Below are 53,121 nucleotides of genomic sequence, written 5' to 3'. Positions count from 1 at the left end.
GATAAGGTGGGCGTATGTATCTGGCAGGTGTTCAGCATGATCAGACGTATACCTGTTTTCTCCCTGCGTCGTTCTATTCCCCTGTTTATTCTGGGTTTTGCCCTACTGTTGATGCTGGGCTCGCATCTGGTGCTTAAGCCTTTCGTAACCCAGCTTTTTTATCAGACAGCTGAAGCGAATTTGATGCATACGCTGAACCGTCTTCAGGGCAGTGTTGAGTATCTGCTGGACCGTGACGATCTGGAAGGTGTTCAGCGTGAAATTGCTTCCACGGCCGCACATGCGGAAGTGAAGCATATATTGGTTATGGATGCATCCATGCATATATTAGCGGCGGCAAATCTGAATGATATCGGTCGGCACCTTGATCAGCTACCGTTACATTTGGATCGTCGCTTACCTTTCCAGGTGATGGAAATGCAGCGTCCGGAAATACAGCTGGTTAGGCGTCTTGAGCATAGCTTATACGGGCTTATTCCTGTGCAATTGCTTTTTCGTGATGAGGCAGGAGGGGAGGAGACTGAAACCGGGTTGATACTGTTGGAGCTTGATTTGGATCAGTCAGCACAACAGGGATGGTACCGACTGGAAGGCGTGTTTATCTGGGTTTCTCTGGCTATAAGTACGTTGGCTGTATTGCTGTGGATCTGGTCCGAATGGTTTATCGGTCGGCGCTTGACGTTGATTACCGACGCTGTAGATAAAATTCGTGAAGGTGAGCTGGATACACAAGTCGCTCTGAAGGGTCAGGATGAGCTGGGTGTGATTGCTGCTGCGCTCAACCACATGCTGGATTCATTACGCAGCAGTCGTGATGAGCTGATGCGAACGCATGCGCAGATGGACAGTATTCTGAGACATATTCCCTCGATGGTGTATATCAAAAACCTTCAGGGTATTTATACGCTGGGGAATAAGCGTTTCTACAGCTACTTTGGTGAAGATGCTCAGGGTAAGCAGGTGTTTGATATTCTGGAAGAGCCCTATGCCGCTGAAATAAAAAGCTATGATGATGAGGTAATTCGTACTGGCAAACCCCTGCAGTTCGAGAGCAGTTTTCCGGTTGATGGGGTCATGCACAGCTGGTTTATGGTGAAATTTCCGCTGTTTGATGATCAGGGCAGCCTGAAGCCGTCTGCTCAGTTGCTACCAACGTCACCGAGCAGGAGCGCAATGAATATATGCTGGGTGTGTCCCGGCGCATATTTGAGCATGCGGCGGAAGGCATCATGATTACCGATGAGAATAATTGTGTGATTGATGTTAATGCTTCTTTTGAACGCATATCCGGCTACTCAAGAGAGTCCGTGCTGGGACAGGATCCGGCTTTTTTAAAGTCAGATCTGCATGATAGCTATTTTTATCAGGCAATGTGGAATCAGTTGCAGACAGAGGGAAGCTGGAAAGGGGAGTTGTGGAATAAGCGTCCGGATGGCACGGCTTATCCGGTCAGGCTATCCATCAGCAGTATTCGTGATCGACGCGACCTGCCTACCGGATATTTTGGTATCTTCCAGGATGTATCTGAAGAATATCAGGCGCGTACCAAACTGCGTAAGCTGGCTTACCGCGACTCACTCACCGGGCTGTTCAACAGATTGGCATTCAAAGAAAAAGTGCATGAGTACCTGGCCAGGGCGCGGCGTTATAGTGACAGTTTTGCATTGCTGTTTGTCGATCTTGACCTGTTTAAAGAGGTTAATGACTCCTTCGGGCATGAAGCCGGTGATGCATTACTCAAACAGGTTTCTGACCGGATTCTTGGGCAGGTCAGAGACACGGATATTGTTAGCCGTCTCGGGGAGATGAATTTACGTTACTGATTTCGCCAGTGGAAAATGATATTGCGCTGGCCAGTATCGCCGAGAATCTTATCGAAACCCTGAGTCGGCCTTTTCAACTGGATGATATTGAGGTCACTATTGGTTGCAGTGTGGGCGTGGTCAGCTATCCCCGTGATGGTGAAAACCTCGATCAGTTGATGCGCCATGCTGATGCAGCCATGTACCATGCCAAGGCGTTGGGGCGAGGTTGCTATGCTTTTTTTGATGCGGAGCTGGATCAACGCAACCATCGGTTAATGCAGATTAAGCATGGGTTGCGCCATGCCCTGAGTCGTAATGAAATCAGTCTGGTTTATCAGCCGGAGATACACCTGGAAACCCGGGATGTCTTTGGCTACGAAGTATTGATGCGCTGGAATAGTGAAGAGCTGGGAGCTGTGTCTCCGGCTGAATTTATTCCGGTGGCCGAAGAATCTGACATTATTGCTGATCTGACCAGCTGGATGATGCTGCAAGCCTGTCGGATCTATTGCCGAAATTAAATGACAAGATGCAAATTGGTGTCAATATCTCGCCCAGACAGTTTGGTGGTGATCGCTGGTTGGCTATGATACGTCAATGTATCGATCAGGAGGGCCTGAAGCCCTCTCAGCTGTGCGTTGAGATTACTGAGGGTGCATTGATCAGGGATATGGAACAGGCCGTGGTGCAGCTTTCTGAGCTGCGCAAGCTGGGTATCAGAGTGGCTATTGATGATTTCGGTACCGGCTACTCCTCCTTGAGCTATCTGAAACGCTTGCCAATCGATTTTTTAAAAATTGATCAGACCTTTGTTGCCGATATTGAAACAGACCAGGATGATCAGGCGATTATCTGTGCAATTATTAATATGGCACAGAGTTTGGGAATCGGTCTGATCGCCGAAGGTGTGGAGACACAAGAGCAGCTGGATTTTCTGAAATCACAGGGTTGCGACATAGCCCAGGGTTACTTTTTTGCACGTCCCATGCCGGTAGATCAAATTAAGTGTTGACATAATTTGCCGAGACGGTAGAATCTGCGCCCATCCTTTGGAGGGATGGCTGAGTGGTCGAAAGCACCGGTCTTGAAAACCGACGAGTCGAGAGGCTCCCAGGGTTCGAATCCCTGTCCCTCCGCCAAAGGATGAAATGCACGGGTTGTTCCCTGATAGCTCAGTTGGTAGAGCAGTAGACTGTTAATCTATTGGTCGCTGGTTCGAGTCCAGCTCGGGGAGCCATAAAACCCAGGCAAATGAGCGGGTCGTTAGCTCAGTTGGTAGAGCAGTTGGCTTTTAACCAATTGGTCACAGGTTCGAATCCTGTACGACCCACCATTTTATTTCCCGAATATTTAACTACTCAAATAGTCTGTTTGAAGCGTCAAAAGCGCTGATATACCGCCTGCTATTGCGATTCTGTATCCCGCTCGTAATGGATTGCCATGATATACCAGCAACTGGTGCCGCCTGGCGTTTCCACCAGTGCTTCGTCATCAACGGCCTTTTTCAGTAGCGCGCGAGCCATGGGAGAGTCGATAGAGATATAGTCCTTGCGCTCGAAAATCTCATCATAGCCAACAATGCGGAACTGGCGATTTTCACCAGCCTCATTTTCGATCTGGACCCAGGCGCCAAAAAAAACCTTACCTTCCTGCTCCGGCGCATAGTCGACAATACGAATGTTTTCCAGTGTTTTCAGAAGGTAGCGAACGCGGCGGTCTATCTCACGCAGACGTTTCTTGTTGTACTGGTAGTCGGCATTTTCAGAACGATCACCAAGACTCGCTGCCCAGGTCACCTTGCGGGTGACTTCAGGACGCTCTTCACGCCATAGCTGATCCAGTTCCTGTTTTAACTTCAGATAGCCAGCGCGGGTGATCAGGTTACTTCTCATCTAGTCTTTCCGGTAAGTAGAAGGTGTCAGGTGGCCAGACAGTTGCGGCCATTATGCTTAGCTTGATACAGTTTTTTGTCGGCATCACGGATCAATGCATCAGGGCTGCTGGTGCCCGCATTCGCACAGCTTATGCCTATACTGATCGTCAGGTAGGTTGAAGGACTGCCCGGGTTGGCGATATGGAGCTGCTCTACGGCCTCTAATGCACGAAAGGCTATCTCCACCCCTTCATCACGTGTTGCGCCTGTGAGCAGCACAGCGAGCTCTTCACCGCCATATCGGTAGATGCGATCTTCCTGGCGAAGTGCATCTTTGATGGCCACGACCACGCGTTGCAGTGCTTTATCACCTTCCGCATGGCCAAGGGTGTCGTTGTAGGGTTTAAAATAATCGATATCACACATTAGCATGACAAAACTGTAGTCCTCAGTGGCCATGCGTTCGAAATGCAGATTCAGGTCAGCATCCAGTGCCCGGCGATTCAATGCACCGGTTAATGGATCGTGCAGGGCTTGATTTTTCCAGCGTAGCTTATCGCGTAGATTCTGGTTGAAAGCCTGGCGTTGTTGTTCATGCAGCCACCAGAAACCTATACCGAGTAAATACAAAACAACAACGCCACCCAGTAGCATGTGCTGGTGAAAGTTGATGCGTTTGGCTACTTCCATGGCAACGGCTGAGCGGGTATCCCATTGGCCCTGCTCTATTTCTGTGGCGCATTGAAGTACCGGTAGTAGTTCAGTCAGGGATTCTTGTGCTGAAGGCGGAGGGCTCAGGTCAATGCGCTCAATAAACCGGTCCAGCCTTTCCAGGCTGGGATCAGTGCAGCTATAGCGTTCTTTGTAAATAGCAATATTGATAAACCCCCAGGCTATGTCCAGGTTAGACAGGGCACGAGCCAGGGAATCGGATTCCGCGTTTGTGTCGGTCAGTTCTGCCAGAGCGTCCTGTAAGTGGTGGCGGCCGCGGCTGGCGAGCTGCTGCCCCATCAGGGTGCCCGTATCACCAAAGTAACGCTGCATTTCAGGGTAAACCCAGCGGGTTTCGTAAGTGATCCAGGCTAGAATAACACTGAAGCTTAACAAGCTGAGCCAGAGCCAGCCAGAGCGCTTTCCAATCACTCCATGACCTCAATCGTTTTCACCATCCATATCCAGTCATTAAAATTACGCAGGTTATCCAGATTGCGGTTGCCGAGGTTTTTTTCTACCAGCTTAACCGGGCCGTGATCGCGTAAACGCAGGCTGCTCCCATTTTCGTGGGTGACGAGTAACCAATTGCCAGAATTCCAGTGGCTAATTTGTGCTTCGTAGTCATCACTGGCAATAAAGTTAATCGCACTGGCCTGGCCGTAATCCGCCGCAAAATGCTCAATGAAGGTGATCAGATCGATTCCGCGGACCAGGACGTTGGTACGCTGAAAAGGATCATAAATTTCCAGCTCGCTGCCAGCCATCTCTCGCAGCTCGGTTACGCTGATATGTAATTCACCGGACGGCGTTTGTAGGGAAACTATGGACTCGTCAGCAGTCAGGCTTGAACACCAGAGAGTCAGCAGCAAAAGAAGAGTTAGGTACTTACTGGCATGCATTGAAAACGGCCCCGTGTTATATGGATTTTTAATTATTGTGAGTTGCCAAATTAGCACATGAATTATGGGTGAATAAAAAATATACAGATTAAGATTCTAGCAGATAGTTGTTTGTTTAAGCAGACCCTGTTGTTGTAAATATAACCTCTGATAAAGAGGCTAAAGTATTGTACGTTTATGCCGATAACGGATGCATTGCAATGGAGACGGGTATGCAGAACGATCGGATAATGAATGAGGTTTTTGTTAACCGAGTAGAGGGCTATACGGCGAATCTGCCGCAGGCTGTACGTTCACCTAATAGTGCGCAGTTTGGCATGCTGTTGAGTCTTATTGCCTCCAGTGATGAGCGCCGCTCTGCTGACGTCAGGGCAACAACGGGGGGGAAGGTGGTTTTCAGTTACCTGGTAAGCCTGTCTACCCCGAGCCGGATAGTTTGTTTAGCCGGGACCTTGTGGGTCGTTTGAATCATGCCGTTACTACGCAGGAGACCGGTGAATTTGCCTATCTGGTCAGCCATCTCAATGTTAAAACCTTGATGCCATTAAATAGCCCGGTAAAAAATGATCGCTTTGCACAGGTTTCTCTGGCTTCGTTAGGCGGTCATATGCTGGAGCAGATCAGTGCAGCCAAACAGGGCTTTCAGGCTGTAGCCTGAAGTAAAAATTCAATCTGTTACCCACTGCATTTTAACTTCTTCGCCCGCCTCAACCCGCCACCACTCATCCGGATCATCACCTTCCTGCCAGCCTGAAGCGATACAGCGCACCTGTGCTTTAAGTACAGTGGATGCTTCCCGAGCGCAGTCCAGGTCTACTTTCCAGGGCGTGGTACTGGACTGGAACCAGACACTTATCCAGGCTTTACCCAACGCCTTTTCATGGAGGGCAATGTCAAAATTATGGCTTGATAACTGGCTTTAAACTGATGCAGCATGCCTTTACTGCCGGTGGCTTTTACGCTGTCAAAGCGCGTGGATAACCATTGGACTACAGAATCCAGGCTGGTGTTTTTTATATAAATTTCAATGTCAGGATGGTTTGTCATCATCAGAGTCCAGAAAACGCAAAATTCGTAATACACTCAGGCTAAGATAGCCGATGGCCGCAACAATAATACCGCCGCCGAGTAATACTAACCCAAATAATGCCAATAGTTCAGCGCCTAATGAGTCAGGTAGCAGAAACTGTGCTGTACCTATGGCCAGTAAACCCAGCATAAAAATACCAAACCCGCTCAGTAGCAGCATGAAATTTTCACGTGGCTGGTCGGCACGCTTGCGCAGATAATGATGCAAGTGGCGGATGTAAGGTTTGAGCGGAGTCATCGTTTTTTATAAAGGCTCAGGCGTATATCCGCTTGAATCTCCAGGTGCTCGGTTTGCAATAGAGCGTTACGGCGCTCAAGGCTCAGGCGTTGCCCATGGGGTGTCATCATCAGCAGATCGGATAATTCCGCAGTATCGCTGATATGAAAGCGAAAACGCAAGGCTTCTTCGCCCATTGGCTCAAACAGTTCCTGTAACTGGATATCCGGGTTCAGGTCAGAGTCACGTACGTCTGTATAAATCAGCTCACGCAACTCGCGCAGGTGATCTGGCCCTGGCCAGACGACCAGAAACAGCCCATCTTTGCGCAACACCTGTGCTGTGGGTTCGGGTAGCAGTCGTGCAAAAATCAAGGTGGCTATATCCACTGACTGCGCTTGCAAGGGGATATCGGCAGCGGTGGCAACCAACCAGGTAATGGACTTGTTACGCTTGCACGCTTGGCGAATAGCCGCTTTGGAAATATCCAGGCCAACAATGCTACTGAGGCGTTCAGCTTCTGTGAAAGCTTTGCAGAGTTGATCGGTGTAATAGCCTTCGCCACAGCCTAGATCCAGAATGACCGGGTGATCAGTCCTTTGGCTTAGTTGTAAAATCTGCGCATTGATTGCGCTGGCAATGGGGTGAAACCTGTGTCGATCCAGAAAGCCTTTTCGGGCCTGCACCATGGCTTCGTTGTCACCCGGAGCTTTGGAACGTTTTCGCTGAGGTAACAACAGGTTCCAGTAACCTTGGCGTGCACGGTCAAAGCTGTGCCCATTAATGCAGGAGACTACTCGGATAGGTGTGTTGTCAGCACTGGCCGGCTGCAGGGGATGACTGCACACCGGGCAGCGTAATACGGATATCATGTGCTTAATAACCGCATCAATATGTTTTCATAGATGGCTGACAGGGTATCCAGATCATCGATGCTGACGCGCTCATCAATTTGATGAATAGTGGCATTGACCGGACCCAGTTCCACGACTTGTGCGCCTGTTGGTGCAATGAAGCGTCCGTCAGACGTACCCCCCGCCGTGGATAACTCTGTTTCCAGTCCGGTGATCTGATGAATAGCCGCTCGGCTGGCATCGACCAAGCTGCCCGCGGGTGTCAGGAAGGGGTGACCCGACAGGGTCCAGTCGATCTGCCAGTCCAGTTGGTGTTTATCCAGTAGAGTTTCAATGCGTTGCTGGATGGCGTCGGCGGTAATTTCTGTGGAAAAGCGCAGATTAAAGGCGACTTCCAATTCACCGGGCACTACATTCGTGGCACCTGTGCCTGCATGAATGTTGGAGATCTGAAAGCTGGTGGGTGGGAAAAACGCATTGCCTTCATCCCAGACTAACTGTGACAGCTCTGCCAGTGCTGGCGAAGCCAGATGTACGGGATTACGTACAAGATGAGGGTAGGCTACATGGCCCTGTACACCCTTGACGGTTAAGGTGCCGCTGATAGAACCTCGGCGTCCATTCTTGATTACATCGCCAACCTGTTGCGTACTTGAGGGCTCGCCGACCACACACCAGGTGATTTTTTCCTGACGTGCTTCAAGGGTATCAATGACCCGAGTGGTACCATTGATGAAAGGGCCTTCTTCATCACTGGTGATCAGCAAGGCGATCGAACCCTGATGATCAGGGTGGGTCGCTATGAAACGCTCCAGCGCCGTTATGAACGCGGCAATGCCGCCTTTCATATCAGCAGCCCCACGACCCCAGAGATAACCGTTAGATTCGGTTGGCTCGAAAGGAGGGAAGCGCCACCGCTCTGCTGGTCCGGAAGGCACTACATCGGTATGTCCGGCAAAGCAAAACAGCGGTTCTTGTGTGCCACGGCGTGCCCAGAGATTGGTAACCTCGGCGAAGGGCATGGATTCAATGTGAAATCCAAGTGCTTCAAGGCGGCTGATCAGATAAGCCTGACAGCCAGCATCATCCGGGGTGACTGATGGCCGGCTGATCAGCTCTTTAGCCAGTTGTAGCGTGGCAGATCCGTGGGTCATGGTGTTAGCCTGTTATCAGTTGTGCTTGTGTAATTCAGCATTCAGCTCAATGGCTGATTGATTGGTTTTTACTTCAATCTGTCCAGTCTGCGAATTGCGGCGGAACAGCAGGTCGGGCTTTCCAGCCAGTTCAGCCGCTTTGACGACAGCAACCACCTGGTTTTTGTCATCCAGCAGAGAAACCTTGGAACTCCCGGTAACATAAAGACCGGCTTCGACTGTGCACCGGTCGCCTAGTGGCAGACCCAGGCCGGCATTGGCGCCAATCAAGCAGTTTTCACCTACAGAAATGACTACATTATTACCGCCAGACAGGGTTCCCATGGTTGAGCAACCGCCGCCCAAGTCAGAGCCGTTACCGACAACCACACCTGCCGAAATCCGGCCTTCAATCATGCTGACGCCCAGCGTACCCGCATTGAAATTGATAAAGCCTTCATGCATCACTGTAGTGCCTTCACCGACGTAGGCACCAAGACGGATGCGAGCTGCATCACCGATGCGTATGCCGTCTGGTACGGCGTAATTGGCCATTTTCGGGAATTTGTCGACGCTGTAAACTTCCAGAATACGACCCTGAGCACGAGCAGACAGTTGACGTTTCGCCAGTTCATTCAGGGCAATAGCTCCTTCTGACGTCCAGGCTACGTTAGGTAACAGACCGAACATGCCGGTCAGATCGAGGCTATGAGGTTTAGCCAGTCGCTGCGATAGCAGGCTGAGTTTCAGGTAGACTTCGGCGGTGGTTTCCGGTTTGCTATCAGTTTCCAGAATACATAACACCAGAGGCTGGTGCGTACCTTCCAGGATTTCGGTCAGCTCCGCCTGATCTTCAGCATCAATAGACAGAAACGCTACTTCCAGTGCCTTGAGCTGAGCTTCACTGATCTCAATGGTCTGGTTTCCACCCTGGTAGCCGACCGTCTCGGCAATGCCTGAATCAGTGTGTCTGGAGCATCTACCCGGGGTGCGTAATAGTAGACTTCTAACCATTGTCCAGCGGCCGACTTAGTGCCGACGCCTAAACCAAATGCAAAATTACTCATGAGATACTCCGTTGATTAATGCGCTATATTCAGTTTCTTTAAAGCCGACATGACAAATAGTATCACCCTCCAGCAGGGGGCGTTTAATCAAGGTCGGGTATTCCAGTAACAGGCTCTGTAGTCCTTGGGTATCTAATCCATCACGGCGCTCTTCAGGTAGACTGCGCCAGGTGGTTCCGCGTTTGTTCAGCAGTTTTTCCATACCCACGCCGTCTGTCCAACGGCTGATTTGTTCAGTTGTTAATCCATCTTTTCTGAAATCGTGAAAGTGGTAGTCAAGCTGATGTGCTTCAAGCCACTTGCGCGCTTTGCGCACGGTATCACAGTTACTAATACCATAGAGTGTCAACATATTTTGCTCCCGATTTACAGTGACTCAACATAACGACGAATACGGCTCGCGGCTTCAACACACTCGTCCACTGTTGCGACCAGGGCCATGCGTACATACCGGCACCGGGTAATTTTCCGTCTACTTCTCGGGATAGGTAGCGTCCAGGTAATACAGTCAGATTCTGGGATTGCAGGAGTCCACGGGTAAAACGTTCATCATCAATAGGTGTCGGGGTCCAGAGGTAGAAGCTGGCCGGTGGAATGACGACATCCAGCACCGGTGCCAAAATATCCGTAACGGCGGTAAATTTTTCCCGGTAGAGATTACGGTTATCGATCACATGGGCTTCATCCTGCCAGGCCGCTGTCGAAGCGATCTGGTGCTGAACCGGCATGGAGCATCCATGGTAGGTGCGATACTTGAGAAAGGGCCCGATCAGAGCGGCATCACCGGCAATAAAACCTGAACGCATACCTGGCAGGTTGGAGCGTTTGGATAGACTGTGGAAGACCACGCAATTACGAAAATCATCACGTCCGATTTCAGCACAGACTTCAAGCAGGCCGGTTGGTGGATGGCTTTCATCCAGATAGATTTCAGAATAGCACTCATCACTGGCCAGAACAAAATCATACTGATCGGCAAGAGTGATCAGCTTTTTCAGCGTGGCGGCATCGTGTACCGCTCCTGTCGGGTTGCCGGGTGAACAGATAAATAATAACTGGCAATTTTCCCAGACGGCAGCCGGCACGGCATCATAATCGGGAATAAAGCCGTTTTCCCGGGTGCAGTTGAGATACCAGGGCTTGGCACCTGCAAGATAGGCGGCCCCTTCATAAATCTGATAAAACGGGTTAGGAGAGACAACCAGAGCATCCGCACCGGGATTGATCAATGCCTGAGTGAACGCAAAGATGGCTTCACGTGTGCCGTTTACCGGAAGGATATGTTGTTCAGGATCCAACGTGCCCGCTTTCAGGCTGAAGCGTTGCGTGGCCCAATCAGAAATAGCTTGTCGCAGGCTGAGTAATCCTTTGGTGGTCGGATAACTGGATAAGCCAGCCAGGTTGTTACGTACGGCATCCATCACCAGTGCAGGTGCAGGATGTTTGGGCTCACCTATCCCCAATGAAATAGGCTCAAGGCTGGGTTCGGGTTGGATGTCGCGAGTTAACCCAGCGAGCTTTTCAAATGGGTAAGGATGCAGCTTGTCAAGGTTGCTGTTCATCAGAGTGTCCTGTGTTAACCCCGTAAAAGATCAGGGTTTGAGTCTGCCAGATAGGCGCAGCAGTATACCGAAAGCGCTTATATCATCCAAATAACCTGGGCTCAGTCGTGTGCTGCTAGCACAGCTGGGTCTAGCAGTTTTTCAAGTTCATCGCGGCTGAGCTCGGTCATTTCAGCCGCTACATCAATGACGGGCTGGCCCGTTGTGTAAGCTGCTTTAGCAATTTCGGCTGCTTTTTCATAGCCTATGACCGGGTTCAATGCTGTCACCAGTATCGGGTTGCGTATCAAGGCGTCCTGAATATGACGTTCGTTGACACTGAAACCGGCAATGGCTTTGTCTGCTAATGCCATCGCGGCGTTGGCAAGCAACTCCTGGCTTTGCAGCAGGTTGTAGGCTATCAGGGGCAACATGGTATTGAGTTGGAAATTGCCTCGCTGAGCACAGAAGGTGATACTGGCATCATTGCCGTTGATCTGTGCCACTGCCATGATGACGCTTCGGGAATAACTGGATTAACCTTGCCTGGCATGATCGATGAACCCGGCTGTAAGGCCGGTAAGGCAATCTCACCGAGACCGGAAAAAGGACCGGAATTCATCCAGCGCAGATCTTCAGCTATTTTTAACAAAGCCGTGGCTGCAGCCTTGAGCTGGCCTGAAAGAGCCAGCGCTGTATCCTGGCAGGCCTGTGCGGCAAAATGACTGTCTGGCGGTGTGAGACGGTAGGTTGTGCGGTTGCTCAAGTGGGTACAGAAACGTCTGGAAAAACCGCGAGGGGCATTCAACCCACTGCCGATAGCCGTTCCTCCCTGAGGAAGCTTCATCAGGTCAGCGCGCAGAGTTCCCAGGCGTTGCTCTGCCTGACCTATCTGACTACCCCAGGCACGTACCTCATCCTCCATACGCATAGGTACAGCATCCATCAGGTGGGTGCGTCCGGTTTTAATAATTTCAGAGACTTCTACCGCTTTACGGCTGCAGCGAGTTCGCAGGTGCTCCATAGCGGGTATCAGGACCTGATCCAATTGCATCAGGGCACTCAAATGAATAGCTGTAGGGATGACATCATTAGAGCTTTGACTCAGGTTGATGTGATCATTCGGATGTAGTGTCAGACCGGCATCCTGTTGTACTAGTGATGCCAGAACTTCATTCATGTTCATGTTGGTGCTGGTGCCAGAACCTGTCTGAAACACATCGACTGGGAAGTGTTTGTGGTATGGGCCTTTTTGTACTTTCTCACAGGCCTTGATGATGGCCTGGGCCTCTTCTTTGGACAAGACACCCAGTTCCGCATTGGTTTGCGCTGCAGCGGCTTTGATTTGTGCCAGTGCCGCGATAAACGCCACAGGCATTCTCAGTGGCTGAAAGTGAAGTTCTCAACGGCTCTTTGTGTTTGAGCGCCGTAAAGTGCGTCTTTGGGGACTTGAACTTCGCCCATACTGTCTTTTTCAGTTCGGTAGGCTTTCATGCTTGGCGTTCCTGTGAAGAGTAAATCTGTGTTGTGTCTGGCTGATTTTGACTTGCCGGATCACCTTTGCCCTCAAGTATACTAAGCATAGCTGGAACCACCAGTAAAATCAGCACACTGCCATAGGCAAGACCAAATACGATCGAAGTTGCCATGGGAATCAAAAACTGTGCCTGCACCGAAGTTTCAAATAAAATTGGCGTCAATCCGGCAATGGTTGTCAGGGTGGTCAGCAATACGGCCCGAAGACGTTGGCAGGCGGCCTCTTCAATAGCCTGATACGCGGCAACGCCCTGTTCACGCAGTTTTTTGTAAAAGCTGACAAGTACGATGCTGTCATTGATCACTATCCCGGATAGACCGAAAAGACCAAAAAGCGATAGAACTGTCAGACTTTGCCCGGTCAGATAATGCCCGATAATCGCCCCGGTCAGGCCCAACGGAATAGTTAGCATAACAATCACCGGCCAGCGGTAAGAGGCAAATACCCAGGCCAGAATGATATAAATCAACGCCAGACCCAGCATGAGACCTGTGCGCATGTCGGACAGTGTTTCCTGCTGGTCACGACTTTTACCTTCAAAGCTGGCTTCCACACCGTGGTGCATGAGAATATCCGGCAGTATGCGAGTGTTCAGGTCGGCGAGTATTTCATTGGCATTGGCGCGCTGTTCATCCAGATCAGCTGATACATTCAAAGCCAACTGGCCATTAATACGCTGTATGGAATCCAATCCCTGGCGCGCTGTCAGGTCCACCAGATTACCCAGCAGGCTGGTCGACCCGTCTGGCAGAATAATGGGCAGTTGTTCGATTGCCGCCAGTTGATTACGACTGGCATCTGGTAGTGATACCCTGACTTCGATTTCATCCTGACCCTCATAGAATGACTGGACTTTCAGGCCATCAAAAGCGGCTCGTAACTGGCGTCCGATGGATTCCAGCTGCAGCCCGGCGGCATAGCCTTGAATATTGAGTGAATAGATTAACTGTGATGTACCATACGGCAGGTCGTCATCAATATTAGTCAGGCCAGGATAGGCACGCAGGGCATCCTGAATGGCCAATGAGGCTTGTTTAAGTCGATCAGTATCTGCCCCAATAAGCTTGATTTCTATCGGTTTGCCCGGAGGGCCGCCCTGGCTGATGTTGATGCTGAATTTTTCAATTCCAGCGGGTAACTGGATTGATTCGCGCCATTGCTGAATAAATGCTTGATTGCCGATGTCGCGGTTGTCAGCCGAGGTTAACTCAACATGTAGAGAGGCGTATTCATCTCCGAGAAAATTTCCGCGACCAGTGCGTGGAAAGTAGGCGATACCTTGTTGCTGCAAGCTGAGTTTCAGTACTTTTTCATCCAGATCGCTATCGGTCTGTCGCAGCGTGGTATCCAAATGCTGTAAAAAAGCATCAATACGTGTGGTGTCTGTGCCTGCGGCGAACTGTACATTGGCAGTGAGAATATCCTGTTCAACACTGGGAAAAAAATTAAATTTTAACTGCCCTCCCGCCAGTAAACCGGCACTGAGAATCAACAAACCAACACTACTGGCCAGCACTACCCAAGGATAGCGTACAGCAAACCTGACACGCTTACGGAATGCATGATTTTTGAACTGATCAAAGGCCTTGTCGAGCCGGATACGCAAGGCTGAGGGCTTTAGGTCTGCAGCACGGTGCAGGCTGTGATGCAGGTGTCCTGGCAGAATGAAAAAACACTCAATCAATGATGCAATAATGACGCAGATGACCACCAGCGGAATATCGATGAGGATATTGCCAATGATACCGCCAACCATAAGCAGGGGTAGAAAGGCGGCGATAGTGGTTAAGGATGACGCAATGACTGGTGCCTGCATGCGGTGTGCGCCACCTATCGCCGCCTGAAGCCCAGGCTCACCCTGCTGCAGGTGTGTCAAGGTATCCTCACCCACTACGATGGCATCATCTACAATAATGCCCAAGGCCATAATCAGGGCAAATAACGACATCATATTGATTGAGCCACCAATTCCGTAGAGGATACCCAGGGTGGCCAGGAATGACACAGGAATACCGACCATCACCCAAAAAGCGACACGGGCATTCAGAAACAGAAATAAAATCATCACCAGCAGCAGTAAACCGGTTAAACCATTTTTAATTAATAAACCTATGCGATCACTGATCAATTGCCAGCGTTCATTGAAGACTACTAACTCAACGCCGTCCGGGAGGTTGAGTCGAGCGTTTTCCAGCCAGTTGTTTAGTATGCGTGCAGCTCGCAAGCTATCTTCGGACTCGGTGCGCTTCAGACTGAAACGAATCGCCGGTTGACCTTCATAGCTGAGTAGTACCTGGCCATCGCGAATACGACGTTCAACCTGGGCAATATCATCAATACGAATCAGTTGCCCTGGTGGAGTGTTGTTAAGCGGTAACTGACGAAAGCCTTCTGTATTGCGTTGTTGACTCAGGCTGCGCAGCTGTCTTGCGCCCTCATCGCGAGCCGCTGTACCCGCGGGCAAATCGATGCTGCTAAGACGTATATCAGCGGCCAGTTCAGTTAAAGTCATGCCCAGTTTATGCAGCTCAGCCGGTTGCACCAGTATGGCAATTTCTTCTTCTGCCAGTCCGGTGAAATCAATCTTGCGCACCCCCAGATCAAGCAGCTCCTGTTCAAACTGGCGAGTCAGCATGCGCAACTCATCCAGGCTGGCTTGTGAGCTGGTCAGAATAACATCGGCAATTTCTTCATAGCGCAGCGTTTTTTGTACCAGGGGCTCTTCTATGTCATTGGGCAGTCGGCTGCGTACACTGTCCAGTCGTTGTTTAACTTCGCTGAGGGCGTAATCCACATCGCTGCCATCATCCAGTTCTATGCGTATAGAGGCCGAGCCTAAGCGGGCGGTAGCGAAGATCTGGCGGATATTACCAACACTGCGCAATTCATCTTCTATAGGGACCAGTATAGAGGTAGCTATATCCTCTGCGCTGGCGCCGCTCCAGATGACCTGTACGGTGACAACGTCAAGAGAAAAGCTGGGAAAAAACTGCGTATTGAGCTTGTTGAGACCATAAATACCTGACAGTATCATCAGTGCCATAAGTAGGTTGGCCGCCACTCGGTGGCCCGCAAATACCCGGATTAACTGTTTTAGCGGACCTTCATAAATACTCATGGTGTGCTGTTTCCGCTATCGGTAATACGCCTGATGGGAAGACCGCTGATGGCATTGGGTAGCTGGGTTGTCAGTACCCAGTCACCCGGTTGCAGGACCTCGCTATGTATCAGAATCTCGCTGCCTTGCTCTGCGCCCGGGCGCGACCCTAGCCGGACTACATTGATGGCCTCAAGTTGGTCATTAACCAGGCGATAGATGCGATCATTGCCATACAAGGCTTGAGGTGGCAGAGCCACTACCTGACTTACCGGCGGCAGTTGCAGTGTCAGTGTAATCTGGCGACCAGGTTCTGGAAGCCAGGGGCATCCTGAAAACGAAAATACGCTTCAATGCCGGTGCGGCTATTGTGGCTATCGGCAGCGAGTCGGTCCAGATGCAGTGTAAAGGCTTGTCCGTCTATGTAGGCATGTGCCAAAACCTTCTGTTCCGGGTTTGCCAGTTGTTGCCGAAAACGTGCCAGGCTCGAGGATGGCAGCAAGGCTTTCACTTCCAGGTTGCTCAGATCGTAAAGACTGAGTATCGGATCTCCGGGGCGCAAACGCTCACCGACACTGGCCAGGCGCTCGGCTACCCGACCTGTGAAAGGGGCGCGAATTTCTGTGCGGATCAGGTCACGTTCGGCCTGATCTTTCAGCGCTTGAGTGCGAACCTGCTCAGCTTCAGCCTGACGCAGACGATTGGGGTGGTCAGCCAGCGCCATGCGCCGGGAGTTTACCGCCAGGGCTTGCTGCTGCTGGGCAATGCGAGCTGTATCAAGCTGCTCCTGGCTGCTGAGGTTGCGCTGACTCAGGTCTTCCAATCGGCGCAGCTTGCGCTGCTGAATCTGCAGTAGCTCTTCATCCAGCGCGAGCGCTTGTCGATCTGCATCATAACGCACCTGCTCAGCGGCTATACGTGCTTGAGCTGCTTCGTAATCAGCTTGTCGCTGACGCAATTGTAGTAACAGGTCATCCTTGTCCAACTGCGCCAATAGGGTGTGTTCGCTGACACCTTGGCCTTCATTGACGTTTAGCTGCAGCAGTTCGGCAGTCACGGCACTGGTCAGTGTTGCCAGGCCATGACTGGTGACCTGGCCAAAAACGTCAGTTTCAGCCTGAGCTGTAATCCATTCAACCTGCTGTGCCTGAACATTCCAGCGTTGCATTTCCGGAGCGGAAAACGGCGTGTCGGCCCGATTAACCTTGAGCCAATAAAAGCCGGCAATGGACAGGAATATAATAACCAGGGGGAGTATCCAGATAAAGCGATGCGTTGCACGATGTGGCTGAGAAGGCGAAGCCATGGCCGTGAAATTCCTTAATATAAGTGATGGCTGATATGGTGACAGGCTGTTGTCGTATCAGCAAGGGCTGCTAAGCAGAAGTTCATTTGGTTTTTACGCCCAGCTTGCTGGATAATAAAGTCTACTGACTATATAGGCGAATAGATCATGAGTGTATTGATAAGCTGGCCAGCGCCCCATCTGTGTCTGACAGAGCTGGAAAGAAAAGCCGCAAGCCGTGCCGTTGAATCGGCATTTGCATCGGCTCTGGAGAACCTCCGGGTTGATATAGGCTTTCAGGATATGGTTGAGCAGTTGTATGTGCCTATGGGAGCCTGGGTTGCTCAGCAGCAGAGTGACAAAAATAAACCGCTGGTGATTGGTATTAATGGTGCACAAGGGGCAGGCAAATCAACGCTGTTTAATCTGCTGGAGGTCACGCTGAGTGAGGGTTTGGGTTTGCGTGTCGTTGGCTTCTCCATTGATGATTTGTATAAAACCCGTGCAAAACGGTCCGAGTTAGCTGAGCAAGTGCATCCACTTTTACAAACCCGGGGTGTACCGGGTACGCATGATGTTGAGCTCGGAATCGAAATTCTTGATTCGCTGCTATATGCGAATGATGACACGGTGACACGTATCCCGGTTTTTGATAAATCCATTGATGATCGTTGTCCGGATTATGTCTGGCAGGAGTGGGTTGGACGTGCCGATATCATAGTTCTTGAAGGTTGGTGTGTGGGGCTACACCACAACCGGATGAGGCCTTGTCTGAACCAGTCAACTCGCTGGAGCGAGATGAAGACGCTGAAGGAATCTGGCGGTGTTATGCCAATGAGCAACTGAAGGGTCCATATAGCGAACTTTTTGCACGCCTGGATCTGCTGATTATGCTACAGGTACCGAGTATGCAGGCGGTGTTTGAGTGGCGATCGTTGCAGGAAAAGAAACTCGCAGACCGGGTGCAGTATATCCATGATCAGCAGCAGTCCACAGATCACCTGCGCATTATGAATGAGCAGCAGATCGTACGTTTTATTCAGCATTATGAGCGTCTGACTCGTGCCATGTTACAGCAGATGCCAGCCGAGGCTGACTTGGTATTGAAGCTGAATCAAAACCATAAAATTGAGCAGATTGTTATTAACCGTCAAAGCTGATGATCAAATTGGAAAGAGTGCCGTAGTAGCAAGGCTGAATACGGCCTTGTTGATGCTTCGGTTAGTTTTATCCGAGATAATACGAGCCATCATGTCCTGATGAGCGATCAGCTTGCCAAACAAACGCTCAAAGCTGAGGTTATGCACTCCCTCCTCACTTATCCCGTTAGTAAGAATAAAAAGTTTACCCTGATCGTTCATACGATTGCTTAAACGCCATACGATGATTTCCACATTCCTGGCACTGTCATAGAGGCGTTGCTGATCAAGGTCGTCAAGCATGAAAAACTCTTCTTTGTAACCATAAGCTCCGTGCAACATACCAGTAAGGCTGATCATCAGGGCAAAGACTCTGTCCCCGTCGAAATCCGGGTCAAACACCAATGGAAAGGCATCGATACCATAGCGATTATAGAGCTCCGGATGGCTGAAAATTCTGGGTGAATCAAAAAGCTGTTTTTCTCTCATGGCCACTGATGTACCGGCCGGGCCCTTGAGGAGTTCACGAGGGTTGCGCCGGTATAGCTTCAGCGTCAGTTCACGTAACAAGCCGGTTATCTCTTCTACATGTGCATCTGCGACCAGGTCAATATCAGATTTGGCAAGATTTTTCAGTCGGAATGGCCGGTCATTCGGCTGATGGCCAGCACAACTTGCCAGGAGTGTCAGTAGCACGGTTAGAATCACAATGTGGAGTCTTCGCAAACCTAATTCCTTACCTGTAATAGCCGATCTTAATGCAAACCCTGAGGCGGATCATATCTGCTCTATGCTGTTTTTCGTTATAGTATGCCAAGTATAACAACTGGAGAAACCCAATGAGTCAAGATACATCAGACCTTAAATCACTGAGACGCGAATATGAGGTCGGGGATCTTAATCAGGATGACCTGAGTGCGGATCCGGTCCAGCAGTTTGGCCGCTGGTTTGAGCAAGCGCTGGCGCAGTATGCGGATGAAGCAACTGCAATGACCCTGGCTACAGCCGATGCAGAGGGTATGCCTTCTGCCCGTATTGTGTTACTAAAACAATATGATAAGCAAGGCTTTACCTGGTTTACAGATTACCGTAGTGAAAAAGGACAGCAGTTGGCAATAAATCCTCAGGCTGAACTCTTGTTCTTCTGGCCGGCATGTCTCGTCAGATCAGAGTGCGTGGACAGGTACAGAAATTGCCTGCAGCAGAGGGGCAAGCCTACTTTAGTCAACGGCCAGCCGGGAGCCGTCTAAGTGCGGCTGTATCCTGTCAAAGTCATCCGGTTGCATCACGTCAAGTGTTAGAGGCGGCTATAGAGGCGCTAAAGCAACAGCATCCTGACGGTAATGTGGCCTGTCCGGAGGCCTGGGGCGGTTATCTGCTTAAACCGCAACGTTTTGAGTTCTGGCAAGGGCGTCCCAGTCGCTTGCATGACCGTTTCAGTTATCAGCTTCAGGATGATGGTAGCTGGATAATGCAGCGTCTGCAGCCCTGAATCAGTCGTTATAAATAAGGTTTCCTAACGCGGTGTTTAACCCGTTCAGGAAACCTTTTCCCGCCATTGTAACTCCCCAATCTGCACATTTAGCCAATCAAAACCTATGCGTTTTGCGACAGCGGCTGCGCCATCCAGGCTTTTGAATTCACGTTCTGTATTAGATCGCTGCAGGTTCAGTGTGATGATTTCCTGATCACGAGTGACAAATTTCAGTGTCCATCCACGTGACATGGAAATAGGTATTGCCTGACAGGACTCAAACACTCCAGCTTTAAAAAGCAGTCTCACTTCTTTCTCTTGCATGATCAAATCCTCTTTAAGACATATCATTTATTCTTAATGATAAGTTTATAATAAAATATGATTTATCGCAAGTAAATTTCGAATAAATTAAGGTTGCAAGATATTGAAATAAAAGGGATATTTTATTTTTCTGCTGGTATTTTTTGTTTTTGCTGTTGGCTTTTTAAGTGTTTGAAATATAAGTAATTAATCGTGTGTTGTTGCGGAGAATTTTTAGTCTTTTTTGCTATAAAAAATCGTATTTGAGTAATCAAAAATAGTATTTTGATTGTTTGTAATTTTCTTGCGATTATTTGTTCTGATGAGTGGGTAGCTGCAGGCTAAAAAGGTGTGCGGAGTGTGAGCGAAGAGGTAAGAAGGCACTACCTCGGGAAGTGCCCTGGCAGGATGGCATATTAGTCAGTTTTCTTGGCTTCCAGGCGCATTTTAAGTGCCATCTCTATAGCATCGAGTTTCTTCTGTGTTGCCTGTACCTGGGTATAGGACTCATCGAGTTCTGGTGAAAACTTGATCATATCCAGAACCTCAACCATGAAAGTTTCTTCATTCATTTTCATGACTTCGTCGGAAGTCCAGCGCTTAAAGCGGTTGGCCATGTTCTTCTCCTTTCGTGTTTGATAACTGTCTTCTTAGAGTTTAGTGGGAAGATGGTCAGGATTACCAGTGGCGCAGCGCAAATTCAACTGCTCACGAAAGGATGCTGTGGCGACCGGAACAAAAGTTGAGCTGGGTCAATATTCCCTGACAAATAAGCGGGTAATCTAGGCGCAGTTAAAAGTGATGAGGTGATGACATGTTTGGAATAGATACTCACAGTATGGAAGTACTGATCCCTAGTATGATCGGTATCATAGGTATTACAGCTGTAATGGTTTGGGCAGGATTTAAACTTCGTGCTCTGATGAACGAAGATAAAAACAAGTAAGGTTGTCGACAGTCGTAAGGTGATCTACTTGATTATCAAATTCTGTGCCCTGAAAAAAAACCTGCTGACTTAGAGTTAGCAGGTTTTTTTATGTCGGGCAGAAAATTGCTCCTGCATTTTCTGCATAGGCGCCGTCCATGGCACTATATGCCGCGGGCGCATGGATGCGCAGGAGCGGCGATGTGCAGGTGTACTAGATTGCCGCCATGGTGCTGTGTTGTTCTTCAAGGCGGGTATAGGCTGATTGCATTTCAGCCAGCTTGGCGCGTTCTTTCTCGACGACTTCCGCGGGTGCCTTACTGACAAAGCCCTGATTGGACAGCTTGCCATCCAGTCGGCTGATCTCCTTGTTGAGTTTTTCCAGCTCTTTACTCAAGCGGCTGAGTTCGGCCTCTTTATCAATGATGCCGGCCATGGGCACCAGTATTTCCATCTGGCCGACCAAGGCTGTCGCTGACATAGGCGCTTCCTGATCGCTATCCAGTAACTCAATCTGATCCAGCTTGGCCAGTTTGGTGAGTAGTGGGCGTGTTGCTGCCAGGCGGCGTTGATCTTCCGTTGAGCTATTGCGTAGCAAAACTGGAATGGCCTTGCCGGGTGACAGGTTCATTTCACCGCGAATATTACGAATAGCCAGCATTACCGCTTTCAGCCACTCAATGTCGGCATTGGCTTGAGCATCAATCTTACTGTCTTCGGCAAGCGGATAGGGTTGCAACATGATTGTTTCGCCCTGTTTTCCGGCCAGTGGTGCAATACGTTGCCAGATCTCTTCGGTAATATAGGGCATCAGCGGGTGCGCGAGACGCAGGATAGCTTCGAGTACTCTGACCAAAGTGCGGCGCGTACCGCGTAAGCGTTCAACTGGTGCGTTTTCATCCCAAAGCACGGGCTTGGACAATTCCAGATACCAGTCACAGTATTCATTCCAGACAAACTCATACAGAGTGCTGGCCACCAGGTCGAAGCGGTATTCGGCAAAGTGTTTGGCTATTTGCGCTTCTGTTTCCTGCAGGCGTGAAATAATCCAGCGATCCGGCAGGGTGAGTTCCACGCTTTCTCCCTGGATGCCGCAATCCTGTTCTTCTGTATTCATTAGCACATAGCGAGCCGCATTCCAGAGTTTGTTGCAGAAGTTGCGATAGCCTTCCATGCGCTGCATATCAAACTTGATATCACGACCGGTTGAGGCCAGTGACAGAAAGGTGAAGCGCAGTGCATCCGTACCATAGGCCGCAATACCCTCGGGGAAATGCTTGCGGGTCTGATCTTCAATTTTTTTAGCCAGTTGCGGCTGCATCATGTTGCCGGTGCGTTTGGCTACCAGTGTCTCCAGATCAATACCGTCAATCAGATCCAGCGGGTCGAGTACGTTGCCTTTGGACTTGGACATTTTCTGTCCATCCTGGTCACGTACCAGGCCATGTACATAGACTTGTTTGAAGGGGACTTCACCAGTGAACTTGAGGGTGAACATGATCATTCTGGCAACCCAGAAAAAGATAATGTCAAAACCAGTCACCAGAGCACTGCTGGGATGGAAGGTGTTCAGTTCCGGGGTGTTCTCCGGCCAGCCCAGGGTACCAAAGGTCCAGAGTCCGGAAGAGAACCAGGTATCCAGAACGTCATCGTCCTGTTTTAGTGGCAGGTCATGACTGAGTTGGTATTTTTCCCGTACTTCGGCTTCGTTGCGTGCGACGTAGACATTGCCACAGTCGTCATACCAGGCCGGTATGCGGTGTCCCCACCAGAGTTGCCTGGAGATGCACCAGTCCTGCAGATCACGCATCCAGGCAAAGTACATGTTTTCATACTGTTTGGGGACGAATTCAATGTCACCATTTTCTACCGCCGCAATGGCAGGTTTGGCCAGTTCTTCTACGGCGACAAACCACTGGTCTGTGAGCAGGGGTTCAATCACGACACCTGAACGGTCACCATAGGGTACTTTCAAGGCATGGGCATCAATTTTTTCCAGAAGACCCGCTGATTCAAATTCGCTGACAATCAGTTTGCGCGCATCAAAGCGGTCCAGACCCTGATACTGTTCCGGCAGGCGGTCATCCAGCTCGGCATTTTCACTGCTGTCGCTGTTGAAAATTTCGGCTCGTTGCAATATCGCACCATTATGATCGAGTATATTGATCATCGGTAGCTGATGACGTTTGCCAACTTCATAGTCGTTAAAGTCATGCGCCGGGGTGATTTTGACACAGCCGCTACCAAACTCGGCATCGACATAATCATCGGCAATAATCGGAATGCGTCGACCCACCAGCGGTAGTTCCACATACTGGCCGATCAGCGAGGTGTAGCGCTCGTCATTCGGGTTGATCGCGACGGCGGTATCCCCGAGCATGGTTTCGGGACGGGTGGTGGCTACGATCAGGTAGTCTTTACCGTCACTGGTTTTGACACCCTCGGCAAGTGGATAGCGGAAATGCCACAGGTGACCGCTCTGATCTTTGTTTTCCACTTCCAGATCGGAAATGGCGGTGTGCAGTTTGCAGTCCCAGTTAACCAGACGCTTGCACGATAAATCAGCTTGTCATCATACAGGCGGACAAAGACTTCCTGCACCGCTTTGTAAAAACCATCATCCATGGTAAAGCGTTCACGGCTCCAGTCCAATGAAGCACCCATGCGCCGCAGTTGGCGAGTAATAGTACCGCCGGATTCTTCTTTCCATTCCCAGATCTTATCGATAAACGCATCGCGCCCCAGATCGTGGCGGGTTTTGCCTTCTTCTGCAGCAACTTTGCGTTCAACCAGCATCTGGGTGGCAATCCCGGCATGGTCTGTACCTGCTTGCCAGAGGGTATTTTTACCCAGCATGCGCTGATGGCGGATCAGGCTGTCCATGATGGTATCCTGGAAGGCATGCCCCATATGTAAACTACCGGTGACGTTAGGCGGCGGGATCATGATGCTGTAAGCATCACCCTGACCAGAGGGTTTGAAATAACCGCTCTCTTCCCATTTATCGTACCAGGTGTTTTCAATTTCATGTGGCTGATAGGTCTTATCCATGCTCATCTCAGTAGTTAACATTCGGGACTGTAGGAAGTGACGCAAGGTGGTAATGCAGTGCTTCCGCAAAAATGCGTCATTATAACGGCTGTAGCAGACAGGTTGTAGGTTTGTCGGCTAGATTATTTACGCATATCCGTTCGGTGCATCTCGTAGCTCAGCTCACGGCATCGGCTGTAGTTTTGGCGTGAGCTTGTCAGTAGCTCTGGAGCCTGGATTACTACATCGGCAATGCGCTCAAACTCAAAAGCTGATTCCGGCAGTAAGCCAGCGGCATTGAGAAACAACTGTCGGTGCTCCGGCAGTTGATCACCATAACCCAGGCTGATGGGAGCTGCCGGAGTGCTGCCGATCAGATGATGGGGCAGGAAGCTGTCCTCCCGAAATGACCAAAGCAACCGGTCCAGGCTTTCGGCTTTGGCCTGATGGTCGGTGTGTATGTGTACCTGCAGGCCTTGCTGTAAAGCTTTCTGGCAAACCCGGCAGATGAAGACAGCGCGGCTGTCTTCATCTGCTTGAGGTAAAATATAGAAATCAGCGCGTCGTGACATCAGTGATGCGCTTCCTCATTAACCTCAGCCGCTTCGGCCTGATCAATCAGATACTGACAAAGTAAGGATACACAGCGACCGGTGGAGCCTTTGTCTTTGCCGTTGCTGTTCCAGGCAACCCCGGCGATATCCAGGTGAGCCCAAGGGTAAGCTTTGGCAAAGCGTGACAGGAAGCAAGCAGCGGTAATGGTGCCGGCTGAGCGGCCACCGATGTTGGCCATGTCTGCGAAGTTAGAGTCCAGTAGTTCCTGATACTCGTCCCATAAAGGCAGTGGCCAGACGCGATCAGAAGCAAAATCACCCGCTTGTTGCAGTGCTCCAGCCAGCTCATCATTGTTGGACAACAGCCCCGTGGCTTGATGGCCCAGTGCGATAATGCAGGCGCCTGTCAGTGTGGCTACGTCTATGACGCTGGCGGGCTTAAAGCGTTCTGCATAAGTAAGTGCGTCGCAAAGCACCAGTCGGCCCTCGCATCGGTATTCAGAATTTCGACTGTCTGGCCTGACATGGTGGTGACCACATCGCCGGGTTTGGTGGCCTGGCTGCCTGGCATATTCTCGGCGGCAGCTACGATCACAACGAGGTTGATCGGCAGTTGCATCTCGGCGGCGGCTTCGATAGTGCCAGTACGCTGGCGGCACCACACATATCAAACTTCATTTCATCCATGCCCGCGCCGGGTTTCAGGCTGATACCACCGGTATCGAAGGTAATGCCTTTGCCAACCAAAACGTGAGGAGCATCAGTGTCCTTGCCGCCCTGGTATTCGATGACAATGAGTTTGGATGGCTGGACACTGCCACGGCCTACTGACAGCAGGCTGTGCATGCCCAGTTTTTGCATTTTTTCTTCATTAAGAATTTTGACTTTCAGGCTATCAAACTCCTCACCCAGTGCTTTGGCTTTGTCAGCCAGGTAAGTAGGTGTGCAGATGTTGCCAGGCAGGTTGCCCAGTTCGCGCGCGCTACTGACACCATTGGCAATGGCGACGCCATCCAATAGGGCACTCTCGCCTAATTCAGCATCGTCTTCTTTTAGGTGAATTGCATACTGCTCCAGCGATACAGGTTCGGCTTTTTTGCTTTTGGTACTGTCGTATTGGTAAAAATCAGCCGAGGTCCATTCTGTGAACAGGCGTGTCTGTCGATAGGTATCAGGGTTATCGCTGGCCAATCCATCCAGGGCGATAGCAACAGATTTCAGTTTCAGTTTACCCAGTGTCTGGTTGATGCCTTTGACCAGCTTGCGGTAATGGCGATCTTTGCGTTCATCGGATTTGCCTAAGCCAGCGACCAGCACCCGCGCAGCAGTAATACCAGCCAGGTTGTGCAGTATCAGCAACTCACCCGCTTTACCCGTCAGGTCACCACTATTAACCAAAGCCTGGATAGCACCGCCGGTAGATTGATCAATCAGTGCGGCTGTCGGCGTCAGAACGCCCTCTGCTTCAATGCCGATAACCAGGCAATCAGTGGATAGGGTTTCCGGGGTGTCGCTGATAATTTCAAAAAACATGTTGGCTCCAGAGAAGACATTCAAAAGCGATTGATAGATAATGCCACTATAAACTATTTCCATCGTTCGAAACCATGTTCGCGACCAGGATTCTGCGTTGATCATATTCCGTTACATCACCCGTGAGGTGTTAGTCAGTACGCTAGCTGTGACGGCCGTACTGATGCTTATCATTACCAGCGCTCGCTTAATTAAATACCTGACTGATGCTGCAGCGGGGAAGTTAGAAGCAGGCGCTGTATTTTTGGTGCTGCTCTACCGCATGCCGGGTTTCCTTGAGTTGCTCTTGCCGCTGGGGCTGTTTCTGGGGATTTTGCTGGCGCTGGGCCGCTTGTGTCTTGACAGTGAAATGGTGGTTCTGCGAGCGACTGGGTTCAGTGGCAATCGTTTGTTGAGTTATGTGTTCGGGCCTGCGCTGGTCGTTTCCTTGCTGGTGCTGCTGTTGAGTGCCTGGATCTCTCCACTAGGATTGAATAAAGCAGATCAGCTATTAGCCGCCCAGGATGCGCGCAGTGAGTTGGATTTGGTAACACCCGGGCGCTTTCTGTCCCAGTCGTCTGGTCAGGTTACCTATGCTGAAGCGTTAGAAGGTGAGCAGTTGAAGCAGGTGTTTATCGCACAGCGTGGTGAAGATGGTCGTCCTAATGTACTTATTGCAGAGTCAGCTGAGCGACGTTTGTATCCGGAGGCGCACCAACGTTTTCTGGTGCTGTTGAATGGCTATCGTTTTGATGGTCGTCCTGGTGAAGCGGAAATGAGCCGGATTCGCTATAGTGAATACGGTGTGCAGTTGGATGAACCTGAGTTGGCCGCTGAAATCCGTGAAGTGGATGCCAAGCCTACGCGTATGTTAATGGCCTCAGCTGAACGGCGTGACCTTGCTGCCTTACACTGGCGTTTTTCTCTGCCAGTCTTGGTGCTTGTGGTGACCTTGTTGGCTGTTCCACTCAGTTATACCAATCCCCGGCAGGGACGTTTTGCCAAACTAATTCCATCGGTCCTTCTATACCTCGCTTACATGGCTTTGCTTACCACAGCCCGTTCTCAGGTTGAGTCGGGAGGGTCTCCGGTCATACTCTGGTTTGTGCATCTTGTGTTCATGTTTGTTGCAGGTAACTTCCTCTATTTAGGACGCTATTGGCACCGGCTGTTCAGCTACTTTGCGCCATTGAAGCGCTGGATACCAGGGAGGAAAACAGTATGAAGGTATTAGATCAGTATATCTTCAAGCAGGTTATGCAATCGGTACTGGCTGTGTTGTTGGTGGTTCTTGGATTGGATCTGCTGATCGCTTTTCTGGATCAGATGGATAACATGAATGAATATTACACCCTGGGTGGTGCTGTTCATTATGTGGCCTGGACTCTACCGCGCCGTCTCTATGAGTATATTCCGTTGGGAACACTGGTTGGGGTGATGATTGGACTGGGGGTATTAGCGTCCCAAAGCGAGTTGACGGTGATGCGGGCTGCGGGTGTTTCCACTGGTCGTATTTTGTTAACGGTATTTAAACCGGTCCTGCTGATGGCGTTGCTGGGACTGCTACTCGGGCAGTTCATTGCGCCATTCACTGAGCAGCGTGCGCAGAGCGTGCGTGCCGTCGCAATGGCGGGGGGTGGCTCCTACTCAGCAAGTGGTATCTGGCATAAAGAGGGTAATACTTTCATCTTTATCAATGCGGTAGAAAGTGGCGAAATTATTCATGGTGTTACACGCTATGAGTTTACTTCAGATCTGCAACTGCAGCGTAGTAGTTTTGCTCGGCGTGGTGTATTTGAAGACGGAGCCTGGACGCTAAACGACGTGAATGAAACGCACCTTTATGAGGCGCATACGCAAACAGCAACCCTGGCTCAAGAGCGCTGGAGCAGTGGTCTGACACCTGACTTGTTGTCGATTGTGGTGGTAGAGCCAGTGGATCTGTCCATTACCGGGCTTTGGGAGTATGCCAGTTACCTGCAGGGGCAAGGCGTCAGTGCTGACGTCTATTTGCAGGCATTCTGGGCCAAACTGTTGCTACCTGTGTCGATAGCGGCATTGGTGCTGGCGGGAATCTCGTTTGTGTTTGGGCCGCTAAGGAGTGTGCCTATAGGGCAGCGAATCGTATCGGGGGTGATTCTGGGGTTGCTGTTCAAATTTACCCAGGATCTGTTGGGTCCGGCTAGCAGTGTGTATGGTTTCCCGCCTTTATTAGCAACCTTGTTACCCATTCTGCTATGTGGCTTGGGAGGTTGGTATTTGTTGCGGCGTGCAGGTTGATTGATCAGAACCTTAGTCATCACGGGGTGTTTTGGGAAGTTGCACGATGCAGGTTTCTGAAAGCTTATCATGCCAGGCGAGCTTTTCATCACTGAATAGCACCCACAGATATCCGAGTCCGAGTGGAGCAAAGGAAATAATAGCCAGCATAAAGCGCATTAGTGCACGACTCCAGCTCAGTCGGTAACCATCCAGCGTTTGCACTCTCAGGCGCCAGGCCTGCATCCCCAATGTTTGTCCGAGACGAGTCCAAAAGAAGCCAAAGAACAGGAATGTAATGCAAAATAGTGCGCTGTTGAATAGTGGACCTTCCACAGCCTCGCCATTATTGAGCGCAACAGCCACAAAACCGGTTACCACCCAGATGGCCAGAATCAACATGAAATCATAGAGCATGGCCATTAAGCGTTTGATCAGGGAAGCGGGTCGTGTTTCCGGATAGTCAGTTCGGAAGGTTCGTTGAACCGGGCTGTTCATAGGGTGTAATCCTGATTGCGCTGATAGGTGTTTGCCAGCGACCTTGCCGACCGGACGGAAGGTCGCTTTAGTTACTAAACGTTAATTAGGGGTTGATATACTTGGCCTTATAGCGCTCGGCCAGCTGTTTCGCTGTTTCTATTTCATCGCTATTCAGTTTGAGTAACAAGCGTTCAGCTATCGGGCGTGCGGTTTGGTCACCGAGTTCGGCGGCATTGTGTAACCAGGCGTAAGCGATGATGTCGCTGCTGTAGCTGTCATCATTGCCGTGATCCGTGGCATAAAGTGTGCCAAGGAAAAATAATGCCTGAGTGTAGCCGCGATCAGCTGCTTTTCGATACCATTCTTCAGCTATTTCAAAATCCTGATCTACGCCTGTACCAAAGTTATAACTGCGGCCCAGGTTATGCCAGGCAGAAACCTCGCCTTGATCGGCTGCGCGCTGGTACCAGATGAAGGCTTCGTGCTTGTCGCGCTCGATACCCTGCCCAAACTCCAGCATTTCTCCAACCCGGTTTTGTGCTTCACTATTTCCGGCTTCTGCCAATGGTAATTGTTGATTGAGCTCTACCGCAAACGCTTTATTTTGTAATGCACGTAAGTTGGTTATGCTGTCCATGTGGCCCTGGTTGGCGCCAATGCGGTAGAGACGAGCCGCCTCTTCTTCATCAGCCTCAACGCCCCAGCCATTTTCATACATCTGTCCTAGCAGGTTGTTTGCGTCCAGGTTACCCTCTCTGGCTATGGGCTGGAGCTGCTCAAGAGCTACTGCATAGTTCTGAGATTCAATGGCACTTCTGGCATCTTCAAGTGTGTTAGCACTGGCAGACCCCATGTGCAGTGTCAGCATGAGTCCTGCTGCTGCAATGAAAGTTGATTTTTTCATTAAAACTAAACCTTTCGTCTTGACCGGGATAAATAGCAAATGGCCTTAACCAGCAGGGATAAGACCTTCTCAGAAGCAGCAAATTCCCGCCAGATTGCTGGCAGGGTGTATCGGTTTCTCTAGTTGTTGCGAATATTAGCAAAAAAATAGACTGTCAGCACTCTGGATGTTTGATCAGTGTCAGTCTTTTCTTCCGGTGCTCAGCAGTTCTACCATATAACCGTCGGGATCACGCACAAATGCGAGAATGCTGTTGCCATGTTTCATCGGACCGGCTTCTCTGACAACCTCACCGCCTTTGCTTTTGATTTGATCGCAGGCGGCATAGACATCATCCACTTCTATCGCAATGTGGCCATAACCCTCACCCAGATCGTACTGCTCAGTATCCCAGTTATACGTTAATTCCAGCGCGCTATTGCTGGCTTCGTCGCCATAGCCGACAAACGCCAGGGTAAAGCGGCCTTCCGGGTAATCTTTCTGGCGCAACAGCTGCATGCCAAGAATATCTGTGTAAAATTGTAGAGACTTGTCCAGATTGCCGACGCGTAACATGGTGTGCAGGATGCGCATGGTCAACTCCTGTTGAAGTGGTTTGTTGTAAACTGGGATCTTGGAACCTGTATGAGGTTCCTGGCCAGAATGAAAAAAATATAGAATAGCGTTAAACTGTAACACACAGAGCAAACATTTTTTGCCAAGGAGAATAACTATGTTTCAGGATATGACAAAACAAATGACAGATTCTATGGAGCCCTTCAAGGATCTGGTGAATATCCAGACACGGATGTTGGAAGACCTGACGCGTCATCAAATGGAATGCACCAAGGCATGCCTTGAGGCCACTATGCAGCAGACGGCTGAACTGCAGAAGTGTAAAACGCCGGTAGACTTGATTGAGCTGCAACAGGCTTATGCTAAAGAGTTGGAGCAAACTCTGCGAGCGGCTAATGAGCAGAACATGAAGGCACTGAGTGATGCGCGTAGCTCCATGGAGAAACTGGCGAGTAGTTCTATGAATAAGGCAACTGATAAGTCGTGATACAGGTAACAGATCAGCCCGTCGGGATTTTTTATGCCAGCACGACAGGTAATACGGAGCTGGTGGCAGAGAGAATAGCGGTGATGCTCGCTGATCGGGCCAGGTTGCATGATATTGCAACCGAGGGTTTAGCTGCTATTCCGACATACAAGCAGATAATCATGGGATCCCCACCTGGGATTTTGGTGAGCTTCAGGAGGACTGGGCTCAGCACTGGGAAGCTTTGGGGCAAATGGATCTCAGTGGAGTCAAGATTGCTCTTTTTGGATTGGGTGATCAAATAGGTTATGGCGAGTGGTTTCAGGACGCTATGGGAGCGCTTCATGATCTGTTACGTAGCGCTGGTGCGGAGATGCAGGGCTACTGGCCGGTTGAAGGTTATGACTTTGAAGCCTCAAAAGCGTTAACGGATGATGGTCAGCAGTTTGTAGGTTTGGCGCTGGACGAAGATGGTCAGTCCGGACAGACTGAAGAGCGCCTGGAAAAATGGTTGCTTGAGGTTTGCATTGCTTTTCAGGCAGAGTAAACTGAAAATTGTATATTAGTTCGTTCTTATGCTGTGACTATAAAATTTATAATCTGTTAATGAAAGAAAGGATTGAATCATGAAAAAACTTACTCTGACCTTATTAGCCACATCCATGTTGTTTGCAGCAGGTGCAGTGGTAGCTGATGCTGATAAATCCATCGAGTATCGTCAGTCGGTTTACAAAGTAGTGAAATGGCACATGGATCCCCTGGGTGGTATGGCCAAAGGAGAGTTGGCGTTCGATGCGGATGCAGCCTTGCACCATGCTCGCCAGGTAAATGCCTGAGTCATATGGCCGAGGAAGGGTTTGCTGAAGGCACTGAAGGCGGTGATGCCAAAGCGGATATCTGGTCAAACTGGGATCAGTTCAGCGGTGGTATGGAAAAGTTTCAGCAAGTGAGTGCTGAGCTGGTGTCTGCAGCCGAAGTTGGAACGCTGGAAGCGCTGCGCCCTGCCGTCGGAGAGATGGGTAAAACCTGCAAAGGTTGCCATGATAATTTCCGCGAGGACTAAGGTTGCTTACTTCTGATTAATGGAGCAGCTTTGGCTGCTCCATTTGTTTAACCCCCCCTTGCTAAACTCCGCTCAGAACATTCAATCAATCCTCGATATCAGTTAGAATACCTCTCTTTTTTGCCAATGCCGGAGTTCTAGGTTATAAAATGGAAATCAATCCGATTCTTAACAGTCTTAAAGACTTTGCTGAGCGTACCGCTACGCTGAAACGCTATCTTGATTACGATGGCAAGCGCGAGCGTCTTGAGGAAGTGGAACGCGAACTGGAGAGTCCGGATATCTGGAGTAACCCGGAGAATGCTCAACAGTTAGGTCGTGAACGCAACAGCCTCAGCACGACCGTTGCAACTCTGGATGAATTAACGGCGGGTATCGGTGATGCACGTGATCTGCTGGATCTGGCTGTTGAAGAAGATGATCAGGAAACTGTAACCGAAGTTGAAGCTGAGGTCAGTGCGCTGGGTAAGAAGCTCGATGATATGGAGTTTCGGCGGATGTTTTCCGGTGAAGCCGATGCCAATAATGCGTTTGTGGATATTCAGTCTGGGTCAGGTGGTACTGAAGCCCAGGATTGGGCCAATATCATGTTGCGCATGTATCTGCGTTGGGGTGAAGACAAAGGCTTCAAAACTGAGCTGATTGAAGTGTCCGATGGTGATGTCGCTGGTATCAAAAGTGCCACCATTCGTTTTGAGGGTGAGTATGCCTTTGGTTGGCTGCGTACCGAAACCGGAGTGCACCGTTTAGTGCGTAAGTCACCCTTCGATTCAGGTGGTCGCCGGCATACCTCCTTTGCGTCGGTGTTTGTGGCACCGGAAATAGACGACAATATCGATATAGAGATCAACCCGGCGGATCTGCGTGTCGATGTGTACCGTGCATCGGGCGCCGGTGGTCAGCATGTTAACCGGACAGAGTCGGCCGTGCGTATTACTCACGAACCCTCCGGTATCGTAGTACAAAGCCAGTCGGCGCGTTCACAACATCAGAACCGTGATGTGTGTATGAAGCAGTTGCGCTCAAAGCTCTATGAAATGGAAATGCTGAAACGCAATGCCGCTGCTCAGGAACTGGAAGATTCTAAAGCCGATATCGGTTGGGGGAGTCAGATACGTTCTTATGTGCTGGATGATCAGCGTATCAAGGATCTGCGCACCCATGTACAAACTTCCAATTGTGATCGTGTGCTGGATGGCGATCTGGATCAGTTTATTGTAGCCAGCCTGAAAGCTGGCCTCTGATTAATCGAAAACTTACAGATTAGGGTAATAACTTCATGTCCGAAGTGAATCAACCGCAAGATGAAAACCGCCTGATTGCTGAACGCCGTGAAAAACTGCGTCAGTTACGTGAACAGCAGGGTGGTGCGTTTCCGAATACCTTCAGACGCGACAGCTATGCTGCGGACCTGCAGGCCGCGCATGGTGATAAAACCAAAGAAGCGCTGGAAGCAGAGGGTAATCTGGTAGCGGTTGCTGGGCGTGTCATGCTCAATCGTGGCGCGTTTATGGTGCTGCAGGATATGAGTGGCCGGATTCAGCTGTATGTGAATAAAGCCGCACGCCCTTTTGCCAAGTCCCTGGATCTGGGTGATATTATCGGTGTGCGCGGGGTGCTGCATAAGTCAGGCAAGGGCGATCTGTATGTGGATATGGCTGAAAATCAGCTACTGACCAAAAGTCTGCGACCCTTGCCGGAAAAGCATAAAGGCTTGCAGGATACCGAAATGCGCTACCGTCAGCGCTATGTCGATCTGATTACCAACGAGCATTCGCGTCGGGTGTTTGAGGTGCGTTCAAAGATTGTCTCCGGTATACGCCAGTATCTGTCGGCACGCCGCTTCATTGAAGCGGAAACCCCCATGCTGCACAGTATTCCCGGTGGTGCTACCGCGCGTCCGTTTGTCACCCATCATAATGCGCTGGATCTGCAAATGTACCTGCGTATCGCCCCGGAGCTCTACCTGAAGCGTCTGGTTGTGGGTGGCTTTGAGCGGGTGTTCGAGATCAACCGTAACTTCCGTAATGAAGGCCTGTCGACCCGGCATAATCCCGAATTTACCATGATTGAATTCTATCAGGCCTATGCCGACTACCATGATCTGATGGATTTGACTGAAGATATGCTGCGCACTTTGGCCCGGGATATTCTCGGTACCACCACCCTGACCAATACCATCCGTAATGAAGAGGGCGAGGTGCTGGAAGCCTTTGAATATGACTTGAGCCAGCCATTCCGTCGCATCAGCGTGTTTGACTCCATTTTGCACTACAACCCGGATATCAAACCTGAGGCTTTGGCTGATGAGCATGCCGCACGCCAGATTGCTGAGCGTTTGCATATCAATCTGATGGACAACTGGGGTCTGGGTCGTATCCAGATGGAAATCTTCGATAAAACTGTCGAGCATCATCTGGATCAGCCAACCTTTATCACTGAATACCCGACTGAAGTCAGCCCGCTGGCACGCCTAAGTGATCATAATCCCCATGTTACCGACCGTTTTGAGTTTTTTGTCGGTGGTCGGGAGTTGGCGAATGGTTTCTCGGAGCTTAACGATGCCGAAGATCAGGCTGAGCGTTTTCGTCGGCAAGTGGCAGAAAAGGATGCCGGTGACGATGAAGCCATGCATTACGATGCCGATTATATCAACGCGCTGGAATATGGCCTGCCACCCACTGCAGGTGAGGGCATCGGCATAGACCGTCTGGTGATGTTGTTTACGGATTCACCGTCTATCCGCGATGTGGTGTTGTTCCCCGCTATGCGGCCACGCGGCTAGGTCATGGCACTGGATCGCGCGCCGGGCTGGAAGCCCTATCTGGATGACGAGTTTCAAAAGCCCTATATGCAGGCATTGAAGCAGTTTCTGCGGACGGAAAAAGATCAGCATAAGGTGATTTTTCCGCCCTCATCCGATTGGTTTCATGCCCTGGAGGCCACGCCACCGGAGCAGGTGAGGGTGGTGATTCTCGGACAGGACCCTTACCATCAACCGGGGCAGGCACATGGCTTGTGCTTCTCGGTTAAGCCTGGCGTGCGTGTTCCACCTTCGCTACAGAATATTTACAAAGAACTGCAGGCCGATCTGGGGATTCAACCTCCTGGGCACGGTTTTCTGGACAGTTGGGCGTCTCAGGGGGTGCTGCTGCTCAATGCCGTGCTGACAGTTGAGCAGGGGCAAGCCAATGCCCATCAGGGGCAGGGCTGGGAGGCCTTCACCGACAAGGTGATTGAGGTGGTTAATCAGCAGTGTGATTCGGTGGTGTTTATGCTCTGGGGCAGTTATGCCCAGAAAAAAGGTGCCGGGATAGATCAGCAGCGTCACCTGATTCTGAAAGCACCGCACCCGTCACCACTTTCAGCACATCGCGGATTTCTGGGCTGCCGTCATTTCAGTCAGGCCAATCAATGGCTGATTGAGCAAGGGCGTACGCCGATCAATTGGCAACTACCCGCTCAGATTTGATCAGCGCTTACTTTCGAACAGCCGGGCGTCAAGTGAGTAGGGGAGTTCCAGCAGTTGCAGTGGGCTTTGATCCGGTAGCATGACTGAATCCTCTTCAGCGCGTGTTTTCAGTATCACCGCCAGCAACTCAAATTCCCCTGCCTGTCCAGTTTCGGCTGCCAATACCACCTGACCCACGTTATCCTTGTTCTCACAGTGTAGCGGGGTACCCGGTAAGGGCAGGCTTTGCGTATGCACACGCGCAAGGTACATGGGGCGCTTTAACTGGCCGCGGTGCTGCAGACGCGTAATGATCTCTTGTCCGGTATAGCAGCCTTTGCGAAAGCTGATCCCTTCAAATTCCTGCAAGTTAGTCATCTGCGGAATAAAGGCTTCAGAGGTTTCCTGGCGTAGATCAGGAATGCCAGCCTGAATATCACTCAGCAGCCACTGCTGCAGTGGCATCAGGGATAGCATCTGTTGCAGCTGGGTAAGCAGGGGGGCCAGTGCCGTCGTTGCGGCCCAGAGCTCAAAGCGCTGCTCGCCCACACAGACAACACTGATCTGCTCTAGTCTAATAGCCTGTCCGGGCTGTGAGGGTAAGCTCTCTTCAGGCAGATCAAACAGTTGGCTCAGCCGGGTGGCTGCTGCTTTTCCCTGCACGCCCAATCCAATCAGGTCGTTATCGATTTCAGCCGTGGCTTTGGAAAAAATAATGTATTTTTTTAACTGTGCCAGGGCCTTTTCACTCAAGTCTAGACTGCCTCTGAGCCAGAAGATGTTCTCTTCAGGCTGAATCACCCGAAACAGACTAAGCATGTGGCCTTTGATATTGCAGTGCGCTCCGAGCCGGGTCATCTCGGTACTGATATCACGCAGGTCACAGCTGAGCTGTCCCTGTAAAAAGCTGAAAGCATCCTTGCCTTCGACCCTGATCATCTGCTGGTGTAGCAGGGGTGTAAACAAGCCGTCACTGGCCGGGTCAGAAAACGGCCCGATAATGCCCGCCTCTTCAAAGCTCAACTGATCGGGTAAAGCCAGTGTGTGCCATAAGCTGTGCATAGCCAGATTCATCCTGTGATACAAAAAATCGTTAGAACTTCTATTGTAGACAAGGACGCGACAGGATTCATCCGCTGCCTTGTGGGGTTATTCTTCTGGACTTTGCTGGATACGGCCTATGGCATTTCCCAGCGTGACCGGACTGCCTGCTGTGAGACTGCCATGCCACTCAATTGCATCCTTGCCAAAGAGCAAAATCACTGTAGAGCCGAGTTTGAAGCGTCCCATCTCGTCGCCTTTGCTCAGGCTGATGCTGTCATCGTAGCGCTTACCCAGCACCAGGGGTGTTTTTTGCATAGGGGCCACCTGGCCTTGCCAGACCACTTCGATACCGGCAACGATCATGGCGCCAACAAGCACCATCGCCATCGGTCCAACTTCCGTATCAAATAGGGCTACCAGACGTTCATTGCGCGCAAACAACTGGTCTACCTGTTCGGCGGTGACTTGATTGACTGACCAGAGGTCTCCGGGGATATAGACGGTTTCGCGCAATACACCGCTGATTGGCATATGCACCCGATGATAATCACGTGGAGACAGGTAGATGGTGGCAAAGCTGCCATTGGTAAACTCCGTCGCGCGAGATTCATCTCCACCCAGTAAGCTAGTCAGGGAATAGCTGCGTCCTTTGGCCTGAAACAGGCGGCCATGCTCGATTTGTCCGGCCTGGCTGACGGCACCGTCTGCCGGTGAAACCAGGGTGTCCTGATCCTTGTCGATGGGGCGGGCATCTGCTTTCAGTGCACGGGTAAAAAAAGCATTGAAGTTGGCATAAGCCAGTGGATCGGTTTCCTGCGCATCGAGCATATCGACACGGTAACGTTTATGAAACCAGCCGATAAACAGGTTTTTTATCCACACAATACGGCAGTCAGCGAGTTTACCGACGCTGCGTGATAGCCAGTGCTGGGGGATCAGGGTTTGCAACAGAATAAAGAGGCGATCTTTCACGGTCATTCCTGTGATAGTTGTTTCAATGCCAGTGCGGCGGATGAACCTAAATAACGAAAACGCTCAAAGTAAAAGTCTGCTATGGGTGGTGCTTGTTCGCCTTGATCCGCGTAGATAATTGCCAGGGGGCCTGATGGACCAAACAGTGACATCATCAGCCAGTCATGGTTAGGCAGGCAGCTTTCAAAATCCGTCGGTAACATCGGCAGCAGGCGATTAGATGTACGATAATTGTACCAGATGCAGGTGGGTTTATCGCATAGCCGCTTAAACAGGCTGGGTATTTCCAGGTTGTTAGTATAGTGAGCCAGCGGATGCTGATTCTCAAAGCCCTTGCTAATCAGCGGCTGAAGCTGATGCTGGCGTTGGCTTATCTGCATAATGCTGACACGAGACATGCCCAAGCCTTCATGGATTCCCTGTAACAGCATTTTGAGTGGCTGATCGGCTTTGCTGTAGTTGTTATCCACTTGTCGAAGCGCCGCAGCAATATTGTTATACAGCGTCTGGTCCAGAAAGCTTGTGGGTGCTGAAATGGTTGACTGATTTGATTGTTGTGCCGATTCAGAAGGACTTGCTTCTATCTTGCTTAGGGTGCTGATAGCGGGTGCTGTTTCCTGCAGTTGCTGCCGTTCAGCCTTGCGGAGTATTCCGGGCGTTGGTTGTGCAGAGGGAATTAATAACAGTTCACTGGCGGGCGAAAGTACACCGGGCAGGTGATACTGTCTGGCGGATTCGGCACAGGTGCTATGCAAACGTGCCAGGGTTTCATGTTGATCCAGTCTTAGATAGTCACTGATGATTTCATAGAGGCGGCGTGCTTTGGGTGTGTTCCAGCCACGAGTGGCTGTTAAAGCCAGCCAGTTAGCTAGCTTTACAGCGAAAAAAGGTTGTTGTAAAAAGTGATTAATTTCTCGCAGATCCTTGCCATCCAGGCGTGGATCCCCCATGGCTTTGAGATGCAGTTTGTTTAGCAGGCCTGATGAAGGGGATGTGTCGTGGCTTAGTGCTTCTATTGTTAAATCCGGTAATTTCCAACGTTGCGCCAGGCGAAAGCCCAGTTCCTGCAGCGTACAGCCAAATATATCATATTCTGCCAGTGCTACATCCACACCCTCCTCGATCACTTTACGTTGATAGGCTTCTTTGTGTAGTGGTGCGTAGAGCCAGGCACACCAGTGTATAGAGCCATAAAGCAGCGCAGCCAGCTTGATCTCTTCGGTGTTATTGGCATTTTTCCTGTTCTGCCAGTCAGCGGCCTGAGTGGCGGCGTGGTGGCTGTCAGCAACTGCGCGCATAAACAGGGTGTGTACTGTGCTGGATGGATTCAGACGAAAAGGGCTGACTTGGCTGAGTAGCTGCGTGATCCGCTCAAAACCAAGTGTTTGTACCGCATGGTCTATGCCGGCTATCTTGCCCTCTTTATCACTGAGAAGTATTTGTGCGGCGCGTGTAACATGTAAACAAAGTACCGGATCTGTACGGATAATTGGCGCCAGTGTCAGCAGGTTGCTGGAGGGGTGATCAAGCGCCTTGGTCAGTCGGGCGGACGTACTGGCCCGGACAGGTAAAGACTTGTCCTGAAAGAAATCGAGCCATTCATCCAGGCCGACTGGTGAGGGTAGGTTACGCGACATGGGCAGTTCCGCTACAGCTGACCTTAAAAATTTAGTCTACAGGGTTTCTTGCATGGAGTTAAGAATCATGCGGTAGCTTTTAAAACGCTGTTCGCTTATTTCGCCGTTATCTACGGCAGCTATGAGTGCGCATCCAGGTTCCTGCAGGTGTTTACAATCACGAAAACGGCAGTGACCAATAAAGGGCCTGAATTCGACGAAACCCTCCAGTACTTCATCTTCATGCATATGCCAAAGGCCAAATTCACGGATTCCCGGCGAGTCAATCAAATCACCACCATCAGGCATGTGGAACAGCCTGGCTGTAGTGGTGGTGTGCTTGCCTTTGCCGCTTTGTTCGGAGAGGCCGCCGACCTTCAGATCAATACCGGGCAGCAATACATTGATCAGCGATGATTTGCCAACCCCTGATTGTCCGACAAACACGCTGATGCGGCCATCCAGTAAGGTTTTTAATTCAGTCAGCCCTGATTGCTCAGTAGTGGACGCTTCCAGTATCCGGTAGCCTATCTGTCGGTAAAGGGCCAGCATAGGGTCTAGCCAGGTCCTGTTTGCCGGGTTTATCAGGTCGGTTTTGTTAAGTAGTAGTACGGGCTCTATCTCAGAGCGTTCGCAGGCGATCAGGTAGCGATCGATCAAATTGGCATGTGCTCTGGGTTCTGGTGCCAGAGTAATGATGATCTGATCGATGTTAGCCGCGACCGGTTTGAGCTCACCGTAGTTATTGGGGCGCTGTAACTGATTATTGCGGGGAAGTACGGCAACCACTACGCCACCATCCGGAGAGCGGCGCCAGATTACTCGATCCCCGGTAACCAATTGCCCGAGATGCGTACGCAAATGACAGCGTACGATTTCACCCTGAGTATCACCTTCCAATGCCTCGACATCCACCTGTTTACCAAAGTGAGAAATGATCAAGCCATTTTGTTCTGTGCCCAGCTCCCCGCCGCTAAGCTGTTCTTCAATGAGCGTTTCCGTGCGGCTGGCGCGGTCCGTGCGTTCCTGCTGAATTTTACTGATGCGCCAGGATTGGCGTCGAGTGACTTTACGTTTACTCATGCGTAGGTATGCTTTCCTGAAGACCGGGTTTTAGGCTACGTTCTTTGTTGAAGATAAGGTAATCTATAGTGCAACTTTAATACAGTATTATAACTGGAGATTAGCGGATGCCGCGACAGAATGCCCTGCTATGGATCGATCTGGAGATGACCGGGCTGGATCCGGAAAAAGATCGGATCATTGAAATGGCAGCGATAGTCACCGATGCCGATTTAAACTCGCTGGCGGAAAGCCCCGTGATTACGGTGCATCAGCCAGATAGCTTGTTGACGCAAATGGATGAGTGGTGCACCCGTCAGCACGGACAGTCAGGACTGACAGCACGGGTACGTGAAAGTCGTACCACCGAGGCTGAAGCTGAGCAACAGATGCTGGCGTTTGTGCGTGAGTATACTGATAAAGGCGTCTCACCCATGTGTGGAAACAGTATTGGTCAGGACCGGCGTTTCCTGGTGAAGTATATGCCAGAGCTGGAAGCGCATTTTCACTATCGTAATATCGATGTGAGCAGCATCAAAGAGCTGGCAAAACGTTGGAAACCCTCGATCATGGAGGGCATTAAAAAGAAAGGTGCCCACCTGGCGTTGGATGATATTCGTGATTCTATTGAAGAGTTGCGTCATTACCGCCGCCATCTGTTCCGCCTCTGAGCTGAGCCAGCGCCCAGTGGATATGTTCGGCGAGCATGTCCGAACAGCCGGATTGCAAGCGTCGGTTTAGTGCGGCTTCCACTTCGGCCCCTCCGCGGCTGTTGCCCAGTGCAACGGCCAGATTGCGCTGCCAGCCCTCAAATCCGGTTCGACGTATAGCGGAACCTTCGGTGCGTTTGAGAAACGTGGCTTCATCCCATTCAAACAGGCTTAGCAGATCTATGTCATCCAGTTGGTGCCTGGGTTTGAAGTCGCTTTCCTGTGAATGCTTGGCAAAGCGGTTCCAGGGGCAGATCAACTGACAATCATCACAACCAAAAATCCGGTTGCCCATTTTTGCCCGCAGTTCAACCGGTATGGCGCCTTTCAGCTCAATGGTCAGGTAGGAAATGCAGCGGCGGGCATCCAGCACATAGGGTTGGGGAAAGGCCTGGGTAGGGCAGATATCCAGGCAGGCACGACAACTGCCGCAATGGCTGCTTGTTTCCGCCGCATCAACAGGTAAGGGCAGATTGATGAACAGTTCGCCCAGAAAAAACCAGGATCCTGCCTGGCGATTAAGCAGTAGGGTGTGCTTGCCTATCCAGCCCAGTCCAGCGTTGCGTGCAATCGGGCGCTCCAGTACCGGTGCGCTGTCAACAAACGGGCGAAAAGCGCTGTCTTGTTGCATATGTGCATCAATGCGTTGGCCGAGTTGTTGTATGCGCTTGCGCATCAGTTTGTGATAATCCCGGCCCAGGGTATAGCGGGCGATATAGGCTTTATCCGGATTGTTGAGGATACGCAGAGTCTCAGTCTCAGGGGGTAAATAATCCATGCGCAGGCTGATGATGCGCTGGGTACCAGGAAGCAGCTGTGATGCGTCCAGGCGTTTGGCTTGGTGCTGTTCCAGCCAGCGCATTTCGCCCTGCATACCCTGATCCAGCCATTCTGTCAGGTTGTCCGCTTCGGCTGACAGGTCTGTGCCGGTGATGGCGCACTGCTGGAATCCCAGTTCACTCGCCCAGTGTTTGATCTTATCAGCCAGTTCTCTGAGGGACAGATCATCGACCAGGGCTGATTTTGCTTGCTCTGTTCGCTATGCATGCCAGAATAACAGTTATAGATTAAGGAGAATGCCGCATGATCACTCGAACCACACTGCCTTCAACATTATACACAGCTGAGCAGTCACGTGCGCTGGATCGACAGGCAACCGAGGTTTTTGCTATTCCCGGGTTTCGCTTGATGCAGCGTGCCGGGCATGCGGTGTTTGCGGTGATACAGCAGCAGTGGCCTGAGCTGAAGCGTCTGACGCTGCTTTGTGGTACCGGTAATAACGGTGGCGATGGGCTGATTGTAGCAGGGCTGGCACAGCAGCAGGGCCTGGAGGTGCAGGTGTTGACCTTTGGTAATGAGCCTTATGCTGATCAGTTGCAGGGTGAGGCGCTGGAAGCCTGGCGCTGGGCTGAGGCGGTCGGGGTGACAACCCGGCCCTGGTCGACTCAACAGGAATTCAATGGTGAAGTGATTGTTGATGCGATGCTGGGTACAGGCATCAGTGGCGAGGTGAGAGGTACTGTTCGTGACGCTATTATCAAGTTGAACCATCAGCATCGACCGGTGGTCGCGGTAGATATACCTCAGGTTTGTGTAGCGATACGGGTCAGGTATTGGGTGTGGCAGTCAAAGCCGCCGTGACCTTAACCTTTATTGGTGCCAAGCAAGGGCTGCTGACGCATGAAGGGGTGAACTACTGCGGACGCCTACTGTTTGACGGGTTGCGGGTGCCGGACGAGCTCTATGAGCGCGTACCTGTTAGCGTGTTTCGCACCGACCAGGATGATTTGGAAGAACTATTGCCTGCGCGTCAGCGCTCAGCCCATAAGGGCTGTTTTGGTCATCTGCTGGTGGTGGGTGGTGGTTTGGGGTTGGGTGGCGCCGCATTGATGGCGGCCCAGAGTGCGGCTCGTAGTGGCAGCGGTCTGGTGTCTTTAGCTACACGGAGTGAGCATGTTGTAGCGGCTTTGACGCGTCTGCCGGAAGTTATGGCGTTGGGTGTTGGTTCCGGTCAGGCTCTGTTACCTCTGCTTGAAAAGGCCACAGTTGTGGTGGCAGGTCCTGGATTAGGCGATAGTGCCTGGGCCGATCAGTTGATGCAGCAGGTGTTGAAATCAGCAAATTTTCAGGTATTAGATGCCGATGCACTGAATTATCTGGTAGCTAGTACTGATCGATACAGTCATCGGCGAGTGATTACGCCGCACCCGGGTGAAGCGGCGCGGTTATTAGGCTGTACGGTGGATGATATACAACAGGACCGCTTTGCGGCTATTAAAGCCCTGCAAGGGCGATTTGGTGGTACGGTCGTGCTCAAGGGGGCGGGGTCGCTCACTTATGATGGTGACGTAATCCATCTTTGTAGCGCTGGCAATCCGGGAATGGCCAGTGGTGGCATGGGCGATGTATTGTCAGGCATAATCGGTGCATTAATGGCGCAGGGGTTGAAGCCTGTCGATGCGGCCCGCCTGGGTGTGTATGCTCATGCTGTAGCGGCTGATCGGTGTGTAGCGAAATCGGGTGAGCGCGGTTTGCTGGCAACCGATCTGATCCCTGAAGTGCGTCGGATTTTAAATGGTTTGGGAGATCAGCTAATTGATTGATAGTGTTTATCTGGCCGATGATGCGGCAACCATTCAGTTTGGTGCCAGGCTTGCTGAAGCCGTTGGGTCACAGGGTGCTGTGATTTTTTTGCATGGCAATCTTGGCATGGGTAAAACCACGCTGTGCCGTGGAGTGATGCAAGCATTGGGGCATCAGGGAGCCGTTAAAAGTCCGACCTATACGCTGGTAGAGCCCTATGAATTTCCAGGGTTTATTGTTTATCATTTTGATCTGTATAGGCTTTCAGATCCTGAGGAGCTAGAGTACCTGGGTATTCGTGATTACTTTAGCGAGCAGGCGCTGTGTCTGATTGAATGGCCTGAAAAGGGGCAGGGTTGGCTGCCTGCGGCGGACCTGGAATTGAATTTGAGCGAAAAATTACCCGGCAGATGTATAAAGTGGTCAAAAAATACTCAGAAAGGGTGTATGATTGCCGATAGAATAGTAAATGAATTTAATGGGTAAGCACGCACTGTGAAAGTAAATACTCGCAGTTTCCTTTTAAGGTTGCTGTTATTGTTAATAAGCCTGTTACCGGCGTTGGTATTTGCCAACGCGGAAGTAAAGGGTGTGCGCTCCTGGCTGGCACCGGATAATACGCGCCTGGTATTTGATCTCAGCGGGCCGGTTGAACACCGTTTGTTTACACTGGAAAACCCGGATCGAGTTGTTATTGATGTTAGCAATACCCGCTTGCAGACCGATCTGAATCAATTGTCTTTGGATGAAAGCCCCATCTCCAGCATCCGCCATAGTCATTCCGAGGGCACACTGCGGATCGTCCTGGATATGAAGGATCAGGTGCGCCCCAAAAGCTTTGATTTGGTACCCAATGATCAGTATGGACACCGCCTGGTAGTGGATCTTGAAAATAAGGCAGGTGCTGTTGTTGTACCTGTTGCCAGTTCAACACCGCCAGCTAATGCCCAGGGGCAGTTGCGAGATATTGTTATTGCCATAGATGCTGGCCATGGGGGGGAGGATCCTGGTGCCGTAGGGCCGAATGGCACGCGGGAGAAAGATATCGTTTTGGCTATTGCGCTTGCATTAAAGCGCATTATTGATGCTGAACAGGGCTACAAAGCTGTGATGATCCGGGATGGGGATTACTTCGTCAGTTTGCGTAATCGTGCGCTCAGGCGCGCCAGGCCAATGCAGATCTATTTATTTCCGTGCATGCTGATGGCTGGAAAACGCCGAGTGCTCGTGGAGCCTCTGTATGGGTTTTATCGGAGCGTGGTGCCAGTAGTGAAATGGGTCGCTGGTTAGCCAGTCGTGAAAACAGTTCAGATTTGATCGGGGGTGTTGGAAGTGTCAGTCTGGAGGACAAGGATGAGGTTCTGGCCAGTGTGCTACTGGATATGTCCATGACAGCCAGTCGTACTGGCAGTCGCGAAGTTGCCGGTATTATTCATAGTAACCTGGGGCAGTTCGCCCGCATGCACAAATCGGCTGTGGAAATGGCTAATTTTGCTGTGCTGCGCTCACCTGATGTGCCTTCGATTCTGATTGAGACAGGTTTTATAACCAACCCGCAGGAAGAATCTCAATTGCGTACCTCGGCTTATCAACAGCGTATGGCGCAGGCTATATTTCAGGGGGTGAATAATTATTTCTGGCAAAAACCACCGGATATGACCTGGGTTGCCTGGCACAAGCGACAGGGGGAACTTCTCTTGCTGGCGTTGATCGTACCCATCGTGTGCAGCCGGGTGATACACTGTCTGTTATTGCCGTGCGTAATGGTGTGTCTGTAACCGCGTTGCGTGAGGCGAATCAGATCAATGGTGATCGTATTCGTATAGGTCAAGTGTTAAGGATACCTGCGGGTTGATGCAAAAAGAACCATCACAACCATCTTCAATACATTTACTAACTCCCCAACTTGCTAACCAGATTGCCGCAGGTGAAGTCGTTGAGCGTCCGGCATCAGTGGTTAAAGAGCTGCTGGAAAACAGCCTCGATGCTGGCGCAAAATCTGTTGCGCTTGAGGTTGAACAGGGCGGTGTGCGTTTAATTCGTTTACGTGATGATGGCTCAGGTGTTAGCAAAGAGGATTTGCCCCTGGCTTTAAGTCGTCATGCAACGTCTAAAATCACCGTGCTGGAAGATCTTGAAGCGGTTATGAGTCTGGGGTTTCGGGGCGAGGCGCTGGCGAGTATCAGCTCGGTATCACGTTTGACACTAACCTCGCGGCCTCGACACCAGGATCAAGCCTGGTCTGTGACGGCTGAAGGTCGGGATATGGAGCCGGAGATGGCCCCTGCTGCCCATCCGCATGGCAGCACCGTAGAGGTGCGCGATCTGTTTTTTAATACCCCGGCCCGGCGCAAATTTCTACGCACTGAAAAAACCGAATTCAACCATCTGGAAGAGGTGGTGCGGCGGCTGGCGCTGAGTCGCTTTGATGTCAGTTTTAGCCTGACACATAATGCCCGGACCCTGTATCAGTTGCGTCCGGCCATTTCTGAACTGGAGCGTGAGCGGCGCCTGTCACAGTTGCTGGGCCAGCCTTTCATAGAGCACGCACTGGTTGTGGATATGCAGGCTGAAGCCTCCGGTTTGCGCCTGTATGGCTGGATTACTCAACCGACTCACTCGCGCAGTCAGGCCGATCAGCAGTACTTTTTTGTCAATGGCCGGATTATCAAAGACAAAGTGGTCAGTCACGCGGTGCGTCAAGCCTATCAGGATGTGCTTTATAATGGTCGTCATCCGGCATTTGTGCTGTATTTAGAGCTGGATCCGGCGTTGGTGGATGTCAATGTCCATCCGACTAAACATGAAGTCAGGTTTCGTGAAAGCCGTCTGGTACATGATTTTATCTACCGCTCCCTGCACCGTGTGATTGCGCAGATGACACCCGCGTCTGTGCTTGAGCAGGCTGCTCCAGTCGCGCCCATGCCGTATCAGGCTGAACCTGCTTCTTCGGGCGTGTCAGCTGCAGTGCCTGAACAGCAGTTTTCCCAAAATAGGTTTTACCTGCCGCCTCAGGCCACCTCAGTGCCATCGGCGACAGCGGTGCAGCGACAGATCGCCCAATATGGGCAGCTCTATCCAAGTGACAGTAATGCGGTGGTTGACAGTGTAAACGAAGCCATGCCAGCGGATGCTGTAGATGGTACACCGCCACTGGGCTTCGCTCTTGCACAATTGCATGGGGTGTATATTCTTTCCCAGAGCGCAACCGGGATGATTTTGGTTGATATGCATGCGGCACATGAGCGCATTGTTTATGAGCGTATGAAACAGGCGTTGACGGATGAGCGTCTGAGAAGCCAGCCCTTGCTGGTTCCTGTCAGTTTATCAGTCAGTCGGCGCGAAGCGGATCTGGCAGAAGAGCAGCTGGATCTCTTTGCGCGTTTGGGGTTTGGCTTGCAACGCTTGAGTGATGAAACCCTGGTTATTCGTGAAGTGCCGGTATACCTGGCTAAAGCTGATGTACAACAACTGGTCAGGGATGTACTGGCTGATCTGTTTGAACTGGGTGGCAGTCGCCGAATAGAAAACCATATCAATGAATTGCTGGGTACTATGGCCTGCCATGGTGCCGTGCGTGCTAACCGACACTTAACCCTGGCAGAAATGAACGCTTTACTGCGTGATATGGAGCGGACTGAACGCAGTGGGCAGTGTAACCATGGTCGTCCGACCTGGGTGCCCTTAAGCATGAATGAACTGGATAAGTTGTTTCTGCGTGGACAATGAAATGAAGCCGCTGGTCGTTTGTTTGATGGGGCCTACGGCCTCAGGTAAGACGGATCTGGCGATGCGTTTGGTGGATTATCTGAGTGTTGAATTAATCAGTGTTGATTCAGCGCTGATCTACCAGGGTATGGATATAGGTACGGCTAAGCCCGACATGTCTACGCTGCAGCGCTACCCTCATCACCTGGTGAATATCCGCGATCCGGCTGAAAGTTACTCGGCGGCAGAGTTTCGTGAAGATGCGTTGCTCTGCATCGACAAAGCACTGGCTGCTGGCCGAACCCCATTATTGGTGGGGGTACCATGATGTACTTTAATGCATTGCTCAAAGGTTTGGCGACTCTGCCGGCATCAGATCCAGACGTTCGCGCTGATCTGGATGCGCGCATTGCCGCGCAGGGTATTGAAGCCTTGCATCAGGCGTTGATTGCCGTAGACCCGGTTGCTGCAGCGCGTTTGCATTCAACCGATACCCAGCGGGTGCAGCGGGCAATGGAAGTCTATCTGCTTACGGGTAAAACACTGACACAGCATTGGCAAGAGCAGCAACAACCGGAACTGCCCTTCAGGGTGTTGTCTCTGGCGTTGCTGCCGAGTGATCGTGCTGCGCTGCATCAACGTATAAAGTTTACGTTTCGAGCAAATGCTTGAAGCGGGCTTTGAAGCCGAAGTGCGTGAATTATTCAGGCGCGACGATCTACATGAAGGCTTGCCCTCTATTCGTTGCGTGGGGTATCGGCAGATGTGGCAGTATCTGCAGGGGAGTATGGACTATGAAGCTATGCGTGAGAAGGCGGTGATAGCCACGCGTCAGCTCGCCAAAAGGCAGTATACCTGGCTCAGAGGCTGGTCTGAATTACAGGTTCTGCCACAAGAAAAAGACGATATCCTCAGAGAGAGCTTGAAGTTGATAGAGGGTAACGTTATATAATGCTATGGTTTTGTGCATTGCAGCTCTGTATGAGGTTGGTATAAGGTCTGCTATTGCTTAAAAGTATAATTACACTAATTTTTATAACTGAAATTTTTCAGTGAAGGAGTAAACAATGTCAAAAGGGCAATCATTACAAGACCCTTATCTTAACGTGTTGCGCAAGGAGCGGGTCCCCGTATCGATTTTTTTGGTTAACGGTATCAAGCTTCAGGGTCAGATCGAATCTTTTGATCAGTTCGTCATTTTGCTGAAAAATACAGTCAGCCAGATGGTCTACAAACATGCCATCTCAACCGTAGTTCCTTCCCGTCCGGTTAAGTTGCCGCAGCCGGAAGACAAGCCTGAAGAGTGAGTGATCTGATTGTTTTTTGAACGTCCGGAATCCGGAGAGTGCGCCATACTGGTGCATATTGACCTGGCCTCAGAAGCTGAGGCAGAAGATCCAAAAGAGCTTGAAGAGCTGGCTCTTTCAGCCGGGGCTGACCCGGTTTGCTTTATGCATGGCAGCCGCTCTGATCCCAGTCCGCGTTTTTTTCTGGGCAAGGGAAAGGTGGAAGAGTTAGCTGAGCTGGTCAGGTTGCATGAAGCTGACCTGGTGATCTTTAACCATGCGCTAAGTCCCGCTCAGGAACGTAATCTGGAGCGTGAAATCAAGTGTCGTGTACTGGATCGTACCGGTCTGATTCTGGATATCTTTGCTCAGCGTGCGCGTACTCATGAGGGTAAATTGCAGGTTGAGCTGGCGCAGTTGGAACATATGTCAACGCGCCTGGTGCGTGGCTGGACTCACCTTGAGCGTCAGAAGGGTGGTATAGGCTTGCGTGGGCCGGGTGAGACGCAGCTGGAGACTGACCGGCGTTTATTACGTGCGCGCATTAAAGCTATTCTTAAGCGCCTGGATAAAGTCAGACGTCAGCGTGATCAGGGGCGTCGTGCGCGGGTCAGGGCAGAAATTGCCACGGTTTCTTTGGTGGGATACACCAATGCCGGTAAATCAACCCTGTTTAATCGGCTGACCACCGCGAATGTCTATGTCGCTGATCAGTTGTTTGCTACCCTTGACCCAACCTTGCGTAAGGTGCAGTTGCCGGACGCCGGTCCGATTATCCTGGCAGATACGGTAGGTTTTATTCGACACTTGCCACACAAGCTGGTTGAAGCATTTCGTGCTACCCTTCAGGAAACGGCTGAAGCGGATCTGCTGCTGCATGTTATCGACTGTCATGATGATGAGCGCCAGGCACATATAGCACAGGTGAATGATGTGTTGGCTGAAATAGGGGCCGACTCGCGGCCTGTGCTGTTGGTGTACAACAAAATAGATCTGTTGGATGACTTTCCTGCGCGGATAGATCGTGATGAGGAGGGTCGTCCGGTAAGAGTCTGGTTATCTGCTCAGACGGGTGAGGGCGCTGATCTGTTGTTACAGGCAGTGAATGAGCGTCTGTCCGGGTTGATGTTCGAAGGTGTCCTGCAATTAAGTCCATCAGAAGGTCAGCTCCGCTCTTTGCTTTACACAAAAGATGCAGTGCTGAATGAGCGGATTGATGAAGATGGGCGTATTAGTTTGCAAGTACGCATACAGCAGAAAGATTTTCGTCAGTTGTTGAGTCGGTTGAATATTCCGGCGGAACGATATCTGGCGGCGATGGTCGATAATGAATAGCGGTTGCATCCATGTGGTGCGCCCCATAAAATTTCATTTTTTAAATAAGTTGTTTTAAAGCGGAGAAAACTATGGCCTGGAATGAGCCTGGCGGAAATGGTAAAAACCATGACCCCTGGAGCGGCGGCGGTGACAAAAATCCCGGCGGTGGTAAGCGTAATGGTGGCGGTAACAATGATCAGGGACCTCCTGATCTGGATGAGGCGCTGCAAAAGTTACAGGACCGTTTAAACGGGCTGTTTGGCAGTAAAAAAGGCGGCTCCGGTGGCACTGGCGGTACAGGTAGTTCCGGTGGGGGTAAAGGCGGTAGTTTTACCCTTGTGGGTATCGTAGCGGTTTTGGCACTGGTTGTCTGGGCCGGTATGGGCTTTTACACAGTGGATCAACAGGAACGCGGTGTTGTGCTGCGCCTGGGTAAATTCCACACCGTAGTTAACCCTGGTTTGCAATGGAATCCACCGATCATCGATGAAGTTAATCTGGTCAATGTGACCCAGGTACGTATCCATGATCATCGTGCCTTGATGTTGACGGAAGATGAAAACATCGTGGATGTCGATATTAGTGTGCAGTATGTTGCTGAAAATCCAGAATTCTTCACTCTCAAAGTGAGAAATCCTGAGGTTAGCCTCGGGCAGGCATCTGAAGCGGCGCTACGTCAGGTTGTTGGTGGCTCGGATATGAACTCCATTCTGACCGAAGGTCGTCAAGTGATGGCGATCTCTGTGCAGGAGCGTTTACAGCGCCATATGGATAATTACGAAACCGGCATTCGTATCTCTGGTGTTAACGTGCGTAACGCCCAGGCACCCAGCCAGGTGCAGGATGCGTTTGATGACGTGATCAAGGCGCGCGAGGATGAGCAGCGTTCCAAGAACGAAGCGGAAGCCTATGCTAACAGCGTCGTACCGGAAGCGCGTGGTAATGCACAGCGTATGTTTGAAGAAGCCAGTGCCTACCGTGAAGAGGTGGTTGCCAGAGCAAACGGTGAAACCCAGCGTTTCCTTGCACTCTTGACTGAGTATCGTCAGGCTCCGGATGTTACCCGTGAGCGTCTGTATATCGATATGATGCAGAATGTACTGACCAATACGCCGAAAGTACTTATGGATGTTGAGAGTGGTAGCAATAATGTTATGTTCCTGCCGCTGGATAAGTTGATGGAGCAGCAACGTGGAACGTCGGGAGCTTCGGCCCGTAGCAGTAGTGCCGAGATGAATCTGCGTCAACTGAATGATCAGGTTACTGAACAGGCGCGAAATCGTCAGGCCGGTAGTCTGAGGGAGGGTCGATAAGATGAAATCCAATTCAGTAATAGTGCTGGTTGTAGCACTGATCGCAGTTTGGCTGGTGTCTGAGTCAGTTTATATTGTCAAGGAAACCGAGCGTGCGGTGAAACTGCGTTTCGGTGAAATTGTCGAGCCGGATATCGAACCAGGTTTGCATTACAAGATTCCATTTGTGAATACCGTGCGTAAGTTTGAGTCACGTTTGATTACCATGGATTCCAGGCCTCAGGCATTCCTTACATTGGAAGCCAAGCGTCTGATTGTTGACTCGTTCATTAAATGGCGCATCGCTAATGTGCAAAAGTATTACACCGCAACCTCTGGTGATGAGAATCGGGCCAATAGCCTGTTGTCCAGTCGAATCGAAACCAACCTGCGTAATCAGTTTGGTGAGCGCACATTGAATCAGGTAGTTTCTGGTGAGCGTGAAGAGTTGATGGATCAGGTTAATCAGGCGTTGAGTCTGGTGGCACAGGATGAGCTGGGTATCGAGATCGTTGATATTCGTATCAAGCGTATCGACCTGCCAACTGAGGTGTCAGCCTCCGTGTATGACCGAATGCGTTCCGAGCGTTTGCGTCTGGCGCGTGAATTACGTGCCCGTGGTATGGAGCTGGCTGAGGGTATACGTGCTGATGCGGATCGTCAGCGCACGGTTATTACCGCCAATGCATTCAGTGCAGCTGAGATCGTTCGTGGTGAAGGTGATGCGCAAGCGGCCAATATTTATGCTAATGCTTTTGGGCAGGATGCGGAGTTCTATGCGTTCATGCGTAGTCTGAACGCCTACAATGAATCCTTCCAGGGTGATGGCGATGTAATGGTGCTTGAGCCGAAGAGCGAGTTCTTCCGCTATTTGCAGAACCCAATGGTTCAGTAAGCACGTAAGTGTATGACTAAAGCAGGTGCCAATGGCACCTGCTTTCATGTTAGAATTCGTTAACCGGGTCAATGCCCGGTTTTTTTATGTACAGGATGTGCGCTATGCCGTGAGCGCATGGATGGACAGAGGCGGCGATGATGAGAGGATTGATACATGGCGCTGGCAGATAGATGGTTGCTGCCTGAAGGTATAAAAGAGCTGTTGCCACCGCAGGCCCGCCAGGCGGAACTGATGCGCAGACGTATACTGGATTTATATAACAGCTGGGGATATGAGTTGGTGATGCCGCCATTGGTCGAGCATCTGGAATCCTTGCTAACTGGCACCGGGCATGACCTGGATCTGAATACGTTCAAACTGACAGATCGTCTGAGTGGGCATGCACTGGGTATTCGTGCTGACATTACCCCGCAGGTAGCTCGTATAGATGCGCACAGACTGCGTACTGAAGGTGCCAGTCGTTTGTGCTATTGTGGCTCTGTTGTTCACACCCATGCGGCACATATGCTTGCCAGCCGCAATCCGTTGCAGGCTGGAGCTGAACTCTATGGCCATGCCGGTATTGAAAGCGATGCCGAAGTGATTGCCCTGATGCTGGAAACGCTTCAGACAGCAGGTGTTAGTGATGTGCTGACACTGGATCTTGGGCATGTAGGCCTGTTTCGTGCACTGGTTGCTGAAGCGGGCCTGGACCAGGATCAGAAAGATCAGTTTATTGATTTGCTGCAGCGTAAGGCGATGCCTGAAATTGCCGTATTTATTGAAACACTGCCGGTCAGTGAAGTGCTGCGTAAACAGTTGTCAGTGCTGCCAGGTTTACACGGTACGTCGGATGTGTTGGCAAAGGCACGTAACTGCTTCAATCAGCCAGAAGCTCACCAGGCTATTGATTACCTGGCGCAGTTGGCAGAGCTGATTCAGCAGCGCTTTCCGACAGTGCGTTGTTACTTTGATCTGGCTGAGTTGCGTGGATATCACTATCATACCGGTGTGGTGTTTGCGGCTTATACGCCCAGCTTTGGTCAGTCGCTTGCCAAAGGTGGGCGTTATGATGAGATAGGTGAAGATTTTGGTCGTGCGCGTCCGGCAACAGGCTTCAGTACCGATTTGAGTACACTCATCGATCTTGCCGGTATTACGGCAGCGGCTGAAAAAGCGATATTAGCACCAACCGAAGGGGATGATCCGACGCTGCGGGATGTGGTTCGTGACTTGCGACAACAGGGTTTTCGTGTCATTCAGATGCTGGATGGCCTGCCTATACCGGCCTCCTGTGATCGCCAGCTGGAAAAACAGGGTGGGGAGTGGCAGATCAAGCCGCTCTGATTCATTAACACTTTTATGAGTACATGAGACAGCAATGGGTAGAAACGTCGTTGTTCTGGGCACCCAGTGGGTGATGAAGGA

54 protein-coding genes, 3 tRNA genes and 9 pseudogenes (1 of these 66 running past the window's edge) are annotated in these 53,121 nt (G+C 50.9%); 38 read left to right on the top strand and 28 right to left on the bottom strand.

All coding sequences use genetic code 11. The annotated features are described in order from the left end of the window. The 7 genes and pseudogenes from LH51_RS02995 to LH51_RS02975 form a co-directional block, all read left to right on the top strand. Positions 1 to 1,233, top strand: a 1,233-nt coding sequence (locus tag LH51_RS02995; RefSeq protein ID WP_235263473.1) for a HAMP domain-containing protein, incomplete at its 5' end; no start/stop codon positions are given. Next, positions 1,182 to 1,978, top strand: a pseudogene (locus LH51_RS23955) (diguanylate cyclase domain-containing protein); the annotation flags it as partial. The gene LH51_RS02995 and the pseudogene LH51_RS23955, both read left to right, overlap by 52 nt. 3 nt (positions 1,979 to 1,981) lie before the next feature. Continuing rightward, entirely contained in the window at positions 1,982 to 2,326 is a 345-nt protein-coding gene (locus LH51_RS23950) for an EAL domain-containing protein (protein WP_327124108.1), read from the top strand. Continuing rightward, complete coding sequence (locus tag LH51_RS23945) at positions 2,314 to 2,817, top strand: EAL domain-containing protein (protein WP_052063388.1); 504 nt, start codon at positions 2,314 to 2,316, stop codon at positions 2,815 to 2,817. The genes LH51_RS23950 and LH51_RS23945 overlap by 13 nt, the downstream gene beginning before the upstream one ends. Positions 2,818 to 2,856: 39 nt before the next feature. Further along, positions 2,857 to 2,944, top strand: a tRNA-Ser gene (locus LH51_RS02985). 22 nt (positions 2,945 to 2,966) lie between these two features. Continuing rightward, positions 2,967 to 3,042, top strand: a tRNA-Asn gene (locus LH51_RS02980). 20 nt (positions 3,043 to 3,062) lie between these two features. Then, a tRNA-Lys gene (locus LH51_RS02975) sits at positions 3,063 to 3,138 on the top strand. 70 nt (positions 3,139 to 3,208) lie between these two features. On the opposite strand, the gene greB is transcribed toward LH51_RS02975, so the two are convergent. From greB to LH51_RS02960, 3 genes are read right to left on the bottom strand one after another with little or no spacing between them, the layout of a single operon-like run. Further along, positions 3,209 to 3,697, bottom strand: coding sequence for a transcription elongation factor GreB (greB, locus tag LH51_RS02970; protein ID WP_036519606.1), 489 nt, complete (start codon positions 3,695 to 3,697; stop codon positions 3,209 to 3,211). Positions 3,698 to 3,723: 26 nt separating this feature from the next. Then, the gene (locus LH51_RS02965; RefSeq protein WP_036519603.1) at positions 3,724 to 4,821 is read right to left on the bottom strand and encodes a GGDEF domain-containing protein; all 1,098 of its coding nucleotides are present in this window, start codon (positions 4,819 to 4,821) and stop codon (positions 3,724 to 3,726) included. After that, entirely contained in the window at positions 4,818 to 5,291 is a 474-nt protein-coding gene (locus tag LH51_RS02960; RefSeq protein WP_052063387.1) for a hypothetical protein, read from the bottom strand. Before LH51_RS02960 ends, LH51_RS02965 begins: the two co-directional genes overlap by 4 nt. A 212-nt stretch (positions 5,292 to 5,503) precedes the next feature. On the opposite strand from LH51_RS02960, the gene LH51_RS02955 reads away from it, so the two are divergent. After that, entirely contained in the window at positions 5,504 to 5,758 is a 255-nt protein-coding gene (locus LH51_RS02955; RefSeq protein WP_036519600.1) for a hypothetical protein, read from the top strand. Next, entirely contained in the window at positions 5,746 to 5,949 is a 204-nt protein-coding gene (locus LH51_RS02950) for a hypothetical protein (protein WP_036519598.1), read from the top strand. The genes LH51_RS02955 and LH51_RS02950 overlap by 13 nt, the downstream gene beginning before the upstream one ends. 9 nt (positions 5,950 to 5,958) lie before the next feature. Here LH51_RS02950 and LH51_RS22060 read toward each other — a convergent pair whose 3' ends face one another. The 11 genes and pseudogenes from LH51_RS22060 to LH51_RS02895 form a co-directional block, all read right to left on the bottom strand. Beyond that, complete coding sequence (locus LH51_RS22060; protein ID WP_235263472.1) at positions 5,959 to 6,162, bottom strand: hypothetical protein; 204 nt, start codon at positions 6,160 to 6,162, stop codon at positions 5,959 to 5,961. 159 nt (positions 6,163 to 6,321) lie between these two features. Next, the gene (locus LH51_RS02940) at positions 6,322 to 6,618 is read right to left on the bottom strand and encodes a hypothetical protein (RefSeq protein ID WP_052063386.1); all 297 of its coding nucleotides are present in this window, start codon (positions 6,616 to 6,618) and stop codon (positions 6,322 to 6,324) included. Next, positions 6,615 to 7,469 carry a putative RNA methyltransferase gene (locus LH51_RS02935; protein ID WP_036519596.1) on the bottom strand — a complete coding sequence of 285 codons (855 nt, stop codon included), beginning with the start codon at positions 7,467 to 7,469 and terminating at the stop codon, positions 6,615 to 6,617. Before LH51_RS02935 ends, LH51_RS02940 begins: the two co-directional genes overlap by 4 nt. Next, on the bottom strand, positions 7,466 to 8,605 hold the full coding sequence (gene dapE, locus LH51_RS02930) for a succinyl-diaminopimelate desuccinylase (RefSeq protein ID WP_036519594.1): 1,140 nt from the start codon (positions 8,603 to 8,605) through the stop codon (positions 7,466 to 7,468). Before dapE ends, LH51_RS02935 begins: the two co-directional genes overlap by 4 nt. A gap of 15 nt (positions 8,606 to 8,620) precedes the next feature. Next, a pseudogene (gene dapD, locus LH51_RS02925) lies at positions 8,621 to 9,651 on the bottom strand (2,3,4,5-tetrahydropyridine-2,6-dicarboxylate N-succinyltransferase). Next, positions 9,644 to 10,003: an ArsC family reductase gene (locus tag LH51_RS02920; protein WP_036519592.1), complete on the bottom strand. Its 360-nt coding sequence runs from the start codon at positions 10,001 to 10,003 to the stop codon at positions 9,644 to 9,646. Before LH51_RS02920 ends, dapD begins: the two are co-directional and overlap by 8 nt. A gap of 14 nt (positions 10,004 to 10,017) precedes the next feature. Continuing rightward, positions 10,018 to 11,213 (bottom strand): annotated as a pseudogene (dapC, locus tag LH51_RS02915) (succinyldiaminopimelate transaminase). A gap of 101 nt (positions 11,214 to 11,314) precedes the next feature. Beyond that, positions 11,315 to 12,686 (bottom strand): annotated as a pseudogene (locus tag LH51_RS02910) (class II fumarate hydratase). Then, positions 12,683 to 15,847: an efflux RND transporter permease subunit gene (locus tag LH51_RS02905; RefSeq protein ID WP_081960632.1), complete on the bottom strand. Its 3,165-nt coding sequence runs from the start codon at positions 15,845 to 15,847 to the stop codon at positions 12,683 to 12,685. Before LH51_RS02905 ends, LH51_RS02910 begins: the two are co-directional and overlap by 4 nt. Further along, on the bottom strand, positions 15,844 to 16,086 hold the full coding sequence (locus tag LH51_RS02900) for a hypothetical protein (protein ID WP_036519590.1): 243 nt from the start codon (positions 16,084 to 16,086) through the stop codon (positions 15,844 to 15,846). The genes LH51_RS02905 and LH51_RS02900 overlap by 4 nt, the downstream gene beginning before the upstream one ends. A gap of 29 nt (positions 16,087 to 16,115) precedes the next feature. Then, the gene (locus LH51_RS02895; protein ID WP_036519588.1) at positions 16,116 to 17,132 is read right to left on the bottom strand and encodes an HlyD family secretion protein; all 1,017 of its coding nucleotides are present in this window, start codon (positions 17,130 to 17,132) and stop codon (positions 16,116 to 16,118) included. A gap of 147 nt (positions 17,133 to 17,279) precedes the next feature. On the opposite strand from LH51_RS02895, the gene LH51_RS02890 reads away from it, so the two are divergent. After that, positions 17,280 to 17,957, top strand: a complete 678-nt coding sequence (locus LH51_RS02890; protein WP_235263470.1) for a hypothetical protein — start codon at positions 17,280 to 17,282, stop codon at positions 17,955 to 17,957. Next, a complete protein-coding gene (locus tag LH51_RS22055) occupies positions 17,879 to 18,271 on the top strand; it encodes a hypothetical protein (RefSeq protein WP_235263468.1) in 393 nt (130 codons plus the stop codon). Before LH51_RS02890 ends, LH51_RS22055 begins: the two co-directional genes overlap by 79 nt. 3 nt (positions 18,272 to 18,274) lie before the next feature. On the opposite strand, the gene LH51_RS02885 is transcribed toward LH51_RS22055, so the two are convergent. Then, complete coding sequence (locus LH51_RS02885) at positions 18,275 to 18,976, bottom strand: hypothetical protein (protein ID WP_036519586.1); 702 nt, start codon at positions 18,974 to 18,976, stop codon at positions 18,275 to 18,277. A gap of 113 nt (positions 18,977 to 19,089) precedes the next feature. Between LH51_RS02885 and LH51_RS22050 the strand changes: the two genes are divergently transcribed. Next, entirely contained in the window at positions 19,090 to 19,500 is a 411-nt protein-coding gene (locus LH51_RS22050; protein ID WP_235263466.1) for a pyridoxine/pyridoxamine 5'-phosphate oxidase, read from the top strand. Continuing rightward, positions 19,404 to 19,742 carry a pyridoxal 5'-phosphate synthase gene (locus tag LH51_RS22045; protein ID WP_235263465.1) on the top strand — a complete coding sequence of 113 codons (339 nt, stop codon included), beginning with the start codon at positions 19,404 to 19,406 and terminating at the stop codon, positions 19,740 to 19,742. The genes LH51_RS22050 and LH51_RS22045 overlap by 97 nt, the downstream gene beginning before the upstream one ends. A 45-nt stretch (positions 19,743 to 19,787) precedes the next feature. On the opposite strand, the gene LH51_RS02875 is transcribed toward LH51_RS22045, so the two are convergent. Together LH51_RS02875 and LH51_RS02870 are read right to left on the bottom strand one after the other, a co-directional pair. Further along, the gene (locus tag LH51_RS02875) at positions 19,788 to 20,048 is read right to left on the bottom strand and encodes a hypothetical protein (RefSeq protein ID WP_036519584.1); all 261 of its coding nucleotides are present in this window, start codon (positions 20,046 to 20,048) and stop codon (positions 19,788 to 19,790) included. Positions 20,049 to 20,443: 395 nt separating this feature from the next. Further along, positions 20,444 to 20,644 carry a hypothetical protein gene (locus LH51_RS02870; protein ID WP_036519582.1) on the bottom strand — a complete coding sequence of 67 codons (201 nt, stop codon included), beginning with the start codon at positions 20,642 to 20,644 and terminating at the stop codon, positions 20,444 to 20,446. 197 nt (positions 20,645 to 20,841) lie between these two features. Between LH51_RS02870 and LH51_RS23370 the strand changes: the two genes are divergently transcribed. Next, entirely contained in the window at positions 20,842 to 20,973 is a 132-nt protein-coding gene (locus LH51_RS23370) for a hypothetical protein (RefSeq protein ID WP_268746518.1), read from the top strand. Positions 20,974 to 21,166: 193 nt separating this feature from the next. On the opposite strand, the pseudogene LH51_RS02865 reads toward LH51_RS23370, so the two are convergent. The 3 genes and pseudogenes from LH51_RS02865 to LH51_RS02855 all read right to left on the bottom strand — a co-directional run bounded on the left by LH51_RS02865 (position 21,167) and on the right by LH51_RS02855 (position 26,069). Then, positions 21,167 to 24,003, bottom strand: a pseudogene (locus LH51_RS02865) (valine--tRNA ligase). 122 nt (positions 24,004 to 24,125) lie between these two features. Continuing rightward, positions 24,126 to 24,554 (bottom strand): DNA polymerase III subunit chi, encoded by a 429-nt coding sequence (locus LH51_RS02860; RefSeq protein WP_036519579.1) that lies wholly within the window; start codon positions 24,552 to 24,554, stop codon positions 24,126 to 24,128. Then, a pseudogene (locus tag LH51_RS02855) lies at positions 24,554 to 26,069 on the bottom strand (leucyl aminopeptidase). The gene LH51_RS02860 and the pseudogene LH51_RS02855 overlap by 1 nt, the downstream one beginning before the upstream one ends. A gap of 97 nt (positions 26,070 to 26,166) precedes the next feature. Here LH51_RS02855 and lptF point away from each other — a divergent pair. Together lptF and lptG are read left to right on the top strand one after the other, a co-directional pair. Next, on the top strand, positions 26,167 to 27,273 hold the full coding sequence (lptF, locus tag LH51_RS02850) for an LPS export ABC transporter permease LptF (RefSeq protein WP_036519577.1): 1,107 nt from the start codon (positions 26,167 to 26,169) through the stop codon (positions 27,271 to 27,273). Continuing rightward, on the top strand, positions 27,270 to 28,328 hold the full coding sequence (gene lptG / locus LH51_RS02845; RefSeq protein ID WP_036519574.1) for an LPS export ABC transporter permease LptG: 1,059 nt from the start codon (positions 27,270 to 27,272) through the stop codon (positions 28,326 to 28,328). The genes lptF and lptG overlap by 4 nt, the downstream gene beginning before the upstream one ends. Positions 28,329 to 28,340: 12 nt before the next feature. On the opposite strand, the gene LH51_RS02840 is transcribed toward lptG, so the two are convergent. The 3 genes from LH51_RS02840 to gloA form a co-directional block, all read right to left on the bottom strand. After that, a complete protein-coding gene (locus LH51_RS02840; protein ID WP_036519573.1) occupies positions 28,341 to 28,805 on the bottom strand; it encodes an RDD family protein in 465 nt (154 codons plus the stop codon). An 85-nt stretch (positions 28,806 to 28,890) separates the two neighbouring features. After that, complete coding sequence (locus tag LH51_RS02835; RefSeq protein ID WP_036519570.1) at positions 28,891 to 29,691, bottom strand: tetratricopeptide repeat protein; 801 nt, start codon at positions 29,689 to 29,691, stop codon at positions 28,891 to 28,893. A 180-nt stretch (positions 29,692 to 29,871) separates the two neighbouring features. Beyond that, complete coding sequence (gene gloA, locus LH51_RS02830; protein WP_036519568.1) at positions 29,872 to 30,264, bottom strand: lactoylglutathione lyase; 393 nt, start codon at positions 30,262 to 30,264, stop codon at positions 29,872 to 29,874. Between the two features lie 139 nt (positions 30,265 to 30,403). Between gloA and LH51_RS02825 the strand changes: the two genes are divergently transcribed. From LH51_RS02825 to ung, 7 genes are all read left to right on the top strand, one after another. After that, positions 30,404 to 30,733 carry a phasin family protein gene (locus LH51_RS02825; RefSeq protein WP_036519565.1) on the top strand — a complete coding sequence of 110 codons (330 nt, stop codon included), beginning with the start codon at positions 30,404 to 30,406 and terminating at the stop codon, positions 30,731 to 30,733. Positions 30,734 to 30,956: 223 nt separating this feature from the next. Next, complete coding sequence (locus tag LH51_RS02820; RefSeq protein WP_235263462.1) at positions 30,957 to 31,259, top strand: flavodoxin domain-containing protein; 303 nt, start codon at positions 30,957 to 30,959, stop codon at positions 31,257 to 31,259. Between the two features lie 79 nt (positions 31,260 to 31,338). Next, a complete protein-coding gene (locus LH51_RS23365; protein WP_036519563.1) occupies positions 31,339 to 31,548 on the top strand; it encodes a cytochrome c in 210 nt (69 codons plus the stop codon). Between the two features lie 5 nt (positions 31,549 to 31,553). Further along, positions 31,554 to 31,775: a c-type cytochrome gene (locus tag LH51_RS02810; RefSeq protein ID WP_052063384.1), complete on the top strand. Its 222-nt coding sequence runs from the start codon at positions 31,554 to 31,556 to the stop codon at positions 31,773 to 31,775. A 149-nt stretch (positions 31,776 to 31,924) separates the two neighbouring features. Beyond that, positions 31,925 to 33,019 (top strand): peptide chain release factor 2, encoded by a 1,095-nt coding sequence (gene prfB, locus LH51_RS02805; RefSeq protein ID WP_036519561.1) that lies wholly within the window; start codon positions 31,925 to 31,927, stop codon positions 33,017 to 33,019. A gap of 35 nt (positions 33,020 to 33,054) precedes the next feature. Beyond that, positions 33,055 to 34,560, top strand: a complete 1,506-nt coding sequence (gene lysS, locus LH51_RS02800; RefSeq protein WP_036519558.1) for a lysine--tRNA ligase — start codon at positions 33,055 to 33,057, stop codon at positions 34,558 to 34,560. 3 nt (positions 34,561 to 34,563) lie between these two features. Then, positions 34,564 to 35,247, top strand: a complete 684-nt coding sequence (gene ung, locus LH51_RS02795) for a uracil-DNA glycosylase (RefSeq protein WP_036519555.1) — start codon at positions 34,564 to 34,566, stop codon at positions 35,245 to 35,247. On the opposite strand, the gene ygfZ is transcribed toward ung, so the two are convergent. The 4 genes from ygfZ to rsgA form a co-directional block, all read right to left on the bottom strand. Further along, on the bottom strand, positions 35,248 to 36,288 hold the full coding sequence (gene ygfZ / locus LH51_RS02790) for a CAF17-like 4Fe-4S cluster assembly/insertion protein YgfZ (RefSeq protein ID WP_052063383.1): 1,041 nt from the start codon (positions 36,286 to 36,288) through the stop codon (positions 35,248 to 35,250). It lies immediately after the preceding gene. An 87-nt stretch (positions 36,289 to 36,375) separates the two neighbouring features. Beyond that, the gene (gene asd, locus LH51_RS02785) at positions 36,376 to 37,242 is read right to left on the bottom strand and encodes an archaetidylserine decarboxylase (RefSeq protein ID WP_036519553.1); all 867 of its coding nucleotides are present in this window, start codon (positions 37,240 to 37,242) and stop codon (positions 36,376 to 36,378) included. Between the two features lie 2 nt (positions 37,243 to 37,244). Further along, positions 37,245 to 38,879, bottom strand: coding sequence for an HDOD domain-containing protein (locus LH51_RS02780; RefSeq protein ID WP_036519550.1), 1,635 nt, complete (start codon positions 38,877 to 38,879; stop codon positions 37,245 to 37,247). A 36-nt stretch (positions 38,880 to 38,915) separates the two neighbouring features. Then, positions 38,916 to 39,941, bottom strand: a complete 1,026-nt coding sequence (rsgA, locus tag LH51_RS02775; RefSeq protein WP_036519548.1) for a small ribosomal subunit biogenesis GTPase RsgA — start codon at positions 39,939 to 39,941, stop codon at positions 38,916 to 38,918. A gap of 107 nt (positions 39,942 to 40,048) precedes the next feature. On the opposite strand from rsgA, the gene orn reads away from it, so the two are divergent. Beyond that, positions 40,049 to 40,591 (top strand): oligoribonuclease, encoded by a 543-nt coding sequence (orn, locus tag LH51_RS02770; RefSeq protein ID WP_036519547.1) that lies wholly within the window; start codon positions 40,049 to 40,051, stop codon positions 40,589 to 40,591. Here the strand turns inward: orn and queG are convergent. Beyond that, entirely contained in the window at positions 40,545 to 41,645 is a 1,101-nt protein-coding gene (queG, locus tag LH51_RS02765; RefSeq protein WP_036519543.1) for a tRNA epoxyqueuosine(34) reductase QueG, read from the bottom strand. The two genes, orn and queG, sit on opposite strands and share 47 nt — an antisense overlap. Before the next feature lie 68 nt (positions 41,646 to 41,713). Here queG and LH51_RS23940 point away from each other — a divergent pair, with 68 nt between their 5' ends. The 14 genes and pseudogenes from LH51_RS23940 to LH51_RS02710 all read left to right on the top strand — a co-directional run. Beyond that, positions 41,714 to 42,271 (top strand): NAD(P)H-hydrate epimerase, encoded by a 558-nt coding sequence (locus tag LH51_RS23940; protein WP_327124083.1) that lies wholly within the window; start codon positions 41,714 to 41,716, stop codon positions 42,269 to 42,271. After that, positions 42,250 to 43,233, top strand: coding sequence for an NAD(P)H-hydrate dehydratase (locus tag LH51_RS23935; RefSeq protein WP_327124082.1), 984 nt, complete (start codon positions 42,250 to 42,252; stop codon positions 43,231 to 43,233). The genes LH51_RS23940 and LH51_RS23935 overlap by 22 nt, the downstream gene beginning before the upstream one ends. Next, positions 43,226 to 43,699: a tRNA (adenosine(37)-N6)-threonylcarbamoyltransferase complex ATPase subunit type 1 TsaE gene (tsaE, locus tag LH51_RS02755; protein ID WP_036519540.1), complete on the top strand. Its 474-nt coding sequence runs from the start codon at positions 43,226 to 43,228 to the stop codon at positions 43,697 to 43,699. The genes LH51_RS23935 and tsaE overlap by 8 nt, the downstream gene beginning before the upstream one ends. A gap of 9 nt (positions 43,700 to 43,708) precedes the next feature. Further along, positions 43,709 to 44,991: pseudogene (locus tag LH51_RS02750) on the top strand (N-acetylmuramoyl-L-alanine amidase). Positions 44,992 to 45,067: 76 nt separating this feature from the next. Further along, positions 45,068 to 46,942: a DNA mismatch repair endonuclease MutL gene (mutL, locus tag LH51_RS02745; protein ID WP_036519536.1), complete on the top strand. Its 1,875-nt coding sequence runs from the start codon at positions 45,068 to 45,070 to the stop codon at positions 46,940 to 46,942. After that, positions 46,908 to 47,593: pseudogene (miaA, locus tag LH51_RS24625) on the top strand (tRNA (adenosine(37)-N6)-dimethylallyltransferase MiaA). Before mutL ends, miaA begins: the two are co-directional and overlap by 35 nt. Further along, entirely contained in the window at positions 47,586 to 47,873 is a 288-nt protein-coding gene (locus tag LH51_RS23915) for a tRNA dimethylallyltransferase (RefSeq protein WP_327124075.1), read from the top strand. The pseudogene miaA and the gene LH51_RS23915 overlap by 8 nt, the downstream one beginning before the upstream one ends. A 115-nt stretch (positions 47,874 to 47,988) precedes the next feature. Beyond that, a complete protein-coding gene (gene hfq / locus LH51_RS02735; protein ID WP_036519535.1) occupies positions 47,989 to 48,228 on the top strand; it encodes an RNA chaperone Hfq in 240 nt (79 codons plus the stop codon). A 9-nt stretch (positions 48,229 to 48,237) separates the two neighbouring features. Beyond that, positions 48,238 to 49,542 (top strand): ribosome rescue GTPase HflX, encoded by a 1,305-nt coding sequence (gene hflX / locus LH51_RS02730; RefSeq protein WP_036519533.1) that lies wholly within the window; start codon positions 48,238 to 48,240, stop codon positions 49,540 to 49,542. A 71-nt stretch (positions 49,543 to 49,613) separates the two neighbouring features. After that, positions 49,614 to 50,837 carry an FtsH protease activity modulator HflK gene (gene hflK, locus LH51_RS02725; RefSeq protein WP_036519530.1) on the top strand — a complete coding sequence of 408 codons (1,224 nt, stop codon included), beginning with the start codon at positions 49,614 to 49,616 and terminating at the stop codon, positions 50,835 to 50,837. Position 50,838: 1 nt separating this feature from the next. After that, complete coding sequence (hflC, locus tag LH51_RS02720; RefSeq protein ID WP_036519527.1) at positions 50,839 to 51,711, top strand: protease modulator HflC; 873 nt, start codon at positions 50,839 to 50,841, stop codon at positions 51,709 to 51,711. Positions 51,712 to 51,742: 31 nt separating this feature from the next. Beyond that, positions 51,743 to 51,907, top strand: a complete 165-nt coding sequence (locus LH51_RS20735; RefSeq protein ID WP_160173667.1) for a hypothetical protein — start codon at positions 51,743 to 51,745, stop codon at positions 51,905 to 51,907. Beyond that, entirely contained in the window at positions 51,868 to 53,040 is a 1,173-nt protein-coding gene (locus LH51_RS02715) for an ATP phosphoribosyltransferase regulatory subunit (protein ID WP_036519524.1), read from the top strand. The genes LH51_RS20735 and LH51_RS02715 overlap by 40 nt, the downstream gene beginning before the upstream one ends. Positions 53,041 to 53,074: 34 nt before the next feature. Then, positions 53,075 to 53,121 (top strand): annotated as a pseudogene (locus LH51_RS02710) (adenylosuccinate synthase); it runs 1,245 nt beyond the window's last position.

The sequence above is a fragment of the Nitrincola sp. A-D6 genome, assembly GCF_000764495.1.
GTDB lineage: Bacteria > Pseudomonadota > Gammaproteobacteria > Pseudomonadales > Balneatricaceae > Nitrincola.
The sequence above is the reverse complement of the archived record's forward strand: the minus strand, read 5'-3'. Positions and strand labels throughout refer to the sequence as shown.

What these genes read in the sequence shown, in the direction of transcription:
- gloA (WP_036519568.1), bottom strand. Translation starts at nt 30,264, where the DNA reads ATGCGCATCCTGCACACCATGTTACGCGTCGGCAATCTGGACAAGTCT.
- rsgA (WP_036519548.1), bottom strand. Translation starts at nt 39,941, where the DNA reads ATGAGTAAACGTAAAGTCACTCGACGCCAATCCTGGCGCATCAGTAAA.
- LH51_RS02940 (WP_052063386.1), bottom strand. Translation starts at nt 6,618, where the DNA reads ATGACTCCGCTCAAACCTTACATCCGCCACTTGCATCATTATCTGCGC.
- LH51_RS23940 (WP_327124083.1), top strand. Translation starts at nt 41,714, where the DNA reads ATGATCACTCGAACCACACTGCCTTCAACATTATACACAGCTGAGCAG.
- LH51_RS02825 (WP_036519565.1), top strand. Translation starts at nt 30,404, where the DNA reads ATGTTTCAGGATATGACAAAACAAATGACAGATTCTATGGAGCCCTTC.
- dapE (WP_036519594.1), bottom strand. Translation starts at nt 8,605, where the DNA reads ATGACCCACGGATCTGCCACGCTACAACTGGCTAAAGAGCTGATCAGC.
- LH51_RS02920 (WP_036519592.1), bottom strand. Translation starts at nt 10,003, where the DNA reads ATGTTGACACTCTATGGTATTAGTAACTGTGATACCGTGCGCAAAGCG.
- prfB (WP_036519561.1), top strand. Translation starts at nt 31,925, where the DNA reads ATGGAAATCAATCCGATTCTTAACAGTCTTAAAGACTTTGCTGAGCGT.
- LH51_RS02955 (WP_036519600.1), top strand. Translation starts at nt 5,504, where the DNA reads ATGCAGAACGATCGGATAATGAATGAGGTTTTTGTTAACCGAGTAGAG.
- hflK (WP_036519530.1), top strand. Translation starts at nt 49,614, where the DNA reads ATGGCCTGGAATGAGCCTGGCGGAAATGGTAAAAACCATGACCCCTGG.
- LH51_RS20735 (WP_160173667.1), top strand. Translation starts at nt 51,743, where the DNA reads ATGGCACCTGCTTTCATGTTAGAATTCGTTAACCGGGTCAATGCCCGG.
- LH51_RS02905 (WP_081960632.1), bottom strand. Translation starts at nt 15,847, where the DNA reads ATGAGTATTTATGAAGGTCCGCTAAAACAGTTAATCCGGGTATTTGCG.
- LH51_RS02715 (WP_036519524.1), top strand. Translation starts at nt 51,868, where the DNA reads ATGGCGCTGGCAGATAGATGGTTGCTGCCTGAAGGTATAAAAGAGCTG.
- LH51_RS02840 (WP_036519573.1), bottom strand. Translation starts at nt 28,805, where the DNA reads ATGAACAGCCCGGTTCAACGAACCTTCCGAACTGACTATCCGGAAACA.
- LH51_RS22050 (WP_235263466.1), top strand. Translation starts at nt 19,090, where the DNA reads ATGAGTCAAGATACATCAGACCTTAAATCACTGAGACGCGAATATGAG.
- lysS (WP_036519558.1), top strand. Translation starts at nt 33,055, where the DNA reads ATGTCCGAAGTGAATCAACCGCAAGATGAAAACCGCCTGATTGCTGAA.
- ung (WP_036519555.1), top strand. Translation starts at nt 34,564, where the DNA reads ATGGCACTGGATCGCGCGCCGGGCTGGAAGCCCTATCTGGATGACGAG.
- LH51_RS02835 (WP_036519570.1), bottom strand. Translation starts at nt 29,691, where the DNA reads ATGAAAAAATCAACTTTCATTGCAGCAGCAGGACTCATGCTGACACTG.
- hflC (WP_036519527.1), top strand. Translation starts at nt 50,839, where the DNA reads ATGAAATCCAATTCAGTAATAGTGCTGGTTGTAGCACTGATCGCAGTT.
- LH51_RS22045 (WP_235263465.1), top strand. Translation starts at nt 19,404, where the DNA reads ATGTCTCGTCAGATCAGAGTGCGTGGACAGGTACAGAAATTGCCTGCA.
- LH51_RS23950 (WP_327124108.1), top strand. Translation starts at nt 1,982, where the DNA reads ATGCGCCATGCTGATGCAGCCATGTACCATGCCAAGGCGTTGGGGCGA.
- LH51_RS02890 (WP_235263470.1), top strand. Translation starts at nt 17,280, where the DNA reads ATGAGTGTATTGATAAGCTGGCCAGCGCCCCATCTGTGTCTGACAGAG.
- LH51_RS23915 (WP_327124075.1), top strand. Translation starts at nt 47,586, where the DNA reads ATGCTTGAAGCGGGCTTTGAAGCCGAAGTGCGTGAATTATTCAGGCGC.
- orn (WP_036519547.1), top strand. Translation starts at nt 40,049, where the DNA reads ATGCCGCGACAGAATGCCCTGCTATGGATCGATCTGGAGATGACCGGG.
- LH51_RS02935 (WP_036519596.1), bottom strand. Translation starts at nt 7,469, where the DNA reads ATGATATCCGTATTACGCTGCCCGGTGTGCAGTCATCCCCTGCAGCCG.
- LH51_RS02860 (WP_036519579.1), bottom strand. Translation starts at nt 24,554, where the DNA reads ATGTCACGACGCGCTGATTTCTATATTTTACCTCAAGCAGATGAAGAC.
- LH51_RS02870 (WP_036519582.1), bottom strand. Translation starts at nt 20,644, where the DNA reads ATGGCCAACCGCTTTAAGCGCTGGACTTCCGACGAAGTCATGAAAATG.
- LH51_RS02875 (WP_036519584.1), bottom strand. Translation starts at nt 20,048, where the DNA reads ATGCAAGAGAAAGAAGTGAGACTGCTTTTTAAAGCTGGAGTGTTTGAG.
- LH51_RS23370 (WP_268746518.1), top strand. Translation starts at nt 20,842, where the DNA reads ATGTTTGGAATAGATACTCACAGTATGGAAGTACTGATCCCTAGTATG.
- mutL (WP_036519536.1), top strand. Translation starts at nt 45,068, where the DNA reads ATGCAAAAAGAACCATCACAACCATCTTCAATACATTTACTAACTCCC.
- LH51_RS02810 (WP_052063384.1), top strand. Translation starts at nt 31,554, where the DNA reads ATGGCCGAGGAAGGGTTTGCTGAAGGCACTGAAGGCGGTGATGCCAAA.
- greB (WP_036519606.1), bottom strand. Translation starts at nt 3,697, where the DNA reads ATGAGAAGTAACCTGATCACCCGCGCTGGCTATCTGAAGTTAAAACAG.
- LH51_RS23365 (WP_036519563.1), top strand. Translation starts at nt 31,339, where the DNA reads ATGAAAAAACTTACTCTGACCTTATTAGCCACATCCATGTTGTTTGCA.
- LH51_RS02960 (WP_052063387.1), bottom strand. Translation starts at nt 5,291, where the DNA reads ATGCATGCCAGTAAGTACCTAACTCTTCTTTTGCTGCTGACTCTCTGG.
- LH51_RS02780 (WP_036519550.1), bottom strand. Translation starts at nt 38,879, where the DNA reads ATGTCGCGTAACCTACCCTCACCAGTCGGCCTGGATGAATGGCTCGAT.
- LH51_RS02895 (WP_036519588.1), bottom strand. Translation starts at nt 17,132, where the DNA reads ATGGCTTCGCCTTCTCAGCCACATCGTGCAACGCATCGCTTTATCTGG.
- lptG (WP_036519574.1), top strand. Translation starts at nt 27,270, where the DNA reads ATGAAGGTATTAGATCAGTATATCTTCAAGCAGGTTATGCAATCGGTA.
- hfq (WP_036519535.1), top strand. Translation starts at nt 47,989, where the DNA reads ATGTCAAAAGGGCAATCATTACAAGACCCTTATCTTAACGTGTTGCGC.
- ygfZ (WP_052063383.1), bottom strand. Translation starts at nt 36,288, where the DNA reads ATGCACAGCTTATGGCACACACTGGCTTTACCCGATCAGTTGAGCTTT.